This is a genomic window from Halomonas sp. MMSF_3323 (assembly GCF_030733595.1).
In the GTDB taxonomy this organism is placed as follows: Bacteria; Pseudomonadota; Gammaproteobacteria; order Pseudomonadales; family Halomonadaceae; genus Halomonas; species Halomonas litopenaei.
In genome coordinates this window covers 115343-173013 of the sequence record NZ_JASHIT010000001.1, presented here as the reverse complement: position 1 = coordinate 173013, position 57671 = coordinate 115343, and the positions used below count along the sequence as shown (strand labels likewise).

The window sequence follows — 57671 nt, the reverse complement described above, 5'->3', positions numbered from 1 at the left end:
GAACATCGATGGGGCGCTGGTGGAACAAGCCCTGAGCGAGCAGGCGTTACGCCCACTGAGTGGCAGCGAAGCGCGTCGCGTCGGCTGGGTGCCGCCGGCAGGTCGTGGCAGCAGCGTTCTAATGCATGAACTCCAAGGTCATCGTCTGCTGAGCATGCTCCGGCAAGAGAGAATCCTTCCCGCCTCGGTCGTACGGGGGGAAGTCGAAGACCGCGTCGAGGCAATCGAGGCCTCCGAGGCACGCAAGCTACGTCGACAGGAAAAGCAGGCGATCAAGGAACAGGTCTACGAAGAGTTCTTGCCGAGAGCTTTCGTCAGGACGCAACGAGTCGATGTCTGGTGGGACGTTGGTCGCGACCTCATTGGTGTAGCCACATCGAGCCGTAAGCGCGCAGAAGAAGCGCTGGACCTGCTGCGCGAGTCCATTGGCAGCCTCAAAGTCACGCCTCTTGCCACGCAGGCCCTTCCGGTACGCGCCATGACCACCTGGCTGAGCGATCCAGCCAGTCGACCGGCTGACATGCAGATCGGCGATCAAGTCGAACTCAAGGCCAAAGGCGATGACGGGGTTGTGCGCGGCCGCCAGGTGGACTTGGACAGTGACGACATGCAGCAGCTGCTCGAGAGTGGCCGCCAGGCCAGCAAGCTCGCCATCGGCATCGAGGGGCGGGTGACCTTCGTGCTTCACGATGACCTGGCCATCAAGTCGATTCGCTTCGATGACGAACTCATCGAAGAGGCCCATCAAGCAGATGACGGCGATGACGCTTACGTTCGGCTCGAGGCCGACTTCCTGCTGATGGCCCAGGCCCTGGGAGAGAGCGTCGACCGTATTGTCGACTGGATGGGAGGTGAGGCCCGGCAATACGGCGCCAGCCATGTCGATGACCTGCTGAGGACGTATTAACCATGGCACGCAACTGGAGCAAGTGGGATCGAGAAGAATATGACCTGGCCGAGAAACTCTACAACGCAGGGTTCACCTACCGGGAGATCGGGCAACGCATGGGAAAGACACGAGACCAAGCGAGAAGCGCCTGTAACTACCTGGAGGTGACTGATACCAGCCGTCCCCTCCCCCACGCCAGAAAGGACTGGCCAGAGATCGACAGGATCATCACCGACTGCGTCGAGGTGGAAGGCATGGCTGTGCCCCAGGTGGTCCAGCGCCTGGCCGCTCTGGGAAAGACCGTGTGCCGTGAGTCCGTCCTGAAGCGCTTGAAGCGGATGCCCGAAGTTCACCGGGAAGCCAAACGCAACGCCGCCAAGAAGCGGGCTGCGGCATCGCGACTCTATTGGGCCCGCCAGCGGGCCAAGCGCCAGCAGGAGGCCGCAGCGTGACCAGTCTCAACTTATTCGGCCATGAGATCGTCGTCGACAACTTCGCCGGTGGTGGCGGAGCCAGTGAGGGGATCGAGCAAGCCCTGGGCCGGCCAGTAGATCTCGCCATCAATCACGATGCCACGGCTATCGCCGTGCATACCGCGAACCACCCTGGCGCCGAACACAGTGTTGCCGATGTGTGGGACATCGACCCCGAGCAAGCCGCCGCTGGGCGACCGGTGGGGCTCGCCTGGTTCTCGCCGGACTGCCGTCATCACAGCAAGGCAAAGGGTGGGCGCCCGGTCAGCAAGAGCGTTCGCGGCCTGGCATGGGTCGCGGCGCGCTGGGCGGCAAAAGTGAAGCCACGGGTGATCACCCTGGAAAACGTCGAGGAGTTCCTAGACTGGGGCCCGCTGATGAAGGACACCAGGGGCCGCATCGTACCGGACCCTGACCACAAGGGGCAGACATTCCGCGCCTTCGTGCGTGCCCTAAGCCGCCACGGCTATCAGGTCGAGTGGAAGATCCTGCGCGCCTGCGACTACGGCGTGCCAACCATTCGCCGCCGGCTGTTCCTGATCGCCAGGCGCGACGGGCTGCCGATCGTTTGGCCAAAGCCAACGCATGCCGAACCGGCCTCGCCGGCCGTTCGCCGGGGCAAACTCCAGCCCTGGCGCACCGCCGCCGAGTGTATCGATTGGTCGATCCCGTGCCCCAGCATCTTCGAGCGGCAGCGCCCCCTGGCCGACGCCACTCTGCGCCGCATTGCCAAGGGCGTGATGCGCTACGTGGTCGAGGCGGCCGAGCCGTTCATCGTACCGATCGCCAACTACGGCAATGGCTCGGAGCTGGTGAATGCCATCGGTGAGCCGCTGCGCACCGTGACCGCCTGGCCGAAGGGCGGCAGCTTCGCCGTGGTGGCGCCAAACATCACCAAGTTCCGGTCAGGCGCGATCGGCCATCGCGCCGACGAGCCGATGCACACCATCACCGCCAACAGCAACGCCGACAACTCCAAGGCCAACCCCGGCGGCTGCGCCCCGATTGGCTTGGTTTCGGCCTTCCTGGCTAAGCACTACACCGGTGTCGTCGGTGACGACTTGCGCAAGCCGCTACCAACAATCACCGCCACCGACCATAACGCCCCAGTCGCCGTGAGCCTGCTGAACCTCAAGGGCTGCGAGCGTGGCGGGCGTGATCCACGGGAGCCCATGCCCACGGTCTGCGCCGGCGGCACCCACGCTGCCGCAGTGGCCGCTTTCCTGGCGCCCTACTACGGTAGCGGCTCGGGCGAAACGGGCCGCGACATGCGAGCCCCCGCACCAACGGTCACCACCAAGGACCGCTTACAGCTAGTCACCGTGACCATTGCCGGAGAGCAGTATGCCATCGTCGACATCGGCATGCGGATGCTGCAGCCCCATGAGCTGGCTGCAGCGCAGGGCTTTCCAGATCACTACGAGTTCGCCCAGATCAATGGCAAGCCGGTGCCGAAGTATCAGCAGGTGCGGCTGATCGGCAACAGCGTTTGCCCGCCACTGGCCAAAGCCATTGTCGAGGCCAACTTCACCCATGAGCGCCGGTTCATGCCGGCCGCGGACAAATGGGTGGCAGCATGATGGCGGCCAGCTTTCTAGGGCTGGCGATCTTGGTGACTACAAGCCTGGTCATTCGGGAATTTCGCCGAGCCATGAGAGAACAGGAGAGACGGCCATGAGCAAGTGTGTCGAAAAATCCCGGATACCAGAGGGCGAGCTGGACCCCGATGGAAAGAGCGAGCGGGAACGGGTGCTGGAGCGGCAGCTCTGGCGGCTGCGTGAGGACGTCAGGGCGGCACGTGTTTGGGCCGGTGACAACCTGCCCGCCAACCAGGGACTGGTGATGGTCGAGAAACTCGAAAAAGCACTTGGGAGTGAACGTGACTGACCGCCCCTCTCATACGCATCAAGAGCACGGTGGCCGCTACACCCTGTTGGGGGAACATGCCGGCGGTGGCACGCTGGAAGGCCACACGCTGATCATGTACCGCGATCTCGACAAAGGCCTTCAGAGCCTGACCACCGCCGACGACTGGCGCAACAACTGGCGCGCCATCGCCAACGACGATTGCCCTATCTGTCTGGGCTCAGGCACCGACCAGATCAAGGGCAACACCAGCAAGCCATGTGGTGCTTGCTTCGGCCTGGGCAAGGTCAAGGCCGACGGTGAGACACCCTCCGACCGCTGGGAACTGGCGGACATCGCCAACGGCATCATCAAGCGCCAGCAAACAGAGCTTCAGCGCTTACGCCAGCTCACTGCTGTGCCAGAAATCCAGCAGGCGATCTGCAAGTACCGTGACACCGCCGGCAGTGACTGGATGCGGGACGAACAGGAATGGCGGGCAGGGCCTGGACGTGGCCCAGGTGGCCGCAGATACACGGGGGACTGACGATGGGACTGCTCACACCGGAAGAGGTGGCCAAAGAGCTGGCGATGAGCCTGAGCTGGGTCTACGCGAACAAGCACAGAATTGGCTTTGTGCAACTCGGCAGTGCGGTTCGCTTTGATAAGGATGCGGTTGAAGGATACGCTGCCCAGTGCAGGCGCGGTCCTCAACTCAACGAGGAACGTCAATGGGATTCTCGGTCTCCAAACGGAAGGATCGCGGCACGTGGGTCGTCCGCGAAACGATCAACGGTCGCCGCACTCAGCGAACTTTTCGCACAGAGGGAGAAGCAAGGCAGTACGCACTGAGGGCAGAAGCTCAACAGCAGGAAGATCAGTTCAATGGAGTCATGGGGCGCAAGCCTCACCGTACCTTCGCGGAAGGCCTGCAGAGGATGGTCAGCGAATACGATGTTCGCTCTCAAAAGCACCACATTCTCTGCGTGGCAGGCTGGATGGATGAACACGCCCCCGGGGTGGCAATCGGCCAGGAACTTCTGGATGCTGCTCGCAAAATGCAAAAGGCCCTGCGGGAACAGGGCCTGGCGCAATCGACGATCAACAACCGGACTCAGGTTGTCAAACGGGTGCTTTCGCTATCCTACCGCGAATGGGACTGGATCGACATGCCGCTGGACGGGAAACTGCGCAAGCCGTCTCCCAGAAACGAGCGGCATATATATCTGAGCGAAGTTGAACTGGCCGAATTGCTCGAGGCAGTTCCAGCCCGCTACCAGGAGGAACGCCGTGTGATATTGCTGGCCATGCTCACGGGCATGCGTCGAGGCGAACTGCTTGGACTGGCCAAGAGCAACGTCTACAACGGACGGATCGTCTTGAAACCGGAGCAGACGAAAAGCGGAAAGCCGCGAGTAGTGCCGCTGACGGACGAAGGACTGGCTCTGGTGGCCAACCTGCCGTTCGATACAACAGCGGAACGAGTACGCGGAGCTTTTGAGCGTGCAAGGGAAGCGATCGGTAGGCCGGACATTCGCTTCCATGACCTTCGGCACTGTTACGCTTCGCTGTTGGCCAGCAAGGGAGAAGCACTGACGAACATCCGGGATCTACTCGGCCACTCGTCACTGACAGTCACCAGCCGCTACGCACATGCGGACCCGGCAAGGTGGGATTCAGTGATAGCGCGGTTACCAAAGATCAGCAACCAAACCGCAACCAAGCATTGAAGACAGCGGCTCATAGCGCCCTAAACCACTGTTCTGAATGGTGGGCCCAGTAGGACTTGAACCTACGACCAAGGGATTATGAGTCCCCTGCTCTAACCAACTGAGCTATAGGCCCTTATCAGCGCGGGCGTATGATAGCGAAAGCTGCGGCCGTAGGCTAGCGGGTTTCGGGTGGACGCTTGCCACTGGTCAGTATGGCGGCTTTCGAGGCGCTTCGGCTGTGCCATTCCTGGCGCTTTCTCGCCTTCCAGCCTTTCTCGCATCATCGCTCTGGCGCCTCGAAGTCCGGTTTTGGCGGCTGGGTGTACCGCTGGCGTACCCGCGGCACCCACACATCGCCCTCCTCCTCACGCGCCCTTTTCACTCCACACGCTCCCTCTTTCCGCGCCCCTTCTCCCGCGCTATCGCTCCTTGTCGCTCTCTATCCCTCTTTACTCCACGCCAGGGCTATCCAGTCTCCGACTCCGCGTTCTGCCCTGCCTTGGGTCGATGTGGCGTTGTGCCATACCTGAACCGCTTGGTGCCTACTACACCAACCCAAGGATGGTGTAGGGGGCTTCGCAGCAGCGGCGTTCGTCGCGTTCGCTGACGCTGTGCAGGTCGTAGTTGCGGTCGTTGTCGTAGGCGACGAACAGGCGTTCGCGGTCGAGCACGGCGAGGCCTTCGGCCTTGTGTTCGAACTCGAGCACCTTGTCGTTCTCGTCGCGTACCAGGGTGGGTGCCCTGCCCTGGCGGAAGTCGTGCAGTGACATCACCCACAGATAGCCGCCGATGACCTCGTCGTCGCCCTCTTCGGTCTCGAAGCTGGTGAGCAGGTAGAGCTGGCCGTGGTAGGGATCGTACTCAAGGCTCGACAGGCCACAGATGTGCTCCACGCCGTCGTACTCGCCGGGGTCGAAGCTGAAGACGTCGTGCAGGGCGTCGACGAACTCCAGGTTGTCGTCGTCGTTGATGATGTAGTGGGCACCAATGACCCTGCGCACGTAGTCGAAGTCATCGTGGGCCTTGCCCTGCTCGCGGATGCCAAACAGCAAAAGGCCATCGCCACGCTCGCCGGGGATCGCGGCCAGACCCTCGATCTTGTAGTAGGGCTCGCCTACGGCTGCGTCCATCTTGCGCCGGAACTCGAGCGACCCTTCCACACCGTCACGGGGGTCGGGGTCCACCACCTGGACCCGGTCAGGCTCGTGAAGTGGCCAGATCAACAGGTGGTTGTAGGCGTTGAGTTCGTGGGTCTCGTCATCGATGCGATCGAAACCGGTGGTGGCGATCATGTGGCGCCCATCGGTGGTCAGGGCGAAGTCTTCATACTTCACCGCTTCCTTGATGGTCTGCTGGGTCAGGTAGTCGATGCGGCTGTCGTCGGGACCATCGGCGGTCAACGGCAGGCTGAAGGCGGCAGAACGCTCGTGGCCGGGGATCGGCTTGTCGCTGGCCATCAACAGTCGCTCGCCGTCGTAGGCCACCGCGGAAATCTCGGCGTTGACCAGCTCGCCCTGGTCGTCACGCAGGCCGGGAGGAAAGCAGTGGATCGTGCCCTGCTTGAGGATCTTTACTCGTGCCATCAGGCCTCCTGATCGTCGCGTGGTAGATGCATCCAGCCTACGCCTTGTGCCTCTGGTCGGCGAGGGGGTGAGCTTGACTTGCACAAATCTTAAATTTTAATACGAACGCTTCGCATTATTTTCACAATTCGCTATATTGCTTGCCGCTGCCGAAGCTGCACATCTGCCCCACGGCCAACACGCAGCTCCCTCGGCAGGTGGCGCGAGACGGGCCGCCAGAAGCCCGGTCCGCACTGTCCCATCGGCTCGTCTCGACAAGCCGGTCAACATCAGCCAAGCGATCATTCCATGCCTTCCCAGATTTCGACTCAGCTCCACACACGCCCGCGTCCCCTTACTACTGCGCCAGTCACCGGCGTTACGTCATATGGCGGCTCTCCCTTGTCAGCGTCACTTTCCCTCGGTGCAGGCCTTTTGCTGCTGGCCGCTGCTCCGTCGCTTAGCTGGGCGCAGGCGGTTGGCGCCGATCAGCCAGGCACCGACGCCAGGGCGGCCACCGACGAGGCAGCTGTCCAATCCCAGGAGACCATGGTGGTGGTCGGCTCGCGCACGCCGAAGTCGATCAGCGAGATTCCCGGAGCGGTGTGGGTGGTGGACCAGCAGCAGCTGGAGACTCAGATCGCGACGGGAGCCGACCTCAAGACCGCGCTGGGCCGGTTGGTACCGGGGCTGGATCTGCCCCCCCAGGGACGCACCAACTATGGCCAGAACATGCGTGGCCGCAGCGTGCAGGTGCTGATCGACGGCGTCTCGTTGAACAGCTCCCGGGGCCTGTCGCGCCAGTTCGACGCCATCGACCCGTTCAACATAGAGCGCGTCGAGGTGCTGTCCGGCGCCAGCAGTCTTTATGGCGGTGGCGCCACCGGTGGCATCATCAATATCGTGACGAAGAAAGGTGACGGCCCCGGTCGCCACTTTTCCACCGCGACGAGCGTCACCAGCGGCTTCAATGACAGTGACGACGCCGACTTCCGCCTGGCCCAGTCGATCAGTGGCGGCAGCGAGCGTGTCCAGGGACGTCTGGCGGTGGCCTATCAGGACAATGGACGCTTCTATGACGGGCGTGGCGACGAGATCTTCCCGGACATCGCCCAGACCGACCTGCAGGACAATCGCTCCATCGACATCATGGGCAGCGTCGATCTGGCGCTGAGCGCCGAGCAGACGCTGACGCTTGGCGCTCAGCTATACCGCTCGGCCTATGAGGGTGACCGTGGGCTCTACTTCCCCAACCTGGCGCTAGGCAATCTGGAAGGCGCCGAGATCCGCGACGGCTATTCGTCGGATCGCGATCCCGAGACGGATCGTCGCATGGTCAACCTGCAATACCACCACGCCGACCTGCTGGGTCAGGACTTCTACCTGCAGGCGTTCTATCGGGAAGAAGAGGCCAGCTTCAATGCCTTCCCCTACGCCACCACTCAGGGCGTCGAATTCCGCGCCTCCAAGCAGGACACCGATCTGGGCGGTATCAAGGCGCTGTTCGATGCCGAGCTGGGCGAGCGCGTCTCGCTGACCTATGGCCTCGACATGGACCGTGAGTCCTTCGACGCCGACCAGATGTACTTCGACATCGCCACCTCGAATGCCAGTGGCGGTCTCGTCCAGGAAGAGCGCGAGATCGGCCCGCGCTATCCAAGCTACGAGGTCGACGGCTACGCCGGCTTCGCCCAGGGCGACTGGCGGGTCACCGACGGTCTGACCCTGTCCGCCGGGGTGCGCCAGCAGCATATGGACGTCGAGGTCGATGACTTCAACGGCGTACCGGGGGGCGAGAATGACTATGACGCCACCCTGGTCAACGCAAGCGCCCTCTACGATTACGGCAACGGCCACCAGAACTGGATCCAGTTCAGCCAGGGCTTTGAGCTGCCGGACCCGGCCAAGTACTACGGCAAGAGCGCCGATGTCAGCGTCGACGACAACCCGCTGGACGCCATCAAGACAGACCAGGTGGAACTCGGCTGGCGCTTCAATGACGCCGACTGGAGCACCCAGGCGGCGATCTACTACGCCTGGTCCGACAAGGCGGTCGAAAATGCCGAAGACCTGTCGGTCAGCGTGGTCGAGGAAAACAAGCGTGACTACGGCCTGGAGGCGGCGGTGACCCGCTTCCTGGACGGCGGCTTCGAGGTCGGCGGCACCCTGCACCTGGTGCGCTCGGAGCAGGAAGACGAGAACGGCAGCTGGGAAAAGCGTGACGCCCGCTATGCGTCGCTGTCCTCCGCCACCGCCTTCGTCGGTTGGCAGGACATGGCGGCAGGACGCAGCGCCCGCCTGCAGGCCAACCATGCCCATAACCTGGAAGATGACGATGACCGCCAGATCGACGGCTACACCACGGTGGACCTGGCACTGGCCCAGGATATCGATATCGGCCGTCTGACGCTGGGTATCGACAACCTGCTCGACGAGGAATATTCCACCGTCTGGGGACAGCGAGCGGCAATGTTCTACTCGCCCTACTACGGTCCGGAGTACCTGTACGACTATCAGGGTCGGGGACGGACCTTTACCCTTGGCTGGACCATGGACTTCTAAATTTCGTCCTGGGAATTCCCATCCCCACCAGGCGCCGGGCCATTTCAGGTCCGGCGCTTATGGTTTCAGGCTGATGGCGTCGCTCACCTGGCGCGACGACTTCGGGTAGTATTCCTCCCCCTCTCATTTGATAATGAATTGCATTTGCTTTTGCATCATGGCATGCTCTTGGCCCTCCGCATTTCCGCTTTCCAGGACTGTGAGACGGTTCATGTTCCAGGCCCGGCCCACCAATACGCTTACCAAGGTCCCTGCGTCGCGGGGTGCTGAGCTGTCTTGTGATGATTTATCGAAGGCCCGCGCCGGAGGTGCCTGGGTGCTGGTCAGCGTGTTGTTGGGCACCTTTACCGTCAGCCTCAACAACAGTGCGCTGAACCTGGCGGTGGCGGAGCTGATGGCGACCTTCGATGCCAGCGCCAGCCAGGTGAACTGGGTCATCACCCTGTTCATGATCAGCATGGCCATGACCATGCCGCTGACCGGCTATCTGGCCGACCGCTTCGGCCGGCGGGTGATCTATCTGCTGGGGCTGGTCGGTTTTATCGCCGGTTCTGGCCTCGGCGCCATGGCCGACAGTCTAGACAGCATCATCATCGCCCGGGGCGTCCAGGGCATGGCAGCGGGGCTGATGATGCCGCTGTCGCTGGCACTGATCTTCGCCGCCTATCCGCCCGAGCAGCGGGGCCGCGTCAGCGGCATCTGGGGGTTTGCGGTGATGATCGCGCCGGCCATCGGCCCAAGCGTTGGCGGCCTGCTGCTGGAGGTCAGCCACTGGCGGGCGCTGTTCGTCATGAATCTGCCCTTTGCGCTGCTGGGGCTGGTGGTCGGCTGGCGCTGCCTCCATCGGGAGGCGCCCAACCGTGCCAGGCGCTTCGACCTGCCGGGCTTTGTGCTGATTACCCTCGGTATGGGCGCGGTGCTGTTTTCGCTAAGCCGAATCGACAGCCTGGCCGAACTGCTCACGCCCTCGGCGCTTGTCCCCCTGGGGCTCGGACTGGCCGCCCTGGCGGGGTTCGTGGTGGTCGAACGGGGTATGGAGTTCAAGGCAGGGCGTATGCAGGAGCGGAATGCCGACCCCACAGCAGCCCAGGGAGCCCCGGCGCCTCTGCTGTCGCTGTCCCTATTTGGACACCGCGCCTTTCGCCTGAGCGTCATCCTGGCCTGCCTGCAGTCCATCATCCTGTTCGGCTGCGTACTGCTGGTGCCGCTGTGGATGCACCAGGTGCTCGGGGCGAGTCCGCTGACCACCGGGCTTGTGTTTCTGGCCACGGCCTTGATGGCGTCGCTGTCTTCGCCCATCGCCGGGCGGATGATCGACCGCTACCCGCCCCAGTGGTGTCTTCTCGCCGGCCTGGTGCTGACCGCTGTCAGTCTTGCGGGGCTCGCGCTGATGTCGTCGGCGGCGCCAGCCTGGGTAGTGGGGCTGTGGATGGGGACGCGTGGCATTGGCCTTGCTTGCGGCTATCTGCCCTCCACCACGGTGGGCATGCGCGCCCTGCCCGACCGGGACATGGCCCAGGCCTCGGCCATGAACAATATGGCGAGGCGGTTGATCGCCTCGCTGGGTCTGGTGGCGCTATCGCTTTACTACGACACCCGCGTAAGTGGCGTCACCGCCGCTGGCGTGAGTGCCGCCGAGGCCAGCGCCCAGGCCCTGCACGAGACCTTTATCGCCCTGGCCGCCATTGCCCTGCTGTGCCTGCCGCTGGCCTGGGCGCTGGGGCGAGAAATCGGCCACTCGTCGGGGCGCCAGACACGCCAATACAGGTGAAGGATCATCCCCATGACGTTCACGCCATCGCTGCGACCGCCGTCGCAACCCTCACCAGGCTCGCGCTCGCCATTTTCATCACACATGCCACCCGAGCCGCCGCACCGCTCCCGGCCCCAGCCTCGGCAGGCACCCTCAGTGCTGCGCAGCCTGCTGCTGGTGCTCGGGCTGTTCGCCGGCGTGCTGGCCTTTGTGGCACTCGCCCTGCTCGCCGGGATGCTGTTGTTTGCAGGCACTGCCGAGGCCGACATCAGGGCTGGTGCAAGGGCTGATATAAGGTCTGAAGTAAGCGCGGACTCGGCGGCCGCTGCCCCGGCAGTCTCCTCGGCTTCGGCGCCGCGTCTGGTCACGCTGTATCAGGGGGCCACGGACAGCGCGGTAGCGCTGGGGGTAACGCCCATCGGGGTAGTCGATGCCTGGATGGAGAAGCCCACCTATCGCTACCTGCGCGAGGCGATCGATGGCGTCGAGCACGTGGGCCTGGAGACCCAGCCCAACCTGGAAAAAGTGGCCTGGCTCGATCCCGAAGTGATCGTCGCCACCCGCTTTCGACACGAACGGGTGCGCCCGCTGCTCGAGCAGATCGCGCCGACGGTGTTCTCGTCCACGGTGTCTGACTTCAAGGCCTCGCTCACGCTGGTGGCGGCGGCGACCGGGCGCGAGGCCAGGGCCGAACAACTGCTGGCCTGCTGGGACGACCGGGTAGCGGATCTGCGCGCGAAAATCGCCACGACACTGGGTGACGCCTGGCCGCAGAAGGCCGCGGTGGTGCGCTTCAAGAGCGACCACGTGCGTCTGTATTCCTCCGGCTTCGCCGGCAGCATCCTGGAGGAGCTGGGCTTCCGCCAGCCTGACGCCGCCAACGACAGCGGCTGGGGCATGAAGTTGACCAGCGAAGAGAACATCCCCGCGCTGGACGCCGACGTCATCTTCGTGCTGCTGGAAGACGACCCAGCGATCGAAAACACCTACCGCCACTGGACCGCCCACCCGCTATGGCAGCGGCTTACCGCGACACAAGCCGGCCGGGTGTACGAAGTAGACACAGTCAACTGGATCATGGGCGGCGGGATCCTCGCTGCAAACGCGATGCTCGATGACCTCTATCGCCACTACGGCCTGGCGCCGCAGGCGCTCTCCCCTTCCTGCGCGCTGGGTGACGCGCTGGGTGAGGAGCCTTCAGCTGTGAAAGAGCCTTCAGCTATTAAAGAGCCGTCGGCCACAACAGACGAGGGTGCGGCCTGATGCTGGAACGCACCTCCACCCGGGCCGCCGGACTGATCCTCGGTACCCTGCTGCTGCTGGCGGCGTTCGGCGCCAGTGTGGTCCTCGGCACCACCGAGATCGCACCGCTGACCGCCCTTGAGGCCATCACCGACTACGACGGTGGCAGGGTCAGCCATATCATCATCCTCAGCGAACGCCTGCCCCGGGCGGTGATCGCCACCCTGACCGGTGCAAGCCTGGCGGTGGCCGGTGCGCTGATGCAGACCATGACGCGCAACCCGCTGGCCTCGCCAAGCATCCTCGGCATCAACGCCGGCGCCATGTTCTTTGTGGTGGTAGCGGTATCGCTGCTGCCGCTGCACACCCCCGGTCAGTACGTGTGGGCGGCCTTGCTCGGCGCGCTGGTCGCCGCACTCGCCGTGGTGGCGCTCAGCCATGGCCGGCGCGGCGAGCTGTCACCGCTTCGGGTCGTGCTCGCCGGGGTGGCGGTGACGGCGATGTTCGTGTCCTTCAGTCAGGGCCTGTTGATCATCGACCAGCAGAGCTTCGAGAGCGTGCTGTACTGGCTGGCGGGCTCGGTCTCCGGGCGCGAGCTTGAACTGGTGGTGCCACTGCTGCCGCTGTTTGCCCTGGCCCTTGCGATCACCGCGGCCCTCGCCCGTCAGGCCAACGCCCTGCTGCTGGGCGATGACATGGTCACCGGCCTGGGCATGCGCGCCGGCACCCTGAAGCTTGCCTTGGGCCTGTGCGTAATCCTGCTGGCCGGCAGCTCGGTGGCGCTTGCCGGGATGATCGGCTTCGTCGGCTTGATCGTGCCACACATGGCCCGCGGCCTGGTCGGCATCGACCATCGCTGGCTGCTGCCGGCGTGTGCGCTGCTCGGGGCCACGCTGCTGCTGGTCGCCGATATCGCCTCGCGCTTTCTGATGGCGCCCCAGGAGATCCCGGTCGGCGTCATGACCGCGCTGATCGGCACGCCCTTCTTTATCTATCTGGCCCGCAAGAAGCAGGTATCCGCATGAGCAGCTTGTCTGGCGCCAACGCCGAATCCGCCACACAGGGCCATACACGAGGCCATACACAAGAGCAGGCCAACCGACGCTATCGCCGCCTGGTAGCGCTGCTGGCGCTTGCGCTGGTGGCAAGCGCAGGCCTGTCGCTGTCGCTGGGAAGCTTCCCCACTCCACCCATCGAGGTGCTGAAAGCCCTGGCCGCGCCCCAGGCCAGCGACATTGGCTTTATCGTCTGGGAGTTGAGGCTGCCGCGCATTCTGCTGGCGGTGCTGGTGGGCGCGGCGCTGGCGGTGGCCGGCGCGGTGCTGCAGGGCATCGTCAGAAACCCGCTGGCCTCCCCGGATGTGATCGGTATCACCAGCGGCGCAGCGCTGGCGGCGGTGGTGTTTCTGGCCGGCTTTGCCAGTCAGCTGAGCATCCATCTGCTGCCGCTGGCGGCGCTGGGCGGCGCCGTGATAGCCACGGTGCTGGTGGTGGCGCTGGCCTGGCGTAAAGGGCTCAACCCCAGCCGGGTGGTGCTGGTCGGTATCGGGCTATCCGCCGCCATGGGGGCGGCGACGACCCTGCTGATCGTGATCATCGACGACGCCTCGGCGCTGCACGCCTACGTCTGGCTCACCGGCAGCCTGTATGCGGCCCAGTGGCGCCATGTGCTGTCGCTGCTGCCCTGGCTGCTGGTGGCGATTCCGCTGTGCCTGAGCCTGGCTCGGCATATGGACGCCCTGGCACTGGGCGACGCCGTGGCCGTCGGGCTCGGTGTCGATGTGCTGAGAAGCCGGCTGATCCTGCTGGCCCTCAGCGTGGCACTGGCCGGCGCGGCGGTGGCGTTTGCCGGGGGACTCAGCTTCGTCGGCCTGGTGGCGCCCCATCTGGCGGCCCGCCTGGTCGGCCGCAGTCTGGCGCGGCTGGTGCCGGTGGCGGCGCTGTGTGGTGCGCTGATCGTGCTCTACGCCGACTTGATCGGCCGAGTGGCCTTTCTGCCCAAGGACCTGCCCGCCGGGGTCTTCGTCTCCGCGGTGGGTGCGCCCTTCTTCGTCTATCTGCTCTATCGCACCCGGCAGTAAGGGCGCTGGGTGCCTCGCCGTAACCCGATCAGCACTCCCTCAGCAACACATCCGACAGGAGGTCCGATGTTCCACATTGCCCCCCGCAGTGACAGCTTCAGCCAGGCGCAGATCGATCGCTTCGCCGGGCTTGCCACCTCGACCCTGGGCCACTTCAGTGACTTTGGCACCATTGCCTCGCTGGAGCCGCTGCACCGTCCGGTGCGCCTGGTCGGCACCGCCCTGACGGTCAGAATTCCCCATGTCGACGGCAGCATCATCCGCGAGGCGCTGACGCTCGCACGCCCCGGTGACGTGCTGGTGATCGACGTGTCCGGTGATCATCGTCGCGCCTGCTGGGGCGAATTTCGCGCCTACGCGGCGCTGACCAAGGGACTGGCCGGCGTCGTCACCAATGGCGCCGTCACCGACCGGGAGACGCTGTCTCGGCTGACCCTGCCGATGTTTGCTGCGGGTACCAGTCCGCTGACCACCCGCTCGCTATCGCTGGAGGGTGAGATCAATACCCCGGTGGCTATCGACGGGGTCTCCATCGCGCCCGGCGATCTGGTGCTCGGTGACGACGACGGTCTGTTCGTGGTGCCCCCGCACCGGGCCGACGAGCTGGCCGAAAAAGCCCTGGCCAAGCAGCAGGACGAAACTCGTCGGCGCGAGGCGATGCTCGCTGAGCATCCCGAATGGCTTCGCTGAATATCCCGTCTCTTGCGCACGAAAAAACGGCGGCATCGGTGTTCACCGATGCCGCCGCGTATTTTCCTGACGGTGAGATCAGGCTTGCTGCAGCGTCCCCAGACGGTCGGCTTCGCCAGCGGTACCGACACCCTGTTCAACATCGGCAGTTGCCTCGGCGTTCTGAGGCGTCAGCGCCCCCTGGCAGGCCCTCAGCGGATTGACGGTCTCGCTGACGCCAAAAGGCATGCTGCCGGGGCCTCCGGCACGCTCGATGATCGGGGCGATCAGGCGTTTGTAGGGCCAGCGCTCGCGCTCGAACAGCGCGGACTTCAAGACATTGCGCTCGGCGGCATCGAAGGGCACGGCGCCGAGCTGGGCCTCGAGTTGAACCGTCAGATCCCGCCATAGCGCGCGCTGGCAAAGGCCATAGTGCCCCGCCAGGGTGTCGATGATCGCACGCAGATTGACCTGGATCGCCAGGGTCTGCAGCCAGAACAACAGCGCCTCCTGACTGTCGTGGTAGAGGGTGTTGGCGTGACCCGGCTTGATCCGGTAGCAGGGATCCTGCATGCCGTGACGCTCGAGCTGGCCGACGTTGATACGCAGCGAGTCATGGTCACGCAGCAACAGTCCCTCGACCCTACCCTGGCGCACCACCAGCACGGCGTTCTGGCCGTGCACCTCCGCCAGCATGCCAAGCCTCAGCATGCGCAGGTTGATCTCGAAAAAGCGCGCACACAGCTCGCCAAACAGCGCCTGTGCGCTCGCGGCTCCCTGTTCCATGCCACGCTGCACCATCCAGTCATCGAAGACGTGATGGGCGCTGACGCGTGCTGGACCGGACGCCCCGACCATCGGTAGCGGCGTACCCAGGGTCGCCATGGGTACCAGTTGGGTGCCGGCCTGCTCGAGCAGCGCCTGAGGATAGCTGCGCACCATGGCGCTCAGGTGGCGCGGGGCCTCATCGAACAGGCTGGCGTCCTCGGGCAGGTAAGCCCACCACTTGCCTTCGTCACACAGGTGCAAGGCGCTTTCCAGCAGTGGATCGCGCTGCCGAGCTTCTTCCAACAGCCGTGCGCTCAGATCGCCATTGATCATCTTCACCGCCGGCAGGTAGCGCGAGGCCCCCAGCGAGTGGATGGCCATGGGCAGCTTGAGGCTATGCGCTGTGCCGTCTGACGAGGGCGCAGCCGGCAGCAGCGAGCGCAGCGACGAGGTCGGCCACCAGCGCCCGGCGCTAGCCTCCAGGGTGATGCAGTGACCAGCGGCAAAGTCCTCGGCGAGCCACTTCGGCAGGGCATGATCGTGCTGCCAGGGGTGCACCGGCAGCGCCAGGTGGCTATCGGCGATGCCCTTGGCGCGCATCTCATCGTCCAGTGCCTGACGCTCCTCGGCCGCGAGCAGCCAGTCTGCGGGGGCCTTAATGTCGCCCGAAGCCGCTCCAATGTCGCCCGAAGCCGCTCTAATGTCGCCCGACACCGCTCCAATGGCGCCCGACACCGCGCCGGCTGTCGCTCTATCGGCGCCCGACCCCGCGCCGGCTGCGAGCGCCCCCACCCCTGCGCCATGGGTCAGCCGGTGACGCGCGACCGCCACCCAGTAAAGCTCGACGGGGTTGGCAAACTCGGCCATATAGGCACGGTACTCGGCAGCGCTTAAACCCTGTTTGGCCTTGGCGGTGGGATGGTAGGGCCGGTCGAGCAGCGACGCCCACTGCTCCAGAATGGTGAAGTGCTCAAGGGTGCCCAGGGAGGCAAGATGGCGGGTGTCCACGCCGTGCGCAATGGAGGCCGTGGCTTGCCACAGGCTGTCCTCCAGGGCGTCGAGAAAGACGCGCTGGCCAGGCGTCAGGGCCTGTTCATCGCCGCCGAACACCCGGCGCATCAATGCCACGGGATCCAGGGGCGACGGAGTCCCCCCATCGTGAGCCAACACCGGCGTGCCGGGCACCTTCTGCCAGTCCTGGGCAATACCTGGCTCCAGCAGCATCACCAGGCTGGTCTTTTGGCTAGCGCCCTGGGCCCGCTCTTGGCGGCACAATCGCGCCCCGGGGTGGGCCACCAGAGTGTCATCACCAAACAGCTCAGCGGCAAACGAACGGGCATCGCCGTCATCACCGGCCAGCGAGTCGATCTCGAGGATCCCCTCGACCAGCAGGCCATCGACCAGCGATTGAAGGATCTGCTCGCTGGCCAGGCGCCTCGCCTGGGGTGAAGCCTGAGGTGAAGAAACGGGCGAAGAAACGGAATCAAACGAGGCCATATTGGGCTCTCCTTGCAACTGCAACAATCGGGGGCACCGACGAAGGCGCGACAGCAGGGTTCGGGGTTCGGGCAACAGGGGCACCGGAAGCAAGCGACAGGCACCTCATGCGCGTGCCTCCTTCAAGGCGCTCGTCAGGGCGCGAAAGGCGATGCCCCGCTCGTCGCCGAGCAGGAAGGTACGCACACCGCGCTCGCGCCACTCGGCCTTGGCGTCCGCATGGCGCAGGAAGGCGGCGTAGGGAAGGCCGTGGTCCGCCGCCCGCTGCTGCACTCGGCAAAGCGCTTTTAGCACCTCGGGGTGGGCGGTCTGCCAGCTCACGCCCAGGGACTGGGACAGATCGGCGGCACCTTCCAGCACCAGGTCGAGACCATCGACGGCGCACAGCTCGTCGATGCGCTCGACGCCGGCCCGGCTCTCGATCATGGCGACGACCAGGATCTCGTCGTTGGCCTTTTGAACGTATTCGGCCAGGGAGTGCTTGCCGAAGGCGCCGGGGCGCCCGGCGTTGAGGCTGCGCGTGCCCTGGGGCGCGTACTTGCAGGCACCCACCGCGGCGGCCAGTCGCTCGGGGTCTTCGACGCTCGGCAACACGATGCCCTGGGCGCCGCCGTCGAGCAGGCGCAGCAGGGTCTTGGGGTTGTCGTCGGCGACCCGCACCAACGGCGTCAGTCCGTAGCTCTCGGCGGTGCGGATCATGTGCTCGACGGTTTCCGGGTTGATCAGCACGTGCTCGGTGTCGATCACCACGAAGTCGAAGCCGGCTTCGGCGATCAGCTCGATCGACGCCGCCGTGGGCAACGACGCCAGCACTCCGTAGATCTCGCGCTGCTCGATTAGCGCACGTTTCAGGCGATTGGTTCTCAGCATGGGGTACGCTCCTGTATCGCTGCAGCCTTCCCCGTGGTCACAGACGCAGGGCGCTGCACCGGTGCATGCAAGGCCAGGGGATTGGGCACCCGCTTGATCTGAGGCATCTCGTCGCCGAACAGCCGCCGGCGGGTCAGTGCTTCCACTTCCCAGTCGGGGACAAAGACGTCGAACTGGCGATAGCGCTCGGCGTGCTCTGGATGGGCGTCCTGGTAGGCGGTGATGACGTCGGCGACCATGGCCCAGAAGGAGCCCTCGGTGAGTCCGAAGTGACGCTCGAGGAAGATCGCCATCTCGGCCAGGGCGATAAAGAAGAAGGCGTCGCAGGAGTAGTCGCGCACCGCCGCCAGGTCATCGGTAACGATAAAGGAGTTGCGGTTGCGCGCGGCGTGGGCCGCCGGCAGCGGCTCCAGGCTGGGGGCCAGCTCCGGGCGGGCCAGCGCCGACGGGCAGTAGCGCACCCCGTCGTGGAAGTCCTTGAGCGCGACTCGCACTGGCCAGCCGTCTCGGTGGATCACCACGATATTCTGGCCGTGGGACTCAAGCCCCACCCCTTCGGCGAACAGCAGGTGGATGATCGGCAGTGTCGCCACGCTCACCAGTTGGCGGGTCCAGGCGTCGCGCCCGTGACGGGCGATCCAGTCGGCAATAAAGGGCTCTGTGGGCGCCCCGTCCGGGTCGCGCAGACACTGGCTCAAGCCGTTGAAGGGAACCGCCTGCTCGCCAGGGGCGAGAAAGCCGTCGATATGCTCACGCCACAGGGCGCCGGCCTGGCCGTACACCTCGTCATGGCGCAGGCCGCCAAAGGCGCGTTCGTCCAGGGCAACCCCGGCCACCTCGCCGAGGATCACGACGTTGGCCGCCCCGGCGCCGGCGTCGCTCTCCAGAAGCTGCTTGAGCCAGGCGGTGATGATGGGGCCGTTGGTGATGGTATGGCGCGCCAGGATGCGGGTACTGGAGGTGTTGGTGATCCCCAGCGCCAGCTTGAGATAGGGCGTCGGGGACGCGCGCCGATCGTGATCCAGCGGCGCCAGGGTACGAATCGACTGCTGCGGGCGATAGCGGGTCTCGCCCTCGCCGAGCAGGACGATCTCGCCGCTGGCAAGCTCCGGGTAGAGCGCGCCGACCAGCACGTTTTCCCACTGCCAGGGGTGCACCGGCAGCAGCACCGCCTGCTCGCGCGCAAGGCCTCGCTCGCCTAGCCACTCGGCCAGACGCTGCCTGGCCGGCGATCCCTCGTCACCCAGCTCGGCATCGGCCATGGCCGCAAACGTCGCCAGGGCGCCGAGACCAGGAACAGCCCCCTGATGAGCCAGCCGCGCCGGCAGCGCCAGCCACAGCACCCGCAGCGGCTGGCCGAACTCGGGACCGAAGCGACAGTTGTCGCCAAGCGTGAAACCGAGACGAGACTTGTAGCAGGGATGGTAGCTGTGGGCGTCGGTGAAGTACTGCTCCAGGGCGTCGGCGTCGAGCGTGTGGGGCGCGCTCTGGCCGTCGACGGGCGCTGCCGTCGAAGACTGCAGGTCCTTGATCAGGGTCTGCTTGAGCTCGTTGATGAACCCCGGCTGCAGCCGCCCTTGAAGGTCTCCCTCGGCCCTGGCGCTCAGTGTGGACGCCAGGTCGTCCAGAAACTCCGAGAGCGATGGCGACTGGGTCCGGCCATCGCGTCCGGCCAGAGCCGGCGCCTTTGTCGACGCCCGAGCCGGCGCCCGAGCCAGCGCCTGAGTCGACGCAACAGCCAGACTCTGATGATCGAGGCGAATCAGCGAGAAGCTGTGGCACAGCCAGCCTCGCACCCGATAGTCGCGCTCTCCCAGGGAGACAACGAAGGTGGTTTCACGTCCCTGCCCTTCACCCTCAGGCGGGGCCAGGTGCTCGCAGCGATACTCGAGCACGTCTTCGTACAGCAGGGTCTGCAGCAATTGGCCGATAACCCGCCGCTCGATGCGCGGGCGATGACGCCAGTCGTCGGAACTGGCAAAGGGTACGGCAGCGGGAACAGCACTGGGAGCAACACAGGGGGCAACTCGAGGTGCGGCGACGTCTGCGACGGCGTCAGCGGACCCCGTCGCTGGCTCGGCAACGTAGGAAGGTGATGACATGAATAACCTCAGCGTGCGGTGTCGGGTGACGCCCTGTCGGCGCCAATGAAGATCTGCGGCGGCCTTGGGTGGCACAGAAAGTCAGCGTGGGAGATGTTGTAGCCGTAGGCCCCGGCCAGCGGCAGCACCAGAAGATCCCCCGGGGCGACGTCGCCAAGCAGTCGATCACGCCCCAGCACGTCCTTGGGCGTACATAGCTGCCCCACCACCGTCCAGGGTCGCTTCTCGCCGGACGACGCTTCGCCGCGCTCCCCGCTCGGCAGGTGGATGACCGGGTGGTCGTGGCCCTGGGCCGCGGGCAGCCGGAACTGGTGGGTACCGCCACGACAGACGACGAAGCCCTGACCATGGCTGTGCTTGGTGTCCAGCACCTCGATGGCGTAGTAGCCACAGAAGGCACTAAGGAAACGGCCGATCTCGAAGCGCACCCGCGGGGCCTGAGCCATCGCCTTGAGTCGGGCGTCCAGATGGGCGCACAGCGTCTGCCAGTCGAACTGACGCTCGGGTTCGAACGGCGCCATGTAGTCGACGCCGATGCCCCCCCCGACATTGAGCTGGGTGACCCTGGCGGGCGAGGCGGCAAGCGCGCGCCATTCGGGCCAGCGCGCCAGGTAACCGTCAAGCAACGCCTGGTGGCGCGCCACGCTCGTCTGGTGGGACATGGCGTGGATATGAAAGCCGACCAGGGTGAGATGGGCAGCGGCGTCCACCGCCGCCACCGCCTCGCCAAGCCTGGCTTCGTCGATGCCGAAGGGGGTGGCGATACCGGCCATGCGCAGACGACTCGACAGCGCCTCGGGCAGGGTCGGATTGATGCGGATCAGCACCGCCTGGTGACGCCCCCTGGCCGCGGCGAGTCGCTCAAGCCGCGCGATCTCGCCAAGGCTCTCCACGTGAAAGGCCTCGATGCTCTCGCCCATGGCCAACGCCATCTCCGTGTCGAGTTTGCCCGGTCCCGACAGCACCCAGGGCAGCGTGCTCGTCGCCTCGCGCATGCGACCGATCTCGCCACCGGAGGACAGCTCGAAGCCATCCACGATGGGGGCCAAGGTCCCGAGGACCGGCGCCTCGCTATTGGCCTTGATGGCGTAGAAGAGCTCGACACCGTCGGGCAGTGCTGCCTTGATCGAACGCGCCCGGGCGGCGAGCGCGTCCAGGTCATAGAAGAAGGCGGCGATAGGATCTTGCGCTTCGGCCTGGTGGCAACGTATCGCCTCCCGCACCGCTGGCGGCAGCAGCTGGGCCTCGCTGCGCCCCGAGACAGCAACACTGTCAGCCATGGGCCACCTCCAGACGCTCACCTGCGAGCTGATGCCAGGGGTTGGGCAGCCACACATAGTCGGCGTGACGATCGGCCCGGGCCATCAGCCTGAGCTTGAGGTTGGTCTTGCACGGCAAGTCGCCGCCTGCGAGCAGGCCATCGAGCTCGGGCGTGGCGACTCCGAGCCGTTGCCTGACCCGCGAAAGCTCCTCCCCGGTGGCCTCCCACAGACGCTCGGCCAGGGCCGGGCGGCGCCAGCTCAACGCCAGGATCGCCTCGGCCAGGTGATTGACCAGCAGGCAGTAGGCGATGCGCTTCCAGCCCTTGTCGCGACTGTAGGTCATCGACGCGCGCACGCGCTCATCCAGCGTCTCGCCGGCGAGCCAGTCAAGGCCCTGATCCTCGGTCAGCTTGACGCCTTCGAAGTCGCGCAGCAGTACGCGACGGGGCCAGCCCTGGTCATGGATCAGCACACAGTTCTGCAGATGCGGCTCGACCACGATGCCATGACGGAAATACAGCGCCAGCACCGGCTCGACCAGGGCGCCAAGATAGGCCTTGTACCAGTCGACGATCCTGTGTTCGGGCACATCGTCGGCGGGAGCGCCGCTCACAGCAGCGGACGCAGGTGGTATCGAGCACGCCACCAACGATGGCGCCATCGGCTCAAGCTCGGTGTCACGGGCGAATACCGTCGCCGCCAGCAGGCAGCGCTCGGCGCCGAAACGCCGACAGAAGTTCTCGCGCAGGATGACCCCGGTCTGCTCGCGGAACCAGCGGCGCTGGTCGTCGTCAGCATCCTGCGGGGCCCAGTGCAGGGTGGCGGGCTCCCGGGCCAGCTCGAGGGTCTCGAGCGCCGGGTCTTCACTGTCGATCAAGCGGCCCATGATGCGATCGATGACCAGGGTGCTCTCGAGCTCGTACCAGGCGTTCTTGCGCACGCAGTTGGTGATGCGCACGTTGAGCGAGCCCTTGATGAACCAGGGATGCTCAGGCGCATGCCAGGTACGCATCGAGGCGGTGGGCAGCGCCAGCGGGCCGCTTCTGCCCAGGTCGCGGATGCAGCCGTCGTGGATCCGCGCGGCGACATCCGGCGCCTGGCGAAACAGCTCGGCCTGGACCGGATGCATGGCCAGCACCACCCGCCCGGCCTCGGGCTCAGCGCTCTGGTCCGCGGCCTGACTGAGCACCTCACCGGGCTCCAGGCCATTGCAGGCGATCCGTAGCCCTTGCGCCGGAAACGAGAACTGGTGCAACCGGGTACCCTGACCAAACTCGGGGGAGCAGCCCCTGCCCTGCCCCTTCAAGCCTTGCGGCCACTGCCTGGCCTTGGGCGTGGGGTGATTGGGATGGCCGAACCACAGCCCCTGTTCGCTGGCGGCGTAGTCCTTGAGCGGGTCATGTGGGCGTCGCCGAGCGTCCTCGATGATGGAGGCCATCACCGCCTGGCTCTGCAGCACCTGGTCGCCGAACTCGGGGTTGGGGCTGGCCTCGCGCCAGGGGCCATCTTCCAGCAGGGCCGTTACCAGCTCGCCGGTATCGGCCTCCCGCCAGGGCTGATCGAGGCCGCGTCGCAGATACAGCGGCGACACAACCTGATGGCAGCCCATCGCCGAGTGGCGATCGACCAGCACGAACAGGGTTAGAGAAGACGACCAGGCGACCTGCAATGGCAGGCCCTGGAGGCTCGTTGGCAGGCCAAGCCGGTTGGCGGGCCAGTGGTGGCTCAACAGGTCGTGGGGGATCGCCACTTCCTTGATGATGCCGTTGAGCAGGGCATGCTGTGAGGCATGCCGAGCGATCTCGCCAGGGGTGCGAGTACATGGGGGGAATTGCATGTGCAACCTCCGCAAGGATTCCTTCCTTGTTTTGCTTCCCCGGACGTCGAATCATCGACGCCTTTCGTCAGGGGAAACCGCGCTTTCCTGGCTAGTCACTTGGCGAAGGGTTGTTGTTATGGCGTAGTTGTTATGGAGTACGTTGTTATGAAGTCGTTGATCTGGAAACTGATTCTGGAGATGGTCTGACAACAGCGTCAGGCGTTGCCTGGTGTCATCAAAGCGGCACCACGGCCCATCCGCGTGGACCGCCGCCGTCCTGGCGGCGGTCCGGGTCAGCCGACTAGCGGCGCTTACGAAAAGTAGCGCTTTCCAGCCGCAGTGCTTACAAACGCGGCCTTTAGAAGTCGACGCTATACCCTACCGTCAGGGTACGACCACGACCGGCGAAGTAACGGTCGTCGTTGACCAGCGCGCTCTGGGAGTAGTAGGTGATGTAGTCCTCGTCGAGCAGGTTGGACACGCCCACATTCAGCTTGCCGGTAGGCAGTTGGTAGCCCACCGCAGCGTCCACCAACAGATAGCCGTCGAACTCGCGATCGTCCTCGTCATAGGTCTCATCGAACGAGTAGTTGGCTTGGAGGAAGGTGGACACCTTGTCGGTCCAGTTGGCGGACCAGCTACCGATCAGACGATCCGGCGAGACATCCAGGCCGGACAGTTCAGCATCGAGGTCGCCATCGTCGTCGCTGTCATACAGACCCGTCATGTGGGAATAGGCCAGGCGACCGGAGTGGCGCTCGGTAAAGGCGTAGTCCACCGAGGCCTCGATACCGGTGATCTGGGTCTCCTGGCGGTTCATGACGAAGACGTCGTCTTCTTCGGTCAGGCGGCTGCCGAAGTCGGAGGTGGACTCGTAGTAGCTCAGCTCTGCCGACAGGCGATCCCCTTCGAAGCGCACGCCGGTCTCGACGTTTTCGGTCACGATGGGACGCAGATTGTCGATGCTGTCGACGGACTGTCCCGGGGTATCGATGCCGCGCAGCGCACGACCGACATCAGGGATCGAGAAGCCTTCGGAGTAGTTGGCGAACAGGCTGACGCGATCGACCGGCTTCCACACCGCGCCGACGTTGTAGAGCGTCTCGTCGAAGTCAGGATTGCCGCCCTCGACGTCGACGCCATTGTTGGCCCACACCGTCTGATAGTCATCGATATCCAGCTCGGCGTACTCATAACGCACCCCGGCGGACAGCAGCAACGAGTCGATGGGCTGCAGTTCGGCCTGGAAGAAAGGCGACAGATCGGTGTACTCGGTGGGCGGCACGTAGGTGCGGTTGCTCTGATACAGGTACTGCTCGGTCTCGTCGAACAGCGTATCGAAGCCACCGGTCAGCTTGAGCCGGTCATTCCACAGATCGTCCTTGGTCAGCGAGACCTTGGTGCCGAACTTCTCGGTCTTGGCCGAGCTCTGGTCGTAGTAGGTGCCTACCGGCGCCAGTGACGGATCCTGGAAGCTACCGGAGTCGGTGGCCCCGAACAACGCCTCGTAGTCCTGATAGTAGGCCTGGGCGCTAAGGTGCATGCCGGCCAGGTCGTAGTTCTCGTAGCTAAGCCCGGTGGTCCAGACCTCGTTGAAGGGGGCGTCGCCCTCGGGGGTGCCAAGCACGGAGGTGGTCGGAATGCCGGCGTCGCGATCGCCGGTCACGCTGACGTAGTCGTTGTGACCTTCGATGTCGTAGTGGTTGAGGGTGAACTGGATGCGCTGGTCATCGTCGATCCAATAGGCGATCTTGCCGAGCAGGTCATAGCTGCGCGAGTCCATCAGGTCGCCCTGGGTGTTGTCGACACCGACCGGGTCGTCCTTGGCGTCCAGGTACAGCCCCTGGTCCTCGTAGCTCAGACCAAACAGGTAGTCGACGTTGCCCTTGTTGCCGCTGAAGCCGTAGTCGGTCTTGTAGCTCAGGGTGTCCTCGTCCAGCTCGCTGGTCGGGGTGGTCATCTGCACGCCGAAGTGCTGATTGAAGGAACCCGGCTCCGGACGCTTGGTGATGATGTTGATCACCCCGCCGGCTGCGCCGACGCCGTTGGTGGCGTTGGCGCCCTGGATCACCTCGATCTGCTCCACCTGGGAGAAATCGATGGTGTGGGCCTCACGACCGGTCGGACGCAGCGGATTCGACTGGGGAATGCCGTCGATCAGAAACAGCGGTGTGCGGCCCCTCAGGGTCTCGCCGCTGCCGGTCATCTTCTGGCGGTTGGGCGAATAGGACGGCAGCAGGTTGCTCAGGATCTGGGAGGAGTCGGTGGTCACGTCCAGCTGCTGGGCGATCTCCTCCTCGCTGATGATGCGCACGGTCTGCGGCGAATCTTCCGCGGTGGTATTGGTCCGCGAGGCGGTCACCACCATGGTCGGGGCCTCGTCGGCACGGGCGCCGTTCGAGGAAGAGGTATCGACGGAGGTCTGCGCCGCGACCTGCTGTGCGGCCACCAGGCCAAGCAGTGAAACGGTGGGCCAGAGAGCATGACGTTTCATGTCGTGCATCGTTCCTTTTGCTAAATCGAATGATCGCGCAACCGCTGACTCGAGGTCTGGCGAGTCCCTCACGCCAGGACGTTGCTCTCGGACGTCGTCCCTGCCCCGTGCTGCCGCTCCCGGCGAGCGGTGGCGATGCGATTCGCCACCTTCCCGAACGGCCGCACCTTACCGAAGCCTCGATGCCGCATTGCGTCGTTTATTGCCATCTCACATACAAATGAGAACGATTATCCTAATTAATCGCTTTCCTGATGTCCACGAAATGCGAACCATTCGTTCGGCATAAGCTAACAACACACTGTGCTAAAACGCCGCGCGCCATGCCGACAAACCGCGCCGATACGGGCTTGGCCGGATTGAAAATGAGAATTTTTTGTCATACCGTGCTGCTGCCACACTCCCCCAGGCGGGCCTTGCATGACCTCATCTCAGCCTTCTTTGCCGATCACACCCTCGTCCAGCGCGGCACCCCAACACCGGTCCGATGCATCGTCAGGCGTGTCGACAGACGGATCGACCGCGGCGTCCGCGCTTGACCACCCATTGGCGGGACATTCTCTCAAGGTCGGTTACGAGGAACGGCTGGTACTGGACGGGGTGGATATCGCGGTGGCGCCAGGCAAGCTGACGGTGCTGCTCGGTCCCAACGGCAGCGGCAAGTCGACCCTGCTGAAGACCCTGGCACGCACCTTGAAGCCCCAGGGCGGCCAGGTGCTGCTCGACGGTCAGGATATCCACCGTCGCTCCACCCGCGAGGTCGCCCAGCATCTGGGACTGCTGCCCCAGGGGCCGACGGCACCGGAGGGGCTGAGCGTGCGCCAGCTGGTGGCGATGGGACGCTTTCCCCACCAGCGCCTGTGGCAACGCGATGCCCGTCGCGACGCCGAGGTGGTCAAGCAGGCGATGGCCTACACCCGGGTCACCGAGTTCGCCGAACGCCACGTCGACACCCTGTCCGGTGGACAGCGCCAGCGCTGCTGGATCGCCATGGTGCTGGCCCAGCAGACCGACCTGATCCTGCTCGATGAGCCCACCACCTTTCTTGACCTCAAGGTCCAGGTGGACCTGCTGGAGTTGCTCTCGGGTCTGGCCCACGACCAGGGGCGCACCCTGCTTTTGGTGCTGCACGACCTCAACCTGGCCGCCGCCTACGCCGACGAGCTGGTGATGATGCGCGACGGCCGCATCCTCACCAGCGGCGCGCCGCGAGAAGTGTTCACCGCCGACAATCTGAAGCGCGTCTTCGACCTCGACGCCCACGTCATGGTCGACCCGGAAAGCGGCAAGCCGCTGTGCGTACCTCTGCTGGGACGCCGTGAATCGCAGGCGCCGCGGCAGAGACCAACCGACGAGTCGCCGGCGCCGCACACTCAGGCAAGGCATCCTTCGACAACGTCAGGGCCGAGGCCATGAGCCACGTCTTCTGCACCGACCTGTCTCGCGAAGCGGGGGACCCGCTGCCCGGCAGCGGCGCCCACGCCGAGCGCAACCTCTTGATCAGCTGGCCCCGGGCCAGGTGGCAGCGCAACCTGCGCCACGCCAGCGACATGCCCCCCGAGCTGGCAGCACAACTCGATGCCCTGGCCGCCAACGGTCGCCGGGTCAATCTGATCCATCGTCGTGATCAGCCTGCCGAGGTCCACGAGGTGATCCTGATGCCGGAGCGTCGGCGTCTCCAGCTCGACCGCAGCGCACTGCTGGCCTTTGTCGAGGCGCTGGCGGCGGGCGAGGATCTCGAGCGCTGGCCGTCCACACCACAGCAACACGACCTGGTGCTGTGCTGCACCCACGGCAAGAAGGACAAGTGCTGCGCGCGCTACGGCTATCGCAGCTACAAGGCGCTTTCCCGCGCCGTGGAGGAACATCGCCTGCCCTTCGACGTGTGGGAGAGCAGCCACCTGGGCGGTTGCCGCTTCGCCGCGAGCATCATCCTGCTGTCACCGGTGCGCAAGTACGGGCGTATCGAGCCCGACCAAGCCCTGCCGATGCTGCAAGCCGAGGCGCAGGGACAACGCTTTCTGCCCGGCTATCGCGGAGCCTCCCACCTGACCCCGGCCCAGCAGTGCGCCGAGGTCGCCGCACTCCAGTGGCTGGCCAGGGACTCGGCCCTGCCCTGCGCTGAACTGGCGCTGGTCGAGGACAACGCCCTGGACCCGCAAGAGATGCCCGGCCACCTTGGCGGCGGCAGCGACAACGCCCAGCAATACCGCCGCCAGGTCTGGCGCTGGCACCAGCCCGTCGAGGGCGATGGCGAGGGCGATGGCGATGGCGAGGACAATGTCGGGGCAGCGAGCGGTGAGCTGGTCGTCCATTGCCATACCCTCACGCTTGAACGGATCGACATGTGCTCGGATATCGACCAGGGGCCCAGCCCCAGCCAGGTCTGGCGGGCCGCCAGCATTCAGTCGATCGACGCCGGCTATCGGCAATATTCTTGATAACAATTCGCATTTAATTTATGGTGTCCACCGTTGGTCTTATGACCTCAAGCCTCCGGCCTGCAGGACACCCCATGACATCAGCGCTGCCTCGTCTGTATTGCGGTCCCCTGGAACACCTTGCCGTACCCACCGTCGCGGCCGAGCTACCCGACGACGCCATGCCTGCCGAGCGACTGCTCGAACCTGGCGTGCTGGACGAATTGCTCGAGCGCTTCGCCGCCCAGTACCAGGGCGATGACCTCAAGGCGGTGGCCTCGCTCTGGTCCAAGTGGCATTTCAGCGCCATGGCCGCCCATACCCTGGCCTCCAACCTGCTACTGGAGCGCGACCTGCCGGTAGCGCTGGATCAGATGGGCCTGTATATCAGCGACGGCGGCCAGACAACCGGCATCGCCCTGCCCCATGAAGGCACCCCGCTGGGGTCGCTCGACGCCTTCGAGCGCTTCGAACGCCTGCTGCAGGGGCATGTGGCACCGCTGGTCGACATGCTGGGCTGCGTCTCCGGGGCCTCTCCCAAGGTGTTCTGGAGCAACTTCGGCAACTACTTCGAGTACTTTGCCAAGGCTGCCGTGCACCACCCCATGGCCTCACCTGGGCTCGGCGACGAGGCGCTGCGCCTGATCGACCACCGGGTCTACCCGGATGGCCGGCGCAATCCCCTGTTCATGCCGGTGCGCTACCTGCCCGACGAACACGGCGAGACCCAGCGCACCCGGCGGCTGTGCTGCCTGCGCTATCGACTCGAGGACTTCGGCTGCTGCGGCAACTGCCCGCTGGACGATGCCGCCGTTGCCAGGGCGAGCAGCACGACCAGCAACAAGACCAGCAGCACGACCGGCAACAAGACCAGCAATAAGACCAGGCAGCCCAGGACCACAGCGATGCCCCAGAGCACGGGGGCAGTGGTGCAGACCTTCCCCTCCCGCGGCGACGCCCGCCGCCTGGTCGCAAGCTGAAGATGAGCGCTGCAAGCCACGCGCAAGCCTGCGAGTCGAGTGGCGCTCAGCCTCGCTCGCGCCCGCTGGCCGGGGCCGCCGCGGGACTTGGTGATACCCGGGTCATCCGCGCGCGGGACTTTCTGCGATTCGGCCAGCGCCACGGCATCGACTACCGCTTCGACGGCGCCCGCTTCCCGGCGGTGGCCCACCACCTGGAAATTCTCAGAGGCCGCGTCATCGAGGAAGAGGTGCGCAGCGGCTGGCATCTGACCTTTTCCGATGTCGAGGTGCTCAAGCCCTACGACTCCTGCTCCACCATGGCCTCGCCGCTGTTCGTGTGCGTAGTGATGGAAGGCGCCATCGTGGTCGACACCGGAGGACGGCGGCAGCGGCTCACCGCCGGCAGCGCACTGAGCGCCCGGCTCGCCGATCAGGTTTCCCTGCGCGTGCATCAGGACGAGGGGCAGCGGTTGCGCACCCTGAACCTGTCGCTGGACCAGGCCGCGATCGCCTCGTTGAGCCAGCGCCCGGACATCACCGAACTGCTCGACGCCCCGCGTCCTCATCTGCACGTCTGGCCACTGCCGGGCTATCTGGCGCCGATGCTCGAACAGGCGGTCATGCCGCAGCCTTCCCCCGGCCAGCGCCAGCTATTGATGGAGGCCATCGGCCTGCAACTGCTGGCCCACGGCCTGCGACACCCCGGCCCGCGCCAGCGCGGTGACCTGCCCCTGCCGGAGCGCCAGCGGCTGGAGCGGATCCGCCAGCGGCTGCAAGACTTTCCCGCCGAGTCCTACTGCCTCGAGCAGCTGGCGGCGATGGCGTCCATGAGCGCCTCGGGCCTGCGCGCCAAGTTCCAGCGCCTGTTCGGCGTTTCGGTCTTCGACTACCTGCGAGAACGCCGACTGACCCTGGCCCACGAGCTGCTGGCCCAGGGCGCCAGCGTGCAGCAGGCCGCTTTCGAGAGCGGCTACAGTCACGCCTCCAACTTTTCCACTGCCTTTCGGCGGCGCTTCGGGGTCTCACCCCGCGACGTTGGCTAGACGTTTCCAGGACCTTCGCCCAGCCCCCTCTTGGGCACCTCACCCCCGAGACCTCAACTGGACACAGTGCACCACAACGGCACCCAGCCGTCGGGCGGTGCTTCGTCGATGACTGGATCCACTACATTAGCTAGCACTCGCTACGCCGATAGCACTTGCTACGCCGATAGCACTTGGCTACGGAGGTTTCATTATCGGTGCAGGTCCTGTCACCACGCATAAGGTTCTTGGCGCCGCGCATAAACAGGCCCACCCGCAAAATGTAATAATTCGCATTACCGAAACATGACCGCTTTGTTCAGGTGCCTACCCCGCGGCGCCTTTCCCTGCTCCCAATGGTAAGCGACAACATGCGTATCACCTCGACCCTGCCCTTCGCGCTGACGCCTTTCGCCCTGAAACCTTTCGCCTTGAAGGCTGGCCCGGCGCTGCTGGCGGCCAGCGTATCCTCCGCCGCGCTGGCCCAGACCACCCTCAGTGAAGATGCCGCCAATGCCGGCACCTCCGCCGATACCGAGCTGGGCACCATGACGGTCACCGGCCAGGCCGCCACCAAGACCGATACGCCCTTCCTCGAGACGCCCCAGGCCACCTCGACGGTCAGCGCCGAGCAGATCGAGCGACGTGGTGCCCAGACGGTGCAGCGGGCGCTGGATTACACCCCCGGGGTCTATACCAACCAGGTCGGCGCCTCCAACCGCTACGACTATCTGGTACTGCGGGGCTTCTCCGACGGCAGCCTGAGCAATACCTTCCTCGACGGCCTCAAGCTGATGGGCGACACCAACAGCTTCAGCTCGCTGAAGGTCGACCCCTGGATGCTCGAAAGCATCGAGGTCGTAAAGGGACCGGCTTCGGTGCTCTATGGTCGCGCCTCCCCTGGCGGCCTGGTCGCGCTGACCAGCAAGCGCCCTGAGTTCAGCGACAGCCCCACCGGCGAGGTGCAGGTCGGCTTCGGCAACAATGACCAGCAGCGCGCCGCCTTTGACGTCACCGGCAGTGTCGACGAAGGCCAGCGTGCCGCCTTCCGCCTGACCGGCATCGCCCGCTCCTCGGATACCCAGTTCGATCAGGTCGAGGAAGAAAGCTACGCCATCGCGCCGTCGCTGACCTGGGACATCACCGACGCCACCACCCTCAACCTCAACGCCTACGTCTCGCGTGAGCCCGAGGGCGGCTATCACGCCGGTCTGCCCTACGACGGCACGGTGACCAGCCATGCCGGCGGGCATATCGACAACACCTTCTTCGAGGGCGAGGACGACTACGACAACTTCGAGCGCGACCAAACCCTGCTGGGCTATGAGCTGGAGCACCGTTTCGGCAACGGCATCACCGCTCGCCAGAAGCTCAAGTATCTGGAATCCGACGTCGAGATGGACCAGGTCTACGCCTACGGCTGGGCCAACGACACCGAGCTCAACCGCTACTACTCCGGCGCCGACGAGGATCTCGAGGCCTGGACCGTGGACAACCAGCTCGAAGCCAACTTTTCCACCGGCGGCTTCGAGCACCGGGTGCTGACCGGGTTCGATTACCAGACCCGCGAGAACGACGTGGTCTGGTCCGGAGGCACCTTCCCCAACATCGACGCCTTCAACCCGAGCTACGGTGCTGGCCCCATCGGCGATATCGTCGTGACCACCCGCGAGAAGCACGAACTCGACCAGACCGGCGTCTACCTGCAGGACCAGATCAGCTGGGATCGCTGGCACCTGACCCTGGGTGGCCGCTATGACTGGGTCGATATCGAGAACACCAACCTCGATAGCGGCGACAGCTCGGATCTCGACGAAACCCAGTTCAGCGGCCGCGCTGGCCTGCTCTACGCCTTCGACAACGGCGTCTCGCCCTACGCCAGCTACTCGACCGCCTTCACCCCGACCAGCTTCGTCGATGCCTCCGGCGATCTGCTCGAGCCGATGGAGGGCGAGCAGGTGGAAACCGGGCTCAAGTACCAGCCGTTGGGTACCCAGGACCAGTACTCCATCGCCCTGTTCCATATCACCCAGGAAAACGTGGCCACCAAGGAGCAGCCCACCGATCCGTATCGCGCCGTGGGCGAGATCGAATCCCAGGGAATCGAGCTCGAGGCGCGCACTCAGCTCACCGAGGCACTGAGCCTCCAGGCCGGCTACGCCTACACCGACATCACCTACGCCGAAAGCGATGATCCCAGCGAGGAAGGCAACGACGCCATCTACTCGCCCAAGCACATCGCCTCGGTGTGGGGCTACTACGACTTCCTCAAGGGACCGCTGGCCGGGCTCAACACCGGCCTCGGGGTGCGCTACCACGCCGATATCCAGGCCGACCGCGACAACACCAAGTCGGTCCCGGACTACACCCTGGTCGACGCCACCCTGGGCTACGACTTCAGCCAGGTCGGACTGACCAACGTCAGCGGCCGCCTCAACGTCAGCAACCTGCTGGACGAGGACTACGTGGCCTCCTGCAACTCGCTCGAATTCTGCTACTTCGGCGCCGAGCGCAGCGTCAGCGCCACCCTGAGCTATCGTTTCTAGCCACTGACCCAAATGAAGGAAAAGCGCCCCGTCCATGAACGGGGCGCTTTGCGTTTCGGCCCGACCGCTATCCTCGCCTGCTGCTGCACCGGAATCCGCAGCAAGGCCTTGTTGGTGGGCAGTCCACCGCTCCTACTCCCAACGGGCAAGCTGCCTCAGATGGTCATCGCGGGCACGCTCCGGCGACTCCGGCACCAGGCGCACCTCGGTGCCAGGCAGGCACTGGGCCAGACGGGCGCAGGCCAGCGGGGTCAGCGCCCCCAGGCGCGGGTAGCCGCCGATGGTCTGGCGGTCGTTCATCAGAATGATCGGCTGGCCGTCCGGCGGTACCTGCACCGCCCCCAGCGGAATGCCCTCCGACACCATACCGCTCATGCTGCCCTCAAGCTGCGGCCCGGTCAGGCGAATCCCCATGCGATCGGCGCGCTGATCCAGCGTCCAGACGTCATTGAAGGCGCGATACAGGCTGGTGCCCGAGAAGCTCGCGATCTGGGCCCCGGGCACCAGCGACAGCGCCAGTGGCCCGTCGCTTGCCGTGACCAGAGCCCCCTGCTCTCGATCAGCGTCCCGCTGCCCCTTGTCGGCGTCCCGCCGTGGCAGGCGACGATCGCCGCCCGAGGGCCGATCCTGCTTTGGCGTCAGCACGTCGCCCTGGGCCAGCGACTTGCCGAAACCGTCGAGGCCACCGAGCCCTTCTCGCACGGTGCTCGTGACGCTGCCCATGATGGCGCTCGCCTCGATCCCGCCCGGCAGCGCCAGATAGGCGCGCAGACCACTTTTCGGCCGTTCGAACACCAGCCGCTGACCACGCTTGAGCGTTACCGTCTCCGCCAGAGCCAGGGGTTCGCCGTCCAGGGTCGCGCCCAGGTCGGCCCCGGCCAGCGCCACGCTCACGTCGGCCTCGGCTACCAGCGCAAGGCCGCCCACCATGATCTCGATGCCGGGGGCGTCCGGGGCGTTACCCAGCAGCCAGTTGGCCCAGCCCAGCGCCACCCAGTCCATGGCACCGCCCTGTGTCACGCCCAGATGGCGCACACCCTGACGACCACCATCGACCACCAGCGCCAGGGGACCTGCGCGTTCCACCTTGAGACTCATGCGCCGCTCTCCTCGGCCGGGGGTTGGGGAGTGGTGTCGCCACCCTGCGCCTCGAAGGTGGCACGGTCGATGGCCACAAAGCGCACGCGATCGCCGGGCTTGAACAGGGTGTAACCCTCGCGCTCGCGATCGAACAGCCGGGTGGCGGTGCGTCCGATCAGGTTCCAGCCGCCAGGCGACGGCGCAGGATAGACGGCGGTCTGGCGATCGGCGATGCCGACGCTGCCCGCGGCCACCTTCTGGCGCGGTGTCTTGAGTCGAGGCGTGGCCAGGGCGTCCTCGACCAGTCCCATGAAGCCGTAGCCGGGGGCAAATCCCAGCGCGAAGACGCTGTAGTCGTGGGCGCAGTGGCGTTCGATGACCTGGCCGGCGGTGATGCCTGCGCGCTGAGCGATCAGCTCAAGCTCAGGGCCGACGCTTGCGTCATACCACACCGGGATCTCGTGCAGGCTGCCGTCCTCCGTCGCCCGGGGCGAAAGGTTCGCCAGGGCCTCGCCGAGGCGCGCTCGGGCCTCGCCAAGCGACAGCCTGCGGATATCGAGCTGCACCAGCACCGTGGTATAGGACGGCACCACCTCCAGGGCATCCTCGCCCAGCCGCTCGCGGATGGCGTCCACCGCCGCCAGCACCCAGGGCATATGCGACTCATCGATGGCGTCGAACAGCCGCACGATCAGGCTGTCGAAGGCCACCGTCTCAAGGCGTGGGCTCGGCGTCATGCCCCCTCCAGCTGGTCGAAGGCCTCGCGGATGGCGCGCACCGCCGCCACTGAACTCTCGTTGTCGCCGTGCACGCACAGGGTATCGGCGGGAAGGACCAGTTTGGTGCCGTCGCGGGCGGTCAGCGCCTCGCCCCGGGCCAGGGTCACCGCCTGGCCGACGATGGTGTCCTCATCGTGATGCACCGCGTCTGGCTCACGCCGGGACACCAGCCGACCTTCGCCGTCATAGGCACGGTCGGCGAACACCTCGAACCACAGGCTGACGCCCTCCTCCTCGGCCAGCGCCCTCACTGCGGCGGTGTCGGCGGTGGACATCACCAACAGCGGCAGGCTCTCGTCATAGGCCTTGACCGCGCGCATGGTGGCGCGCAGCAATTCCATATTGGTGGCCATGTCGTTATAGAGCGCGCCGTGGGGCTTGACGTAGCCGACCCTGGTGCCCTCGGCACGACAGACGCCGTCGAGGGCACCGATCTGGTAGAGCAGCAGGTTCTCGGCTTCGCTCGGGGACACCGCCAGGCTGCGCCGACCAAAGCCCACCAGGTCGGGATAGCCGGGGTGGGCGCCGACCAGCACCTCATTGGCCACGGCGTAGCCTACGGTGCGTCGCATCACGTCAGGATCGCCGGCGTGGAAACCACAGGCGATGTTGGCGCAGTCGATATAGGGCATCACGTCGGCGTCACGGCCCATCTTCCAGGCACCAAAGCTCTCGCCAACGTCGCAGTTGAGTCGGGGTATCGGCATGGGGGCAGCCTCTGTTGTCGACGTCCTTTGGTGAACCTTCGCCAATGGACGTCAGGTGGTTAACGAACCTGTTATTGTCGTCTTCCGCTGTCTTCTGTCGCCATCGTGGCGTCCATCGCGCGCTCCGAGCGCTTTCCTTCGAGCCCTTTCGTGGATGCTTCGATCGCGTTGCCGGGGCGCCACACAATATTCTCTTGTCAGTTGAATCTAACGCCCGAGTCGATTCCCGACAAATTCGGCAAGAAGATTGACGCCACGATCCTCCCCGGCCAAGAATCAGTGATATACCCCTTCACCTACTCCGGAGTTTCCCCATGGCCGTCAGCGATCCCTTCCATCTTGCCATTCAGGTCCGTGATATCGACGAGGCCCGCGAGTTCTATGGCAACTTTCTCGGCTGCCCTGAAGGCCGCAGCTCCGAGTCCTGGGTCGACTTCGACCTCTACGGCCATCAGTTCGTCTGCCACCTGAACCCCGGTCTCAAGGACGCCGCCGACGCTGCCCACAAGAACCCGGTGGACGGTCACGGTGTGCCGGTGCCGCACTTCGGCGTGGTACTGGAAATGGACGCCTGGGAGGCCCTGGCCGAGAAGCTCAAGTCCCATGGCGTCAAGTTCGAGATCGAACCCTACATCCGCTTCAAGGGCGAGCCCGGCGAGCAGGCCACCATGTTCTTCAAGGACCCGTCCGGCAACGCACTGGAGTTCAAGGCGTTCAAGGATCGCGAAAGCCAGCTGTTCAAGAAGGCCTGAGAGCCCAGCGGCATCGGCAAGGCGGCTTGATCTTCAACGCCATCCTGCCCGATGCTGCATAGTCAGACTGATACCTCCATCACGACACGTCGTTTTCACCGCCACGTTTCTACAACAACAAGGTAGGCATCATGACTCGATACTCCTCCCTGGGGCTGGCCGTTGCCGTGGCCACACTCTCCACCGCCACTGCGGTCAGCAGCGCCCAGGCCGCCGAATGGAATCTGGCGACGCCCTACGGGGATGCCAGCTTCCACACCGAGAACACCAAGCAGTTCGCCGAAGACGTGCGCGAGGCCACCGAGGGCGAGCTCGACATCACCGTGCACTCCGGCGGTTCGCTGATCAGCCACGGCGAGATCAAGCCATCGGTGCGCCGTGGTACCGTCCAGGCCGGCGAGATCTTCATGTCGATCCTGTCCAACGAGTCGCCGGTGTTCGAGCTGGACACCCTGCCGGGGCTCGCCGGCAGCTACGACGAGGCCTGGGAGCTGTGGCAGGCGAGCAAGCCGGTGATTGAGGAGCTGTTCGCCGAGCAGGGCATGAAGCCGCTGTACGCGGTGCCCTGGCCGTCACAGGGTATCTACACCGACTTCGAGTTGAATGACCCCGCCCAGTTCGAGGGGCTCAGAGTACGTGCGCCCAACATCAATACCCAGCGACTGACCGAGAACCTCGGCGGCCTGCCCACCGAGACCGAGGAATCGGACATCCCTACCGCCTTCTCCACCGGCCGGGTCGACGCCATGATCACCTCGGTGTCCACCGGCGAGTCGATGGCGGCCTGGGACTATGTCTCCCACTTCTCCGACGCCAACCTGTGGATTCCGAAGAACATCATCTTCGTCAATCAGAAGGCCTTCGATCGCCTGGATGAGGCGACCCAGCAAGCGCTGATGGAAGCGGCGGCCGAGGCCGAAGAGCGCGGCTGGGAGGCCAGCAAGGCCGATATGGAAGGCAGCGCCCAGGCCCTGGAGGAAAACGGCATCACCATTGGCGAACCCAACGAGGCGGTGGCCGGAGCCCTTTCCGAGGCCGGCGACAAGCTCTTCCAGGACTGGGAGAGCCGCGCCGATGACCGGGCCAAGGCGCTGATCGAGGACTACCGCGCCAATACCGAATAGCGCTCGGGACGAGCGGTGAGGGGTGTCCTCGCCGCTCGTTCGTTGTCCCGTTCACGGCTTGTCTTTCGCAACACGCCACGTCGCGGCGCCGTGCAAGAAGGGTGCGGTCAACGACTCACGGACAACGTATCGCTCCACTGACGCCAAGGATCGCCCATGAAGTTTCGCCTGATGCCGCTTTACCGCCTTGGTGGGCTGGGTGCGGCCGCCTCCATGGTCGCCATCTGCGGCCTGATCACCATCCAGGTGCTGTTTCGCCTGCTGGATGCCCTGCTGGTGCTGTTCGGCGGCGCGCGTCTTGGCCTCGAGATCACCGGGGTGTCGGAACTGGCGTCCTTCCTGCTGGTGGGCGCGACCTTTCTCGGCATGGCCTACACCTTCAGCCACCACGCCCACATCCGCATGTCGCTGGTGATCCAGCGCCTGCCGGCGGCGGTGCGCGCCTTCACCGAACTGTTCTGCCTGGCGGTGGCTTCGGCGCTCAACGCGCTGTTGTGCGTATCGCTGTGGCAACTGATGCACGAGAGCCTCGAGTTCGACGACGTCTCCTCGGGACTGCTCGCCGTTCCGCTGTGGATTCCCCAGCTGGCGTTGCTGGTCGGCATGGCGCTGATGAGCCTGGCCCTGGCCGAAGCGCTGATCGACACCGCCAGACAGGCGCTGACGGCACCACGCCGCTTCGAGGCCCCGGACGAGGAACCCAGCCATGACTGACTCGAGGATTCCTGTTCGCCTGCAGCGCCTGTCTTGCCAGGAGGGCTTGCCGAGATGCTGACGATCAGTCTGGTCACCCTGCTGGCGCTGGCGGTGCTGCTCGGCAGCGGCGTGTGGATCGCCTACGCCCTGCTCGGCACCGGCTTTATCGTGCTGACGCTGTTCTTTCCGCTGGAGCCCGGCCCGATCCTGGCCTCGGACTTCTGGGGCGCCAGCTACGGCTGGGACCTGACCGCGCTGCCGATGTTCGTGTGGATGGGCGAGATCCTGTTTCGCTCGGGGCTCGCCAACAACATGTTCCAGGCGCTGTCGCCCTGGCTCGGGCGTATTCCCGGACGCCTGTTGCATTCCAACATCATCGGCAGCGGGCTGTTTGCCGCGGTCTGCGGTTCCTCGGCGGCGACCTGCGCCACCGTCGGCAAGATGACCCTGCCGGAGCTTGAAAAGCGCGGCTACGACAACGACCTGGCCATCGGTACCCTGGCCAGCGCCTCGACCCTGGGGCTGTTGATTCCGCCGTCGATCATGATGATCGTCTACGGCGTGGTCACCGAACAGTCGATCTCGCGACTGTTCATCGCCGGCGTCGGGCCGGGACTGATGCTGCTGGGTCTGTTCATGACCTACGTGATCGGCTGGTCGCTGCTGGTGGGCAATCGTCGTGGCGCGGTGGGCAAGCGCGACAGCGACATGCCGCTGCGCCAGAAGCTGTCGGGAAGCCTGCAACTGCTGCCGCTGCTGGCACTGATCGGCGGCATCCTCGGCAGCATCTACGGCGGGCTTGCCTCGCCTACCGAGGCCGCCGCCTCGGGGGTCGTGCTGTCGATGCTGATCGCCCGGGCCAACGGCCACTTCAACGCCACGATCTTCAAAGACGCCCTGTTCGCCGCGGTGCGTACCTCCTGCATGATCGCCTTCATCATCGCCGGGGCCTCGTTTCTGTCCTCGGCCATGAGCTTCACCCAGCTGCCCATGGACCTGGCCGAGAAGATCGGCGCCATGGGTCTGTCACCGGCCTGGCTGCTGGTGGTGCTGACCCTGTTCTTGCTGGTGCTGGGCTGCTTTCTCGACGGTATCTCGCTGATCCTGCTGGTGACCTCGATCATCATGCCGGTGATCGAGACTGCCGGCTTCGATCTGATCTGGTTCGGCATCTACCTGGTCATCGTGGTCGAGATGTCGCAGATCACCCCGCCGGTGGGCTTCAACCTGTTCGTGATCCAGGGCCTGACCGGACGCGACATCATGTCGATCACCCGCGCCACGCTACCGTTCTTCCTGCTGATGATCGTAGCCATCGTGCTGATGAGCCTGTTCCCGGGCATCGCCACCTATCTGCCCCAGGCGATGAGCGGCTGAGGAACGGGGCCATCCATGGCTTTCTGTCTACGCAAAGCGCTCCACCAGAAAGTCGATCAGCACGCGAACGCGTCTGGGCAGCAGGGTCGTGGCCGGCCGCACGATGGACACTGTCGTCGTCGGCTCGCTGGCGACGACGTCATCGAGCAGGCGTTCGAGCCGACCCGCCTGAAGATCCTCGTCGACCATGTACGCGGGTAGGCAGGCGATGCCTCGCCCCTGCAGACAGGCGGCGTGCAGTGTTTCCAGTGAATTGGAAAGAAACCCGGGTTGCGGGAGCCTGCTGTCCTTGACACCCCACATGACGGCGCCCCGGCCCTGATGCAGGAACAGCCCCACATGCCGGGGCAACTCATCTTCCGCCAGCGGCCTGCCGTGGCGAGCCAGGTAGGCAGGTGAGGCGCAGATCAGCCGGGGATGCGCCACCAAGGGCCGAGCGATCAGGCTCGAATCGTCAAGCGTGGCGCTGCGAATCGCCAGGTCCATACGCTCGTGCACCAGATCGACCATCGCGTCGGTCAACGTCAGGTCGATCTCCACCGCCGGATAGCGCTCCATGAACGCCAGCAGCAGCGGCATCAACCGCTGCTTGCCCAGCGCCGTGGGCGACGTGAGACGAATACGCCCGCGCAGCTCGCTGCGGCCTTCGGCTATACCCTGTTCCACCTGGGAAAGCCGCTCCAGCAGCCCCCGGGTCTCGCTGGCGAAGGTCTCTCCCGCTTCGGTCAGGCTCATTTGTCGCGTGGAGCGCAGGATCAGGGGGACTCCCAGCCGCTGTTCCAGCCGGCTGATGCGCTTGCTTACGGCCGAGTGGGTGACGCCCAACTGGCGGGCGGCCCCTGAAAAAGTGCCGGCGTCGATGACGGCATGGAAGACGGAAAGTTCACTGACAGTATCCATCTGTTCCTTATAGTCACAAGTCCTGTGCCTCGACAAGGGATTATCGCTGCCCCGGCGACGTGCCAGGATGGCGGTTCCTGCTCAGGTGCCGTTCTACCGTTCCCTTTTCCCTTCCCATCGACGCCCGGAGTTTGCCCATGATCCCTCCCTGCGACACCGCGCACGACGACAACGACGTCGGTCCGCTGTTCTCGCCGCTGACGCTGCCCTGCGGCCTGGTGCTGAAAAACCGTATCGCCAAGGCGGCCATGTCGGACTCACTCGGCGATGGCACCGGTCACCCTACCGAAGCCCAGGGCCGGCTCTACGAGCGCTGGGCCCAGGGCGGAGTCGCCCTGTCGCTGATCGGCGAGGTGCAGGGCAGGCCCGATGTGGCCGAGAAGCCCGGCAATCTGGTCTTGAACGACCAGTCGGACCTGTCGACCTTCGAGCGACTGGCCCAACGTGGCAACCAGCATGGCAGCGGCCTGTGGCTGCAGCTCGGTCACGCCGGTGCGCTGGCCTATCCGCCGACCAGTGTCGCCAGGGGTCCCAGCGCCCTCGACCTGCCGGGTCTACGCTGCGCGGCCTTGAGCCCAGGCGAGATCCACGCCCTGCCCGATCAGTTTGCACGCACCGCCGCACTGGCCAGAGCGGCAGGCTTCGCCGGCGTGCAGGTCCACGCCGCCCACGGTTTCCTGCTCAGCCAGTTTCTGTCGCCCCTGTTCAACCGCCGCAACGATGCCTACGGTGGCTCGATCACGGGACGCCGACGCCTGCTGCTCGAGGTGATCCAGGCGGTACGCGACGCCGTGGGGCCGGCGTTTGCGGTGGCGGTCAAGCTCAACGCTAGCGACCAGCTCGAAGGCGGGCTCGACCAGGAGGATGCGCTCGAGGTGGTGAAGTCGCTGGACAACCAGCCCATCGACCTGATCGATATCAGCGGTGGCACCTACTTTCCCGGCGCCCGTTCTGCCTCCGACACGGACACGGCGGCTGGCAGCCCCTACTTTCTGGCGTTTGCACGTCGTGCTCGCCGACACACGACGCTGCCGCTAATGCTGACCGGTGGCTTCAAGACACTGTCCCAGGCACGCAGCGCTGTGGATGAAGGGAGCGTGGATATCGTCGGACTGGCCCGGGCCCTGGCCATTAAGCCCGAGCTGCCCCGCCACTGGCAGCAAGGTCAGAGCGCGGGCCCGACCTTCCCACGCTTCGACACCCCGCCCGAGGGCGGCATCACCGCCTGGTACACCATGCGCCTGACGCAATTGGCCGAGGATCGCGACGACGAGTCGCCGGGATCCCTCGAGCAGGCGCTGGCTGACTACGAGGCCCGCGACCAGACCCGCACGCTAGCCTGGCGTCGCCACTTCTATTCGACCCCGGGTTGATGCTGCATCGTGCCCCAAAGCCCCTGAACGCTTCCTCGGCCCTCGCGCTCAGGCCTGGTGGCGCTGCCTGAGCGTCTCGATCACCTCTCCCAGACGACGCCTGGCCTCGCCGTCTGGCTGCTCGGCGACCAGATCATCCAGCACCTGAACCACGTCGGCGTCACGGCGAGCCCGCGCCGCCTTGCCAGTCTTGTCGCCCGCGTCGTTTGCCAGCAAGGCGCAGATCACCCGGTCCAGAGTGCCGAACAGAAAATCGATGCTGTAGCCGGCGAGAAAGCCCAGGGCGGCGCCGCTCAGCGCCACCTGTGCGCCCTGATCGGTGGGAATCTGGGAGACGAACAACACGATGGCGCCACCGGAGAGCGTGCCCAGCACGATGCGATTGACATGCTCGCCGATCCGCGCGGGATCGAAGGTGCGACTGTACAGCCGGGTCGCGGTCACCCGCAGCACAAAGGCGAAGGCCCCGAGGGCACCATAAAGAAAGGGCTCGGTGTGGCGAAGTCCCTCGTAGATAAAGTCGAGCGCGGTATTCCAGTGGGTCCAGTCGAGCCCAGAGGACGGCCGGCCCGTATCGATGGCGTACATCAGCACGTTGGAGCCGATCACCGCCATCACCACCGCCCCGGTCCACCACCAAAGGCGAATCAAGTACTTGCCGGTGCGGCTGTCGCGCATTCGACCATCGCTGTCCGGGCGCGTCGCCGCCAGGGTACGCGGCGAGATACCTGGGTAGAGCCGGGACAGGCGCCGGTAGCAATCCACCACGCCGGCCAGTTCTTCGGTGGTCAACAGCTCCTTGCGATCGGTCTTTTCCTTGGCCACGAAGTAGGCGGTCAGGTCGATCTCCGGCGGGTAACCTTCGAACTCCTGGGCGTAGTCCAGCAGCGCCGTGGTGTCGTCGAGCAACTTGCGGATACGCTCTCCGCAGCCGTCTTCACTGCCGTTGCCGTTAACATTGTCACTATCGCTGCCGCCGTCGGCATCATCGTCCCTGCGATCGCGACGAGGCCCCTCCTGCTCTGAACTGCTCATCGACAGTGTCCTCCCTCGCTTGCCTGGGTGCGCTCGTCCACCACACAGATCAGGCCGTTGATGGTGTAGCTCTCGCCATCGGTGTGAACGACGATGTGGCGATTCTCGACGTAGGCCCCCAGGTAGCTTCCACCTTCGCCCTGGCGCGTCTGGAACAGCAGCGGTGCCGGGCTGAGCTTGGCCAGGCGATCCAGCGGAGCCTGACGCGGCAGGCGATAGCGCAGGTTCACTCCGCCATCGCCGACGCTGAGCACGGCCACCTCGGGTCTCAGCGTCTGCACAAAAGTGTCGCTGGTGCTGGTGTCGGAACCGTGGTGATTCAGCTTGAGCACGTCGACGTTGCCCACCTGGGCGGCGACGAAGGCTTCCATGGGTACGCTGCGAGCGCCGCCGCCGGTGAGGTCGCCGCCGGTGAAGTAGCGAAAGCGCCCGTGCTCGATGATCAGTGCCACGCTGCGGGCGTTTTCACGCCGTGGATGAAGTGACTGCTCACCGACCTCGCAGAAACCGATATCCCCGGCCAGGTGCCTGCCGCCGGCAGCGGCCACCTGGATACGGGTGTCGGCGCCCAGTCGCAGCTGGGGATGATCGGGACGACAGTCGGGGATAAGCTCGACCAGCCGCGCCCCCACGGCCCGGGCCGCCGCCAGGTACTCGCCGTACTGGGTGTCGCGGCCGGTGGGAGACAGCACCTCGGGCTTGATACCGGGTCGCTCCAGCACCGTCTCGACGGTGACGCCCGCCTCGATGAGTTCATCGAAGCCACCGATATGGTCGGCGTCATAGTGGCTGGCGAGAAAATAGTCAAGTCGATCGATCCCCAGTGCGATCAGGGCCGGCGCCACCACCCTGCGGCCATCACCGCGATTTCCCGCATCGATCAACAGACTCTGACCGCTGCCGGTATCCACTACCAGGGTGGCGTCACCCATGCCCACGTCGAGGTGCAGGATGCGCAGGTCGGCGAGGGCCGGTGTCGTTGCCAGGCAACCCAGCAGCATAGCGGCCCGGACCAGGGCACTCGGACGCCAAGCCGCCAGTAAACAAGCCGCCTGTAAACAAGACGCCGACACTCGCAAGGCCCGCATCGCCAAGGCAGGTGCAGCTATGCCCGGTACAACAAAGCCCGGTACGACAAAGCCCGACAGCAGACGATGGAACGCCCGGCGACGGACTCCGCCCCCGAGCAGTACGCAGCTCATCCTTCACGCCTCATGCAGCATAGGAAGTTACTACTTACTTACCCTAGACTGCACAGACGGCGCTGGCGAGCCGTATCCTCCACACCGGAACCGGTTCCGGGGCCTGTTCCGGGGCCGGCACCGAGCCCGCGGCCAAGTCCCGCGCATCGCGACAGGTCAGCGCGACAGGTCAGGGCGACGTGGCTGCCACCGTCGCCGCCTCGCCGGTCTGCACCTGCCACTGGGCGGCGTAGCGCCCGCCCCGGGCGATCAACTCGGCGTGGTCTCCACGCTCGACCACCTGCCCCCGCTCCATCACCACGATCTGGTCGGCGTGGACGATGGTCGAGAGCCGGTGGGCGATCATGATCACGGTACGCTCACCGCCGATGCGCGACAGCGAGCGCTGAATCGCCGCCTCGGTCTCGTTGTCCACCGCACTGGTGGCCTCGTCCAGCACCAGCACCGGGGGATCCTTGAGCAGCGCCCGGGCCAGCGACAGACGCTGGCGCTGCCCGCCGGACAGGCGCACGCCGCGCTCGCCGACCCGGGTATCGAGGCCGTCCGGCAGACGCTCGATGAACTCCCAGGCTTCGGCGGTGCGTGCCGCGGCGATGACCTCCTCATCACTGGCCTCGGGACGGGCATAGGCGATGTTGTCACGCACGCTGCCCTCGAACAGGTAGACGTCCTGGCTGACCAGGCCGATGGCGTCGCGCAGCGCCCCTTGGCGAAGCTCCGCCACCGGGACGGCGTCGAGCTCGACCCGCCCCTGGTCGGGGTCGTGAAAGCGCAACAGCAGCTTGATCAGGGTCGACTTGCCGGAGCCGGTGGGCCCGACCAGCGCCAGGGTGCTGCCGGCGGGTACTGCCAGGTCCACGGCGTCGATGCCGGCGCCGCTGCCCGGGTAGTGAAAGCTCACTTCTGCAAAGCGCACCTCGCCACGCACCGGCGTCTCGAGCTCACGGCGTCCATCGTCGCGCACCCGGACCGGGGTAGCGATCAGATCGAGGATGCGCCGGGTGCTGGCCATGGCACGCTCGAACAGGTCGATGACCTGGGCCAGTCCGGTCAGCGGCCATAGCAGCCGCTGGGTCAAGAACACCAGCACGCCGTAGGCGCCGACGTTGAGCTCACCGGACAGCGCCTGCATGCCGCCGACGATGAAGGTGGCCAGAAACCCGGTGAGGATCGCCATGCGGATCACCGGAATAAAGGCCGAACTGATACGAATGGCACGGCTGTTGGCGTCCACGTAGGCCTCGCTGTCGGCCTTCAGCCGAGCCGCCTCGCGGGCCTCTGCGGTAAAGCTCTTGATGGTGGCCATACCCTGAATATTGTTGGACAGCCGGCTGGACAGCACCCCGACCTTCTCACGCACGTCGGCATAGAGGGGACCGGCCTTGCGCTGAAACACGAAGGCACCCCACAGGATCAGCGGCACCGGGGTAAAGGCCAAAAGCGCGATCAGCGGCGACAGCACGAAGAACACCGCCCCCACCGCCACCACGGTGACGGCGACCTGGATCAGCGAGTTGGCACCGCCGTCGAGGAAGCGCTCGAGCTGGTTGACGTCGTCGTTCATGGTGGCGACAAGCTCACCGGACGAGCGCGACTCGAAGAAGCCTATGTCCAGGCGCTGCACGTGCTCGTAGGCGTCCTGGCGCAGGTCGGCCTGCAGGCGCTGGGCAAGGTTGCGCCACAGGATCTGATAGAGGTACTCGAACAGCGACTCGCCGGCCCAGATAAAGAAGGTCAGCACCCCCAGCACAATGATCTGGGAGCTGGCCGAGACGAAGCCGAGCCCCGCCACGAAGCTCTGCTCCTGGTTGACCACCACGTCGATGGCCACCCCGATCAGGATCTCGGGGGCGATATCAAACAGCTTGTTGATCATCGAACACAGGGTGGCGGCGACGATCCGTCGACGATAACCGCGGGCGTAGCGCAACAGGCGCCCTAGTGCCTGCAGGCTGGATGAGCGGGACACGGCGTGAACTCCTTGCTGTCGCACCACAAGGGCGACGACCAATCCAGACGGCGCCCCGACCGGAGCACCAACGAAAAGCGCCGCGGCGCGGGTCTTGCGCTAGCACGGATGACGTCGAGACATCGACGTCAGGCCGGCTTCGCTCAGGCAGTGGCGGCCTGGTAGCGACGCTCGACTTCGTCCCAGTCCACCACGTTGAAGAAGGCGGCGATGTAGTCGGGACGCTTGTTCTGGTACTTCAGGTAGTAGGCGTGCTCCCACACGTCCAGACCCAGCACCGGGGTGTTGCCGTGCATCAGCGGGCTGTCCTGGTTCAGGGTGTTTTCCACCACCAGGGCACCGTCCGGAGTGACGGAGAGCCAGGCCCAGCCAGAGCCGAAGCGGCCCAGCGCGGCCTTGGTGAAGGCATCCTTGAAGGCGTCAAAGCCGCCCAGTTCCTTCTCGATGGCCTCACCGACCTTGCCCTTGGGGTCGCCACCACCGTTCGGGGACATCACGGTCCAGAACAGCGAGTGGTTGGAGTGGCCGCCGCCGTTGTTGATGACCGGCTGGCGCTTGTCTTCCGGCAGACGCTCCAGGTTGGAGATCAGCTCGTCGACCGGCAGGTCCTCGAGACCGGTGCCTTCCAGGGCGCCGTTGAGGTTGGTGACGTAGGTGTTGTGGTGACGAGAATGGTGGATCTCCATGGTCAGCGCATCAATGGAGGGTTCCAGTGCGTCGTAGGCGTAGGGCAGTTCCGGCAGAGTATGTGCCATGGTGATACCTCCTTCCTTGTCGAAATTGGGCTGGGTTCAGGGGGGATAATCGTATCCCACTCACCAGCTTACGTCATCGTGGGCCTCATACTATAGGCAAGACGCGTTCTTCTCGCTAGCGTGCTCCACGCCAAACGCATTGCCCGCCTGGCGGTGTCGGCATCCCTGCCGCCGTTGAAGAGGCCCGATGTCGTGGACCACAGGGTGTCATCCTTTACGCCCCTTCTACAAGGGTTGATCAATAGTCTTTCAGCGCAACGCCTCCCTGACGTGCATCATTGACAATAACAAACAAATTGATAACCATTCCTATCCATTGTCTTTCCTGCCCGGTCGCCCGGACCAGCCTGCCCGGACCAGCCAGCCCAAGCCACCCTGCCCCAGTCACCCAGCGGAGCCGTCTTCATGTTCGATCTTCAGTCCGCTTCCTTCGCGATCCCGGGCAAGACCCTGCTGTCGCCGACCAGCCTGAGCTTCGATGCCGGCCGGGTCCACGGACTGATCGGCCACAACGGCTCGGGCAAGTCGACCCTGCTCAAGCTGATGGCTCAGCAGCAGCCGGCCAGCGAGGGGCGCATCCTGTTCAACGGCCAGCCGCTCGAGGCCTGGGGGCGCCGCGCCTTCGCCCGCGAAGTCGCCTATCTGCCGCAACACCTGCCCAGTGCCGAAAGCCTGACCTGTCGCGAGCTAATCGCCTTTGGTCGCTACCCCTGGAAGGGGCTCCTGGGTCGCTCGCGGCGCGACGATCACGAACACGTGGCCCGAGCCATGGCGCTGACCCACACCGAGGGCTTTGCCGATCGCCTGGTGGACACCCTGTCCGGCGGCGAACGTACCCGGGTGTGGCTGGCCATGCTGCTGGCCCAGGGCAGCCGCCTGCTGCTGCTCGACGAGCCACTGGCGGCGCTGGATATCGCCCATCAGGTGGAAGTGATGACCCTGGTACGCAAGCTGTCGCGGGAGCTCGACCTGGGCGTGGTCATCGTGTTGCACGACATCAACATGGCCTCACGCTTCTGTGATCGCCTGGTCGCCCTGCACAGCGGCCGCGTCATCGCCGAAGGCGACCCGCAGACGCTGATGACCGGCGACCTGCTCGAGGACATCTACGGCGTGCCGATGCAGGTGATGCCCCACCCCTCCGGCGAACACGCGGTGGCGCTGGTGCAATGAGGTTGTCCTTGAATGTCCGCCGTGCTCTGACTGTCCGCCATTCTCTGGTGTCCCTGGCTTCCCTGCGCTTGCGTTCTGGCCTTTTTCGCTCGGGTCGTTGCCATAGCCTGGCGTGGCTGGCGCTGTCGGCCTGGCTGCTGGCGTCTCCAGCCGGTGCCGCGCCGCGTATCGCCAGCCTGGACTGGACCCTGGCCGAGACGCTGATCGCACTTGACGCGCCACCGGTGGCGCTGGCCCAGGTCGGCGACTACGAAAGCTGGGTGGGGCTCGAGGCGCCGCCAGGTGCCACCGACATCGGCCTGCGTACCCAGCCGAACCTGGAACTGCTGTCCGAACTCGACCCCGACGCCATCGTGATCTCGCCGATGTTCGCCAACCTGGCGCCGCGCCTTTCATCGATCGCCGAGGTCAAGCAGCTCGCCATGTACAGCGGCGAGGGCACCTTCTGGTCGCAGTCTCTGGCGCTGACCCGACAGCTCGGCGAACTGGTGGATCGCGAAAACGCCGCCGAGGCGCTGATCGAGGAGACCGAGGCCTACATCGCGGACATCGCCGCTCGACTGCCCGAGGACACCCGCCCGCTGTTGCTGCTCCAGTTCATGGATGAACGCCACGTGCGCCTGTTCGGTGAGCACAGCCTCTACCAGGCGGTGCTGAAGCGCATGGGCCTGACCAACGCCTGGCAGGGCACCACCAACGCCTGGGGCTTCAGCCTGATCGGCATCGAACAGCTGGCCAACTATCCCGAGGCCCGCATCGTGGTGGTCGAACCCTATATCGCAGGGGTCCGCGAGGCGCTGGCCGACAGTGGCCTGTGGCGCCATCTGGGCAGCGTCCAGCGCGACGACGTCGTCACCCTGCCACCGGTGTGGAGCTTCGGCGCCCTGCCCTCGGCCAGGCGCTTTGCCACCCTGCTGGGTGACGCCCTCTCCAGCAACATGCCAGATACCCGCGCTCCCGATACCCACACTCCCGACACCAGCGCTTCCGATACCAGCGCTCCTGACACCAGCGCTCGCGACACCAACGAAAAGGCCACCACACCGGATCAGGCACAAGGAAATACCGATGCTCGCCGCTGAATCCCGCGTCCGCCGTACCTCCGCGCTGGGCATCACCGGCCTGGTGCTGGCGGTGGCCTGCATGCTGGCCGCCTTCTACTCCCTGGCCGAGCTGGGCGGCCCACAGGCGGCGCTTGCTGCTCTGACCGATTCAGGGGCGCTCGGCGCCACCGCCCCGTCAGACCCGAATACGCTGGTGCTGCACTATAGCTGGTGGCCGCGCCTGGTGATGTCGCTGAGCGCCGGCGGCGCCCTGGGGCTGGCCGGGGTGCTGATGCAGCAGGTGCTGCGCAATCCACTGGCCGCCCCCACTACCCTGGGGGTGGCCAGCGGCGCCAACCTGGCACTGATGGTCGCCACCCTGATGGCGCCTGGCCTGCTGGTGCTGGGCCGCGAGTGGGTGGCGCTGGCCGGCGGTGGCCTGGCCATGGGTCTGGTGTTCGCCCTCGGCTGGCGCCGCGGCCTGTCACCCGGCGTCGTGGTACTCGGCGGCCTGGTGGTCAACCTCTACTTCGGCGCCCTGGCGGTGGTGCTGTTGCTGTTCAACCAGGAGGCGCTCAAGGGGGTGCTGGTGTGGGGCGCCGGCTCGCTGGCCCAGAACGGCTGGGACGGCGCGCTTTACCTGTTGCCGCGTCTGGCGATCGCCGGCGCCCTGGCCATCTGGCTGCTGCGCCCGCTGGCGCTGCTGGAACTGGATGACGCCAGCGCACGCAGCCTCGGCGTCTCGCTCAAGTGGCTGCGCCTGGGCGGGCTGGGGCTCGCGGTCTTCATCACCGGCTGTGTGGTGGCGGTGGTCGGCATCATCGGCTTTATCGGCCTGGCGGCGCCCAATATCGCGCGCATGGCCGGCGCCCGGCGTCTGCCGGCGCGGCTGGGTTGGTCGATCGCGTTCGGCGCGCTGCTGCTGGCGATCACCGACCTGGTGCTCCAGGGCGGCGTCGACGCCCTGCCTACCCTGCTGCCCACCGGGGCGACCACCGCCGCCCTGGGGGCACCGCTGCTGCTGTGGCTGATCCCGCGCCTGCGCCTGACCGCCCGGCGTCCACCGCCCAGCTCGAACCCGCAGGCCCTGCGTGCCGAGGCACCAGGGCGCCTGCTGCTGGTGCTCGCCGTGCTGCTGGCCCTGGCGGCCCTGGCCGGCATTCTGATCGGCCAGTCCAACAGCGGCTGGTCGTCGAGCCTCGACGGTGACGTTCTCGACTGGCGCTGGCCGCGCATCTTCGCCGCCGCCGGTAGCGGCGCCCTGCTGGCCATCGCCGGCACCCTGATCCAGCGAGTCACCGCCAACCCCATGGCGAGCCCGGAACTGCTGGGCATCAGCGGTGGTGCGGCGATTGCGCTGATTCTCACCATCTTCCTGGTGCCAGCGCCGAGCAACCTGACGCTGGTGGGCGCCGGCACCGTCGGCGCGCTGGTCGTGCTCGGCGTGCTGGTGGCGCTCAATCGCGCCAGCGGCTTCCAACCAGAACGCCTGCTGCTCAGCGGCGTGGCGATCACCGCGCTGTTCGACGCGGTGCGCTCCATCGTGCTGGCCGGCGGAGACCCACGTGGCCAGCAGGTCATCGCCTGGCTGTCAGGGTCGACCTACTACGTCGACCCGGTCTCGGCGCTGGTGGTACTAGGTATCGGGGCGCTGGCCGCCGTCGCCGCCCAGGCCCTGACTCGCTGGCTGGATATCCTGCCGCTGGGCGCTGCCACCGCCAAGGCACTCGGGATCCACGTCGAGCGTGCCCGCCTGGGCCTGCTGGCGACGGTGGCGATACTGACTGCGGTGGCCACTCTGATCGTCGGTCCGTTGTCCTTTGTCGGCCTGCTGGCGCCTCATATGGCGCGTCTGATGGGGCTGTCCCGGGCTCGCGCGCACCTGGCCGGGGCGGCGCTGATCGGGGCGCTGCTGATGGTGCTGGCCGACTGGGTCGGCCGCCAGCTGCTGTTTCCCCAAGAGATCCCGGCAGGCCTGGTCGCCTCGCTGATCGGCGGCAGCTACTTCATGTGGGGGTTGCGAAAGTTGTAAGCTAAAGGCGTCTTCGGTGACAAAGCCGCTCCGCCAACGAGGGAATCCCGATGCACGACAGCCTGCCCCTGCTCCGCCCTTCCCTCGCCCGCCTGGCCCTCGGCGGTAGCTGCTACTGGTGCCTGGAGGCGGTCTATCAGTCGCTGCGCGGGGTCGAATCCGTCCACCAGGGCTGGGTCGCCGCCGACGGCGAGCACTCGGACTTTCATGAAGCCGTGGTGGTGGACTATGACCCCTCTCGCCTGCCCCTGGACGTGCTGATCGAGATCCACCTTTACACCCACCGGGCCACCGCAGACCACCAGCGCCGCGACCGCTATCGCTCGGCGGTCTATGTGCTGACCGAGTCTCAGGCAGCTTCTGCTCGAGACACCCTGGCCCAGTTGCAGGATGACTTCGACGCGCCCCTTCTCACCCGAGTACTGCCGCTGGTGGACTTTCGCGCCTCGAAGGAGGACTACCAGGACTACTTCTACAGTGACCCGTCGCGGCCCTTCTGCGAACGCTGGATCACCCCAAAACTCAAGCTGTTGCTCGAGCGCTTTAGCGACGTCGCCGACGACGAGCGCCTGGCCCGGGCCGGGGTAACGACGGAGGGCGGCCGGGGCCTGGGCTAGAGAGATAGAGAGCTAGAGAGATAGAGAGATAGAAAGATAGAAAGATAGAGAGATATGGCTATAGAAAGATAGGAATAGCGATAGCACTCGCCCCGCCTAGGCCCGCAGCCCTTCTACCGGCAGCCTCCATGCCAAGACGCCCGACCAGGAAAACCGGTCGGGCGTCTCGATTCAGAGAGTTGATCAGCGGGGCTGGAAGCCCGCCACTGGATCAGAAGCGGTACTTGATGCTGCCGACCACGCTGCGCTCCTCGCCGTAGTAGCACCAGTATTCGCAGCCTGAAACGTACTCTTCGTCGGTCAGGTTGTTGACGTTGACCTGGGCGGTCCACTGGGGCGTGATGTCATAGCTGACCTTGGCGTCCCACAGGGTGTAGGAGTCCACCGTGGCATCAGAGTAGCGCGGGCTGTCCTTGGTCTCGCCCACATAGCGCACACCGCCCCCCAGGTTCAGACCGTGCAAGGCGCCGGGGACCGCATAGTCCAACCACAACGAGGCCTGGTTACGCGGGATCAGGCCGGCGCGCAGGTCGCGCTCCTCACGACTGATATCGACGCGTACGTCGGTATAGGTGTAGGCGGCGGTGACCTTGAGGTCGTCGGTGACATAGCCCACCCCCTCGATCTCGAAACCCTGAGACTCGCGCTCACCGCCCTGGCGGTTGGCCGACTCACCACTGGTATAGAGGGTATCGCTTTCCTCGAGGTCGAACACGGCAGCAGTGATATAGCCATCCAGCCAGTCCGGGGCATACTTGACGCCGACTTCCCACTGCTCGCCCTCGCTGGGACGATAGGCGCGACCATCCGGATCGGTGCCGATCTGCGGTGAGAAGGACTCGCTGTAGCTCAAGTAGGGCGAGATGCCGTAGTCACCCAGGTACATCACGCCACCGGAGAAGGTGGTCTCGTCCTCGCTGCCGCCACCGTTATCCTCACCATCGATGCGGTTGGTCACGTCCACGCTGTCATGACGCAGGCCGGCCAGGAAGATCCAGCGGTCATCCAGGCGAAGCTGGTTCTGGGCATAGAAGCCGAGCTGTTCCTTGCCTTCCTCGTGATCGGTTCCGTTTCTGGAACTCGGGGTAAAGTTTCCGTACTCCGGATCGAAGATGTCGAAAGGCGAACCGAAGGCGAAGTCGTCGTAGTTGTCGTAGTCGATATCCAGATCCTGGTAGTCGACGCCGACCAGCAGGGTGTTCTCGGTGCGATCGCTGTACCAGCGGCCGATGGCGCGGGTATCCACCGTGACCGCGTCGAAGTCGCCGTCGCGATAGGTCAGGCCGCGCTGGGCGTTGCGGTCGTCCAGCAGGTAGGACACATAGACGTCGCGCTCGAGCAGGTCCAGGTGGCTGTAGCGGAAGTTCTGCTCGATGTCCCAGGTATCGTTGAGACGGTGGGACAGTTCGTAGCCCAGCGCCCACTGCTCGTGTTCCTGGCGCTCGTAGTCCGGCTCTCCCAGGTTGTCCTCGGGGTCGAGCTTGCCGAAGGGGGTGTTATCCACGGTGCCGTAGGGCAGCTTGAAGCCGTTGGTAGGCGTGCCGTGGTCCTTCAGGTAGCTGGCCAGGAAGGTGACGCTGGTATCCTGCGACAGATCGAGCTCCAGGCTCGGCGCCAGATAGACCCGCTGATTGTCGGTGTCCTCGATCTGGCCATCATTCTCGCGGAACAGTCCGACCATGCGATAGCGCACATCATCGCGCCCTGCCACAGGCCCCGAGACGTCGACGCCCACCTGCTCGTGGTCGTCGCTGCCGTATTGCAATTCGATCAGCCCCTGAGGCTCGTCGGTGGGACGCTTGCTGATGGCGTTGATGACACCCCCGGGAGGCGCCTCGCCATAGAGGATCGAGGCCGGCCCCTTGAGCAGTTCGACGCTCTCGAGGCCGAAGGTCTCGGTGCTCCACCAGAAGTAGCCGCCCTCACGAAACTGACGCAGGCCATCCTGGTACAGTGAGTCCTCGCCATTGAAGCCGCGAATATAGAACCACTCGGCCTTGTTGTCCTGGCCGAACGGCTGGGATACCACACCGCTGCGGTAGCGCAGCACCTCGTCGTACTTGTTGACCTGGCGGTTATCGAGTTCCTCGCGGGAGACCTGGGAGGTAGCACGAGGCGTCTCGAGCACCGGGGTCTCGACCTTCAGCGCCGAGGTGCTCACCACCATGGTGTCGCTCGTCACCTCGGTGACCGCCTCCTCCTGGGCAAACGCCATCCCCGCCCCGGCAAGCGGGGCCAGCCCCAGCGCGAGGCGCACGGCGATGGCAAGCGGGCGACGGGAGACAGGACTACCGGGCAGGAAGTCAGTGAACCGTGGGCTGGCGGATGGACGGGGACTGGCGGGTTGCATGCGGTAGGCCTCGGAGCGCATCGAAGACGACAACGAACGACGTTGAACGTTCGTGAAACATGCTCGATATGCTAATTGTTTTCATTTTTACACGCAATCAAGACCATCTTTCATTTACAGAAATCCCGCCAAAGGCCGATGTCGATCAAGGACTGCGAAACCACCTCGCGCCATCAGCGACACCAGAGCGTCCCGTCAACCGCAGGCAGGCGAAGGCCCGAGCCAGCCATGGACGGGGCCCAAGGATGTCAGGCAGGGGTTGTGAACGAATCGCTGGATGGTGGCGAGAGCGCTCTACCGGCAGAGCGAATCGCCCTACAGCGGATCGAGCCGGGCCACGGCGTCACGACTGGCGGCCTCGCGGCTGGACCCGGTGAGTTCGACAAGCTGCCCTGCGCGCATCTCGAACAACCGGTCGGCGTGCTGAAAGTAGTGGTCGTCGTGGCTGATGGCGAACACCGTCTTGCCCATGTCCTTGAGTCGCGGCAGTAGCTCACGATAGAACACCCGTCGGAACTGCGGGTCCTGGTCGGCGGCCCATTCGTCGAGCAGCAGGATATCTCGCTCCTCGGCCACCGCCATCAACAGCGCCAGCCGCTTGCGCTGCCCCTGGGACAGCTCCGGGTTGGTGACCCGCTGGCCGTCGAAGTGAAGCTTCTCGCGCATCGCCAGGTACTCGAGCCAGTCCTCGACCAGCGCGGGGTCGGCCTTGTCACCGCCAGGGCCTATCAGGGTGTCGAACTGGTGGAAGTCGGTATACACCGCGGAAAAGCGCTGGCGATAGGCGCCCAGCTCATCGGCCCCCACCTCCTGGTCGTCGATCAAGAGACGCCCCTGGTGGGGCCGGTAGAGACCGGTCAGCAGCTTCGCCAGGGTCGACTTGCCGCTGCCGTTGCCGCCGATCAGAAATACCAGCTCGCCACGCCGCAGGGTCAGGTCCAGCGGCCCCACGGCGAAGCCCGGGCCTTTCGACGCTCGCCCTGCCCCGTCTTCTTCGTCGGACGCTTTAGCGGGCTCGGGGTAGCGAAAGGCCACGCCTTCAAGGTGCAACCGCTGCCAGCGCTCGCCATCTGCCTCCTGCACCCCGAAGTCGCCCTTGGCCTCGGCCAGATCGAGTCCACGCAGTTTGTCGAAGGCCACCTGGGCGCTTAGCAGCGTCGGCAGTGCGCCCACCGCCGAGATCAGCGGGGTGCGCAGGAACAACAAGGTCAACGAGAAGGTTGCCGCCACCTCGGTGGTGGCCCAGCCAAGGCCATTGGCCAGATAGAACACCACCCCGATGGCGCCGAGCATCATGATATTGGAGACATTGACCGCGCTCAGGTGATAGGTGTCGGCGCGGATGACGTGGTGACGATAGCGGCGGGCATCACGATCGTAGGTGTCCTCGAACAGGGCTCGCGCCCGGGCGCGATTGAGCGCCAGTTCCTTGCGTCCATCGATGACCGCCTGATAGTCGCGATAGAGCGAATCCTCGGTCGCCCGAACCTGGGCCAGATGGCGATAGACCCGCCCTACCAGCCAGGCCCCTCCTGCCATGGTCAGCGTGACCCACAGCGCGGTGACCAACAGCAGTCCGGGGGACAGCCAGCCGAGATACAACGCCGAGCCCAGCGTCAGCACGATGCCCTGAACCAGCTCGGGCAGGCGTACGAAAGCGATGGTGATATTGCGGATATCGCTGGACAGACTGGCCAGTAATTCGGCGCTGCCCAGGCGTTCGAGGCGCTCGATATCGGTATCGAGGATCTGCTTGACCAGACGGCCTCTCAGGCCATAGACAAAATGATGACCCAGGGTGGTCAAGGCCAGCTGAGAGGCCAGAGTCACGGCCAGCAATGCCACGATCACCCCGAGAAACTGCGGCAGCACGCCGAGCGCATCTCCGGACACCTCGATCAAGCGGCGGTTGATAAAGGCGATGGCGCCGATACCCAGTCCGGCACTGGCAAGGCTCAGCAGCATGACGCCGATAAAGGGCCAGCGATAATGACGAAAGACGACGCTCAACAATTCCACGAAACAGGACCTCGAGGGGCGGGCCGGACGGCGCTTTCGCACCGCTTATACGGTGTCGATCGTCGCCCTGGCCATGATAATGCGGGCAAGCGGCCGGTATTGTCCCAGAGGCAACACACCATGGAAAGCCGCATGCGCACCTGACTTTTCAAACAGGGATCATCCCTGAAATAGCGCCAGGTCGGCTCTCTCGAGCACGTTTGAAACAAGCTCTGTGGTGGCGTCATCGATAGGCAACAGAGCCTTGCATGTTTCTTTCACAAGACTGGCTTGAAATCTTGTACATAACCTCCACAATGATTCGTGCAACATCGCAAGTCGCAGCACAGGAACCCGCTGCGACCGATGACATCGCTGGAACCATCCGCGAGAAGGAGAAATGGAATGATCCGCAAGAATCTGCTGACTACCGCTATCGCAAGCACCGTCTTCGCCGGCACCATGGCCGTAGGCACCAACGCCTTCGCCGAGCAGAACACCGCTCAGAATAATGGCGCCGGTAACCAGCAGCAGGCTCAGGGCCTCTACTCCGCCGATGAGCTGATGGACGCCGACGTTTTCGCCAAGGGTTCGAGCGAGGATGAAGTGGGCGAAGTCGAGGACATCCTTCTCGACAATGACATGAAGGTCCGCGCCATCGTCGTCGAAGCGGGCGACCTGCTTGACCTCGGCGGCAGCGAGTATGTGGTCGAAACCGGCAACTTCACCGTGCAGACTGCCAACGGCGACAGCCTCGACAACATCGAGTACAGCGTTCATCTGGACATGACTCAGGACGAGGTGTCCCAGCTGCCCGAATACACCGACACCTGGTGGAACCAGACCAAGTCCAGCGTTCAGCAGGCCTGGATGGACACCAAGGAAGGCGCACAGAGCGCCTGGCAGACCACCAAGTCTGCTACCGCCAACGCTCTGACCAGCGCCGGCAACGCCATCGAAGGCGCGGGCGACAATGCCCAGGACGCCGCTCAGGACGCTACCAACTAAGAGCGATCCGAAGCTGACGAGCAGCGCCCGTCAGCCAGAGAACACACCCGGCCTTCGCGCCGGGTGTGTTGCGTCTGGCTCCCCGAATTCGCTTCCCTCAAGGCCTGCATTTCCGTTCGGCCCCGCCGACCATGACCCGCCGCCGACTATGCCTCGCGCCGACTAAGCCTCGCGCCAACCAGGCCCTGCCGACCAAGACCTGGCGACTAGGCCTCGCGCCAACTAGGCCCTTCTGACCAAGACCTGCCGACCAAGACCTGCCGACGATTAAGCTCTCCGACTAAGCCCGGCCAGCAATGGCTTGCCGGTCAGCGGGTCTTCCACCAGCGAGCAGTCCACGTCATAGAGTTGCCTGACCAGTGCCGGCGTCACCACCTTTTCCGGCTCGCCCTCTGCCACCAGGCGCCCATCGCGCATGGCGATCAGATGGTCGGCGTAGCGGCAGGCGCTGGAAAGATCGTGGACCACCATGATCACCGTACGCCCTCGCTCCACCAGCCGATGCAGCAGTTCGAAGACCTCCAGCTGGTGGCCCAGATCCAGCGCCGAGGTGGGCTCGTCGAGCAGAATGATCGGTGTCTGCTGGGCGATGGTCATGGCGATCCAGGCGCGCTGGCGCTGACCGCCGGACAGGGTATCGAGGGCGCGTTCGGCCAGGTCCTCAAGCCCCGCCGCGGCGATGGCGCGCGCCACCACCGCCTGGTCCTCCTCGCTCCACTGGCGATACCAGGCCTGGTGGGGCTGGCGCCCGAAGCGAATCAGGTCGCTGACGCTCAGCCCCTCCGGGGCCGACGCTTCCTGGGGCAACAGGGCGATGCAGCGGGCCAGCTTGCGCGCCGCAAACCGCTTGAGGTCCTGGCCTTCGAGCCAGACGCGCCCGCCACTTGGTGCATGCAGGCGGGACAGCCCGGCCAGCAGCGTCGACTTGCCGCAGCCGTTGGGGCCGACGATGGCGGTGAGCTTGCCCCGCGGGATCGTCAGGTCGAGACCATCGATGACCTTGTGACGGCCGTGGCAGAGCACCAGATCCTCGACCACATAGGGATGCGGCACTGCGGTGTCCCGCTGCTGGCCCGAATCCGGGTGCGAAGCCACCTCAGCCCGGGGAATCCCATCGGATCGTGAAGACAGCGTCAGTGACATCAAGGTCCC

General features: G+C 65.3%; 45 protein-coding genes, 1 tRNA gene and 1 pseudogene (1 of these 47 cut by a window edge). 28 read left to right on the top strand and 19 right to left on the bottom strand.

Features of this window, described 5'->3' with window-relative positions:
* The 7 genes and pseudogenes from RBB39_RS00695 to RBB39_RS00670 form a co-directional block, all read left to right on the top strand.
* Positions 1–907, top strand: partial view of a recombination-associated protein RdgC gene (locus RBB39_RS00695; RefSeq protein WP_306168594.1) — the 3' portion only. The gene continues 44 nt to the left of window position 1, outside the view; the window shows 907 of its 951 coding nt (coding positions 45–951); its start codon lies beyond the left edge, outside the window; its stop codon occupies positions 905–907.
* Positions 908–909: 2 nt separating this feature from the next.
* Entirely contained in the window at positions 910–1341 is a 432-nt protein-coding gene (locus tag RBB39_RS00690; RefSeq protein ID WP_306168593.1) for a hypothetical protein, read from the top strand.
* On the top strand, positions 1338–2942 hold the full coding sequence (locus tag RBB39_RS00685) for a DNA cytosine methyltransferase (RefSeq protein ID WP_306168592.1): 1605 nt from the start codon (positions 1338–1340) through the stop codon (positions 2940–2942). The genes RBB39_RS00690 and RBB39_RS00685 overlap by 4 nt, the downstream gene beginning before the upstream one ends.
* 94 nt (positions 2943–3036) lie before the next feature.
* Positions 3037–3249, top strand: a complete 213-nt coding sequence (locus tag RBB39_RS00680) for a hypothetical protein (RefSeq protein ID WP_306168591.1) — start codon at positions 3037–3039, stop codon at positions 3247–3249.
* Positions 3242–3754 carry a hypothetical protein gene (locus tag RBB39_RS00675; protein ID WP_306168590.1) on the top strand — a complete coding sequence of 171 codons (513 nt, stop codon included), beginning with the start codon at positions 3242–3244 and terminating at the stop codon, positions 3752–3754. The genes RBB39_RS00680 and RBB39_RS00675 overlap by 8 nt, the downstream gene beginning before the upstream one ends.
* Positions 3700–3894, top strand: a pseudogene (locus RBB39_RS22700) (helix-turn-helix domain-containing protein); the annotation flags it as partial. The gene RBB39_RS00675 and the pseudogene RBB39_RS22700, both read left to right, overlap by 55 nt.
* 44 nt (positions 3895–3938) lie before the next feature.
* Positions 3939–4937, top strand: a complete 999-nt coding sequence (locus RBB39_RS00670) for a site-specific integrase (RefSeq protein ID WP_306168589.1) — start codon at positions 3939–3941, stop codon at positions 4935–4937.
* A 38-nt stretch (positions 4938–4975) separates the two neighbouring features.
* Here RBB39_RS00670 and RBB39_RS00665 read toward each other — a convergent pair.
* Both RBB39_RS00665 and RBB39_RS00660 read right to left on the bottom strand, forming a co-directional pair.
* Positions 4976–5052 (bottom strand) — tRNA-Ile (locus RBB39_RS00665).
* A gap of 412 nt (positions 5053–5464) precedes the next feature.
* Positions 5465–6502 (bottom strand): hypothetical protein, encoded by a 1038-nt coding sequence (locus tag RBB39_RS00660; RefSeq protein ID WP_253028536.1) that lies wholly within the window; start codon positions 6500–6502, stop codon positions 5465–5467.
* Positions 6503–6883: 381 nt separating this feature from the next.
* On the opposite strand from RBB39_RS00660, the gene RBB39_RS00655 reads away from it, so the two are divergent.
* The 6 genes from RBB39_RS00655 (at position 6884) to RBB39_RS00630 (ending at position 14808) form a co-directional block, all read left to right on the top strand.
* Positions 6884–9043 (top strand): TonB-dependent receptor, encoded by a 2160-nt coding sequence (locus RBB39_RS00655; protein WP_253028537.1) that lies wholly within the window; start codon positions 6884–6886, stop codon positions 9041–9043.
* Between the two features lie 316 nt (positions 9044–9359).
* Positions 9360–10814, top strand: a complete 1455-nt coding sequence (locus tag RBB39_RS00650) for an MFS transporter (protein WP_253028538.1) — start codon at positions 9360–9362, stop codon at positions 10812–10814.
* A gap of 138 nt (positions 10815–10952) precedes the next feature.
* Positions 10953–12059 (top strand): iron-siderophore ABC transporter substrate-binding protein, encoded by a 1107-nt coding sequence (locus RBB39_RS00645; protein ID WP_253028539.1) that lies wholly within the window; start codon positions 10953–10955, stop codon positions 12057–12059.
* Positions 12059–13063 (top strand): iron ABC transporter permease, encoded by a 1005-nt coding sequence (locus RBB39_RS00640; protein ID WP_253028540.1) that lies wholly within the window; start codon positions 12059–12061, stop codon positions 13061–13063. Before RBB39_RS00645 ends, RBB39_RS00640 begins: the two co-directional genes overlap by 1 nt.
* The gene (locus RBB39_RS00635) at positions 13060–14118 is read left to right on the top strand and encodes an iron ABC transporter permease (protein WP_306168588.1); all 1059 of its coding nucleotides are present in this window, start codon (positions 13060–13062) and stop codon (positions 14116–14118) included. Before RBB39_RS00640 ends, RBB39_RS00635 begins: the two co-directional genes overlap by 4 nt.
* A 66-nt stretch (positions 14119–14184) precedes the next feature.
* Entirely contained in the window at positions 14185–14808 is a 624-nt protein-coding gene (locus RBB39_RS00630; RefSeq protein ID WP_306168587.1) for an RraA family protein, read from the top strand.
* Between the two features lie 78 nt (positions 14809–14886).
* Here RBB39_RS00630 and RBB39_RS00625 read toward each other — a convergent pair whose 3' ends face one another.
* The 6 genes from RBB39_RS00625 to RBB39_RS00600 all read right to left on the bottom strand — a co-directional run bounded on the left by RBB39_RS00625 (position 14887) and on the right by RBB39_RS00600 (position 25599).
* Positions 14887–17052, bottom strand: coding sequence for an IucA/IucC family protein (locus RBB39_RS00625; protein ID WP_306168586.1), 2166 nt, complete (start codon positions 17050–17052; stop codon positions 14887–14889).
* 105 nt (positions 17053–17157) lie between these two features.
* Entirely contained in the window at positions 17158–17922 is a 765-nt protein-coding gene (locus RBB39_RS00620) for an HpcH/HpaI aldolase/citrate lyase family protein (RefSeq protein WP_306168585.1), read from the bottom strand.
* Positions 17916–20024 carry an IucA/IucC family siderophore biosynthesis protein gene (locus tag RBB39_RS00615; protein WP_306168584.1) on the bottom strand — a complete coding sequence of 703 codons (2109 nt, stop codon included), beginning with the start codon at positions 20022–20024 and terminating at the stop codon, positions 17916–17918. The genes RBB39_RS00620 and RBB39_RS00615 overlap by 7 nt, the downstream gene beginning before the upstream one ends.
* Positions 20025–20032: 8 nt before the next feature.
* Complete coding sequence (locus RBB39_RS00610; RefSeq protein ID WP_306168583.1) at positions 20033–21304, bottom strand: type III PLP-dependent enzyme; 1272 nt, start codon at positions 21302–21304, stop codon at positions 20033–20035.
* Entirely contained in the window at positions 21297–23123 is a 1827-nt protein-coding gene (locus RBB39_RS00605; protein WP_306168582.1) for an IucA/IucC family siderophore biosynthesis protein, read from the bottom strand. Before RBB39_RS00605 ends, RBB39_RS00610 begins: the two co-directional genes overlap by 8 nt.
* 340 nt (positions 23124–23463) lie before the next feature.
* A complete protein-coding gene (locus RBB39_RS00600; protein WP_306168581.1) occupies positions 23464–25599 on the bottom strand; it encodes a TonB-dependent receptor in 2136 nt (711 codons plus the stop codon).
* Positions 25600–26145: 546 nt separating this feature from the next.
* Between RBB39_RS00600 and RBB39_RS00595 the strand changes: the two genes are divergently transcribed.
* From RBB39_RS00595 to RBB39_RS00575, 5 genes are all read left to right on the top strand, one after another.
* Positions 26146–27015 carry an ABC transporter ATP-binding protein gene (locus RBB39_RS00595; RefSeq protein ID WP_260425291.1) on the top strand — a complete coding sequence of 290 codons (870 nt, stop codon included), beginning with the start codon at positions 26146–26148 and terminating at the stop codon, positions 27013–27015.
* Positions 27012–28040 (top strand): sucrase ferredoxin, encoded by a 1029-nt coding sequence (locus tag RBB39_RS00590; protein WP_306168580.1) that lies wholly within the window; start codon positions 27012–27014, stop codon positions 28038–28040. The genes RBB39_RS00595 and RBB39_RS00590 overlap by 4 nt, the downstream gene beginning before the upstream one ends.
* A 74-nt stretch (positions 28041–28114) precedes the next feature.
* Positions 28115–28999, top strand: coding sequence for a siderophore-iron reductase FhuF (fhuF, locus tag RBB39_RS00585; protein WP_306168579.1), 885 nt, complete (start codon positions 28115–28117; stop codon positions 28997–28999).
* 2 nt (positions 29000–29001) lie between these two features.
* A complete protein-coding gene (locus tag RBB39_RS00580) occupies positions 29002–30024 on the top strand; it encodes an AraC family transcriptional regulator (RefSeq protein ID WP_306168578.1) in 1023 nt (340 codons plus the stop codon).
* 350 nt (positions 30025–30374) lie between these two features.
* Positions 30375–32549, top strand: coding sequence for a TonB-dependent siderophore receptor (locus RBB39_RS00575; RefSeq protein WP_371931847.1), 2175 nt, complete (start codon positions 30375–30377; stop codon positions 32547–32549).
* Positions 32550–32681: 132 nt separating this feature from the next.
* Here the strand turns inward: RBB39_RS00575 and RBB39_RS00570 are convergent, their stop codons facing one another.
* Genes RBB39_RS00570 through RBB39_RS00560 form a run of 3 tightly spaced genes read right to left on the bottom strand, consistent with a single transcriptional unit; the run spans position 32682 to position 35115 of the window.
* A complete protein-coding gene (locus RBB39_RS00570; RefSeq protein ID WP_306168577.1) occupies positions 32682–33647 on the bottom strand; it encodes a biotin-dependent carboxyltransferase family protein in 966 nt (321 codons plus the stop codon).
* On the bottom strand, positions 33644–34366 hold the full coding sequence (gene pxpB / locus RBB39_RS00565) for a 5-oxoprolinase subunit PxpB (protein WP_306168576.1): 723 nt from the start codon (positions 34364–34366) through the stop codon (positions 33644–33646). Before pxpB ends, RBB39_RS00570 begins: the two co-directional genes overlap by 4 nt.
* Complete coding sequence (locus tag RBB39_RS00560) at positions 34363–35115, bottom strand: 5-oxoprolinase subunit PxpA (protein ID WP_045992312.1); 753 nt, start codon at positions 35113–35115, stop codon at positions 34363–34365. Before RBB39_RS00560 ends, pxpB begins: the two co-directional genes overlap by 4 nt.
* A 314-nt stretch (positions 35116–35429) precedes the next feature.
* Between RBB39_RS00560 and RBB39_RS00555 the strand changes: the two genes are divergently transcribed.
* From RBB39_RS00555 to RBB39_RS00540, 4 genes are all read left to right on the top strand, one after another.
* Positions 35430–35867 (top strand): VOC family protein, encoded by a 438-nt coding sequence (locus tag RBB39_RS00555; RefSeq protein WP_045992313.1) that lies wholly within the window; start codon positions 35430–35432, stop codon positions 35865–35867.
* 131 nt (positions 35868–35998) lie between these two features.
* Positions 35999–36991 (top strand): TRAP transporter substrate-binding protein, encoded by a 993-nt coding sequence (locus RBB39_RS00550; RefSeq protein ID WP_306168575.1) that lies wholly within the window; start codon positions 35999–36001, stop codon positions 36989–36991.
* A 156-nt stretch (positions 36992–37147) separates the two neighbouring features.
* Positions 37148–37705, top strand: a complete 558-nt coding sequence (locus RBB39_RS00545; RefSeq protein ID WP_045992315.1) for a TRAP transporter small permease — start codon at positions 37148–37150, stop codon at positions 37703–37705.
* Positions 37706–37759: 54 nt separating this feature from the next.
* On the top strand, positions 37760–39064 hold the full coding sequence (locus RBB39_RS00540; protein WP_108448299.1) for a TRAP transporter large permease: 1305 nt from the start codon (positions 37760–37762) through the stop codon (positions 39062–39064).
* 27 nt (positions 39065–39091) lie between these two features.
* Here the strand turns inward: RBB39_RS00540 and RBB39_RS00535 are convergent, their stop codons facing one another.
* The gene (locus RBB39_RS00535; protein WP_306168574.1) at positions 39092–39964 is read right to left on the bottom strand and encodes a LysR family transcriptional regulator; all 873 of its coding nucleotides are present in this window, start codon (positions 39962–39964) and stop codon (positions 39092–39094) included.
* Positions 39965–40101: 137 nt separating this feature from the next.
* Between RBB39_RS00535 and RBB39_RS00530 the strand changes: the two genes are divergently transcribed.
* Complete coding sequence (locus RBB39_RS00530) at positions 40102–41337, top strand: oxidoreductase (RefSeq protein WP_306168573.1); 1236 nt, start codon at positions 40102–40104, stop codon at positions 41335–41337.
* Positions 41338–41385: 48 nt separating this feature from the next.
* On the opposite strand, the gene RBB39_RS00525 is transcribed toward RBB39_RS00530, so the two are convergent.
* From RBB39_RS00525 to RBB39_RS00510, 4 genes are all read right to left on the bottom strand, one after another.
* Positions 41386–42372 (bottom strand): hypothetical protein, encoded by a 987-nt coding sequence (locus RBB39_RS00525; protein ID WP_253028553.1) that lies wholly within the window; start codon positions 42370–42372, stop codon positions 41386–41388.
* Positions 42369–43373 (bottom strand): ComEC/Rec2 family competence protein, encoded by a 1005-nt coding sequence (locus tag RBB39_RS00520; protein WP_045992320.1) that lies wholly within the window; start codon positions 43371–43373, stop codon positions 42369–42371. The genes RBB39_RS00525 and RBB39_RS00520 overlap by 4 nt, the downstream gene beginning before the upstream one ends.
* Positions 43374–43743: 370 nt before the next feature.
* Positions 43744–45543, bottom strand: a complete 1800-nt coding sequence (locus RBB39_RS00515) for an ABC transporter ATP-binding protein (RefSeq protein ID WP_306168572.1) — start codon at positions 45541–45543, stop codon at positions 43744–43746.
* A gap of 143 nt (positions 45544–45686) precedes the next feature.
* Entirely contained in the window at positions 45687–46298 is a 612-nt protein-coding gene (locus RBB39_RS00510) for a superoxide dismutase (RefSeq protein WP_045992322.1), read from the bottom strand.
* Positions 46299–46703: 405 nt separating this feature from the next.
* Between RBB39_RS00510 and RBB39_RS00505 the strand changes: the two genes are divergently transcribed.
* From RBB39_RS00505 to RBB39_RS00490, 4 genes are all read left to right on the top strand, one after another.
* Positions 46704–47471, top strand: a complete 768-nt coding sequence (locus tag RBB39_RS00505) for an ATP-binding cassette domain-containing protein (protein ID WP_045992323.1) — start codon at positions 46704–46706, stop codon at positions 47469–47471.
* A gap of 68 nt (positions 47472–47539) precedes the next feature.
* Positions 47540–48553: an iron-siderophore ABC transporter substrate-binding protein gene (locus tag RBB39_RS00500; RefSeq protein WP_306168571.1), complete on the top strand. Its 1014-nt coding sequence runs from the start codon at positions 47540–47542 to the stop codon at positions 48551–48553.
* A complete protein-coding gene (gene fhuB, locus RBB39_RS00495) occupies positions 48540–50546 on the top strand; it encodes a Fe(3+)-hydroxamate ABC transporter permease FhuB (protein WP_306168570.1) in 2007 nt (668 codons plus the stop codon). The genes RBB39_RS00500 and fhuB overlap by 14 nt, the downstream gene beginning before the upstream one ends.
* Before the next feature lie 50 nt (positions 50547–50596).
* A complete protein-coding gene (locus RBB39_RS00490; protein ID WP_108448291.1) occupies positions 50597–51163 on the top strand; it encodes a peptide-methionine (S)-S-oxide reductase in 567 nt (188 codons plus the stop codon).
* 211 nt (positions 51164–51374) lie between these two features.
* Here RBB39_RS00490 and RBB39_RS00485 read toward each other — a convergent pair whose 3' ends face one another.
* On the bottom strand, positions 51375–53513 hold the full coding sequence (locus RBB39_RS00485; protein WP_371931846.1) for a TonB-dependent siderophore receptor: 2139 nt from the start codon (positions 53511–53513) through the stop codon (positions 51375–51377).
* 315 nt (positions 53514–53828) lie between these two features.
* Positions 53829–55532 carry a multidrug ABC transporter permease/ATP-binding protein gene (locus RBB39_RS00480; RefSeq protein ID WP_306168569.1) on the bottom strand — a complete coding sequence of 568 codons (1704 nt, stop codon included), beginning with the start codon at positions 55530–55532 and terminating at the stop codon, positions 53829–53831.
* Positions 55533–55916: 384 nt separating this feature from the next.
* Between RBB39_RS00480 and RBB39_RS00475 the strand changes: the two genes are divergently transcribed.
* Entirely contained in the window at positions 55917–56519 is a 603-nt protein-coding gene (locus tag RBB39_RS00475; protein WP_052704314.1) for a hypothetical protein, read from the top strand.
* A 267-nt stretch (positions 56520–56786) separates the two neighbouring features.
* On the opposite strand, the gene RBB39_RS00470 is transcribed toward RBB39_RS00475, so the two are convergent.
* A complete protein-coding gene (locus RBB39_RS00470; RefSeq protein WP_306168568.1) occupies positions 56787–57662 on the bottom strand; it encodes an ABC transporter ATP-binding protein in 876 nt (291 codons plus the stop codon).
* Between the last annotated feature and the right edge of the window lie 9 nt (positions 57663–57671).

Bases quoted from the DNA above. Each gene is read 5' to 3' on its own strand.
- RBB39_RS00570 (WP_306168577.1), bottom strand. From the start codon at position 33,647: ATGAGTCTCAAGGTGGAACGCGCAGGTCCCCTGGCGCTGGTGGTCGAT.
- RBB39_RS00525 (WP_253028553.1), bottom strand. From the start codon at position 42,372: ATGAGCAGTTCAGAGCAGGAGGGGCCTCGTCGCGATCGCAGGGACGAT.
- RBB39_RS00535 (WP_306168574.1), bottom strand. From the start codon at position 39,964: ATGGATACTGTCAGTGAACTTTCCGTCTTCCATGCCGTCATCGACGCC.
- RBB39_RS00610 (WP_306168583.1), bottom strand. From the start codon at position 21,304: ATGGCTGACAGTGTTGCTGTCTCGGGGCGCAGCGAGGCCCAGCTGCTG.
- RBB39_RS00555 (WP_045992313.1), top strand. From the start codon at position 35,430: ATGGCCGTCAGCGATCCCTTCCATCTTGCCATTCAGGTCCGTGATATC.
- fhuB (WP_306168570.1), top strand. From the start codon at position 48,540: ATGCTCGCCGCTGAATCCCGCGTCCGCCGTACCTCCGCGCTGGGCATC.
- RBB39_RS00490 (WP_108448291.1), top strand. From the start codon at position 50,597: ATGCACGACAGCCTGCCCCTGCTCCGCCCTTCCCTCGCCCGCCTGGCC.
- RBB39_RS00475 (WP_052704314.1), top strand. From the start codon at position 55,917: ATGATCCGCAAGAATCTGCTGACTACCGCTATCGCAAGCACCGTCTTC.
- RBB39_RS00615 (WP_306168584.1), bottom strand. From the start codon at position 20,024: ATGTCATCACCTTCCTACGTTGCCGAGCCAGCGACGGGGTCCGCTGAC.
- RBB39_RS00505 (WP_045992323.1), top strand. From the start codon at position 46,704: ATGTTCGATCTTCAGTCCGCTTCCTTCGCGATCCCGGGCAAGACCCTG.
- RBB39_RS00630 (WP_306168587.1), top strand. From the start codon at position 14,185: ATGTTCCACATTGCCCCCCGCAGTGACAGCTTCAGCCAGGCGCAGATC.
- pxpB (WP_306168576.1), bottom strand. From the start codon at position 34,366: ATGACGCCGAGCCCACGCCTTGAGACGGTGGCCTTCGACAGCCTGATC.
- RBB39_RS00660 (WP_253028536.1), bottom strand. From the start codon at position 6,502: ATGGCACGAGTAAAGATCCTCAAGCAGGGCACGATCCACTGCTTTCCT.
- RBB39_RS00640 (WP_253028540.1), top strand. From the start codon at position 12,059: ATGCTGGAACGCACCTCCACCCGGGCCGCCGGACTGATCCTCGGTACC.
- RBB39_RS00540 (WP_108448299.1), top strand. From the start codon at position 37,760: ATGCTGACGATCAGTCTGGTCACCCTGCTGGCGCTGGCGGTGCTGCTC.
- RBB39_RS00625 (WP_306168586.1), bottom strand. From the start codon at position 17,052: ATGGCCTCGTTTGATTCCGTTTCTTCGCCCGTTTCTTCACCTCAGGCT.
- RBB39_RS00590 (WP_306168580.1), top strand. From the start codon at position 27,012: ATGAGCCACGTCTTCTGCACCGACCTGTCTCGCGAAGCGGGGGACCCG.
- RBB39_RS00560 (WP_045992312.1), bottom strand. From the start codon at position 35,115: ATGCCGATACCCCGACTCAACTGCGACGTTGGCGAGAGCTTTGGTGCC.
- RBB39_RS00575 (WP_371931847.1), top strand. From the start codon at position 30,375: ATGCGTATCACCTCGACCCTGCCCTTCGCGCTGACGCCTTTCGCCCTG.
- RBB39_RS00670 (WP_306168589.1), top strand. From the start codon at position 3,939: ATGGGATTCTCGGTCTCCAAACGGAAGGATCGCGGCACGTGGGTCGTC.
- RBB39_RS00620 (WP_306168585.1), bottom strand. From the start codon at position 17,922: ATGCTGAGAACCAATCGCCTGAAACGTGCGCTAATCGAGCAGCGCGAG.
- fhuF (WP_306168579.1), top strand. From the start codon at position 28,115: ATGACATCAGCGCTGCCTCGTCTGTATTGCGGTCCCCTGGAACACCTT.
- RBB39_RS00600 (WP_306168581.1), bottom strand. From the start codon at position 25,599: ATGAAACGTCATGCTCTCTGGCCCACCGTTTCACTGCTTGGCCTGGTG.
- RBB39_RS00690 (WP_306168593.1), top strand. From the start codon at position 910: ATGGCACGCAACTGGAGCAAGTGGGATCGAGAAGAATATGACCTGGCC.
- RBB39_RS00530 (WP_306168573.1), top strand. From the start codon at position 40,102: ATGATCCCTCCCTGCGACACCGCGCACGACGACAACGACGTCGGTCCG.
- RBB39_RS00520 (WP_045992320.1), bottom strand. From the start codon at position 43,373: ATGCTGCTGGGTTGCCTGGCAACGACACCGGCCCTCGCCGACCTGCGC.
- RBB39_RS00550 (WP_306168575.1), top strand. From the start codon at position 35,999: ATGACTCGATACTCCTCCCTGGGGCTGGCCGTTGCCGTGGCCACACTC.
- RBB39_RS00605 (WP_306168582.1), bottom strand. From the start codon at position 23,123: ATGCAATTCCCCCCATGTACTCGCACCCCTGGCGAGATCGCTCGGCAT.
- RBB39_RS00580 (WP_306168578.1), top strand. From the start codon at position 29,002: ATGAGCGCTGCAAGCCACGCGCAAGCCTGCGAGTCGAGTGGCGCTCAG.
- RBB39_RS00485 (WP_371931846.1), bottom strand. From the start codon at position 53,513: ATGCAACCCGCCAGTCCCCGTCCATCCGCCAGCCCACGGTTCACTGAC.
- RBB39_RS00470 (WP_306168568.1), bottom strand. From the start codon at position 57,662: ATGTCACTGACGCTGTCTTCACGATCCGATGGGATTCCCCGGGCTGAG.
- RBB39_RS00545 (WP_045992315.1), top strand. From the start codon at position 37,148: ATGAAGTTTCGCCTGATGCCGCTTTACCGCCTTGGTGGGCTGGGTGCG.
- RBB39_RS00680 (WP_306168591.1), top strand. From the start codon at position 3,037: ATGAGCAAGTGTGTCGAAAAATCCCGGATACCAGAGGGCGAGCTGGAC.
- RBB39_RS00635 (WP_306168588.1), top strand. From the start codon at position 13,060: ATGAGCAGCTTGTCTGGCGCCAACGCCGAATCCGCCACACAGGGCCAT.
- RBB39_RS00510 (WP_045992322.1), bottom strand. From the start codon at position 46,298: ATGGCACATACTCTGCCGGAACTGCCCTACGCCTACGACGCACTGGAA.